This window comes from Candidatus Neomarinimicrobiota bacterium, assembly GCA_030743815.1.
Classification (GTDB): Bacteria; Fidelibacterota; Marinisomatia; order Marinisomatales; family S15-B10; genus UBA2146.
The window spans coordinates 1-51,296 of record JASLRT010000086.1; the positions used below are offsets into that span (position 1 = coordinate 1).

Consider the following 51,296-nt stretch of genomic DNA (forward strand, 5'->3'; position numbering starts at 1 on the left):
GCGGTCATTGCGGAAATGTTAAAATCAAGATTGATGAAAGCTTAGGAGAATAACCATGAGAAAAACACTTTTGGCTCTGCTTTTCATTACAGTCCTTCAGGGTCAATCCGGCTATGACATTGCCAAAATGATGGATGAACGAAAACAGCCCACAGATATGACTTCCAAGACGACCATGGTTCTGACCAATTCAAAGGGCAAAACGCGCACATCCACTATTTATTCCCAACTGGTTGATGGAGGCAAGAAGCAGATCCTCTGGTTTCTGGCGCCGGCGGACGATAAAGGAGTAGCCTTCTTGAAAATCGAGCATGATGGAAAGGATGATGAAATGCGCATGTGGCTTCCGGCTTTCAATAAGATCCGCCGAATCTCATCAAAGAAGAAAGGTGATTCCTTCATGGGCTCAGACCTCAGTTATGAAGATATGACCAGCAGGGAGGTTGATGAGAATGAATTCGTTCGCCTGGATGATGACGAGGTGGACGGAAAAGAGTGCTACATACTGGAAGTGACACCGAAACCTGAAGCCAAATCCACCTATTCCAAACATATGACCTGGGTAGAGAAAGCAACCTTGTTAGCGGTAAAAGAAGAGTCGTATGATCAAAACGGAAACTTGAAGAAGACCAAGGTTTTTAACACCAGCAGGATGGGAGACTACAATATCATGACTGGCATTTTTGTCAAGGACGTTCAGAAGGAACACACCACGAGAGTAACGTTTGATGAAATTCAGTTGGACACCGGCCTCGAGGAGAGTCTTTTCCAGGAGAAGAATTTGAAGCGGATGCCCCGGTAGGAGGAAGATATAATGCAGAAATCACCCCCAGTTGCAAACATAAACGATCTTGTGAAATACCAGTCTGACTCCGTCGTCAGCAAAACGCTGATCAAGGGTGAGAAGGGAAGCGTAACGCTGTTTGCTTTCGACAAAGGTCAGGGGCTGAGTGAACATACGGCGCCTTTTGACGCCCTCGTCCACGTTATCGAAGGAGAGGCAGATGTGACGGTGGCCCAAAAATCACATGTTGTACAGACCGGGCAGATGATTATCCTGCCGGCAAACAAACCTCACGCCTTACAGGCAGTTGTACCGTTCAAGATGGTGCTCGTGATGGTGAGGGAATGAGAAAAGGATGAGATTTGCGCTGCTGATCCTTCCAGCTGTTCTGTCTGCACAGATCGATTATACCGGCTCTATTCATCCCTCTGACATGTATCGCTCCTCAGATGTATCGCGGATTTCACTCCCTTTCCGGATGGCGGAGCTGAAGCTGGGCTACACGCTCGGTGACTTCGACATCAAAACCAGCAGCTCTCTAGAATACCGCTGGTTCACTGGTGAAACTGAATTCGATTTACGGGAAGCTTATGCTGTTTGGTATCCCCGGTTTGGAGAGGTGAAGGTTGGGAAACAGATCCATGCCTGGGGTGCAGCTGACGGAAATAATCCTACGGACAATCTCAATGCTTACGACTATTACTATATGTTCCTTCCGGGTACGGATCGGAAGATAGGATCTCTTTCGGCGGCGGTGTCAGTCTACCTTGGGGCCTGGCAGATTAAGGCTGTCGTTATTCCTGAGCATATGCCCAATCGTTATACATTCGGCGAGGAGGATTTTCCCATCAAGCCCCCGTTCGAGCCGGAAGAATACATTAAGGTAGAGGACCCATTGGAGTATGGTGCTCGTCTCCAGACGACAGTGGGGGAGAGTGATCTTTCTGTCTCTTATTTCGAAGGTCACGATAGGGGATTCAGCCTTATAGGCATGAACTATCTCCAACTCCAGCCGTTACCTCAGTTTGGATACAGGTCAACGTCTGTTCTCGGGGGTGACTTTGTCACTTTCATTGGCGATCTGACCCTTCGGGGCGAGATGGGTTTTTTCATGACTGAAAATGAAGAAAATGATTGTTGTGACGCACTGTTCCCGTTGGAAGCGGAATATCTGCAATACGTTCTCCAAGGTGAAGTGACAGGACCTTTCGACATCCAGTTTTCAGGCCAGTTCATCGGCAGTACGGTGCAAAAAGCTGAAGGACTTACTTTTAATCAAGTGATATCGCAACAGACTGAATTAACGAAAGACAGTTTTGTACCGGGAATGGGAACCCCCTTCGCCATGTTTGCCAAACAGGCTATTATGCTATCCGGAACAGGCAACCTGATGGACAATAGCCTTGAACTTAGAGCTACTACCTTAGTTAATCTTGAGGAGGCGGGAATGATGGGTGGATTTGGAGTAGCCTATTCCCCTCTTGAGAACTGGGAAGTTGAGCTCGGCTTGACTCAGTTTTTCGGCGACGAGTCAGATCCCACCAATCGCTTTACACAACTGGAAGATTTTTCTCATATCTCCGCCGGCCTTAAATTTAGCTTCTAACTGACACACTAACCCAGATTCTTGTGACCATGCCCAGACTGGCCAGTTGTCTTCTCATTACTTTTTCCACACTGCAACCGCAGGTTACCGCCCTCGAAATCATGCAGAAGGTGGAGGCCCAGTCTGAGCCGAGTGATGTCATCTCTACGACAGTCATAACCATGACCAAGATCACGAAGACTAAGGAACGCAGTCGAAGCCGTGAGATTAAGTCATTCCAGAAATCCTTCCAAGAGGGCAGCTTTGTATCCAAGTCTCTTATCCGCTTCACAAAGCCGGCCGATGTTAAAGGAACCGGATTTCTTTCATGGGACTATCGCGAAGCGGGCAAATACGATGATCAGTGGCTCTATCTGCCGGAGCTGCGCAAAGTGAAGCGTGTCCAGGTGGGCCAGAATACTGGACGATTCATGGGGACTGATTTTACCTATGAAGATCTTGCCGGTAGGAGCATAGATGAAGACGGCTATGTCCTGTTGGGGAGAGAGACTGTTTTCGGTTCAGATTGCTACAAGCTCGAAGCCTTTCCGAGAGAGGAGAAGCCGTCCTATTCGAAGCGGATCATCTGGGTAGATGCTGAGCGGTGGGTGGTGCGGAAAGTGGAGTTCTATGATTTAAAAGGACGGTTATTGAAGATTTTGACCGTCCCGGAAATGAGAAAAGACGGCCAGTACTGGACAATCGTGAAGATGATCATGGAAAATACTCAGAAGCCCCATAGAACAACACTCGAAACCGTGCAGATTGAGTACGATGGGGGGATTAGTGAGGATCGTTTTCTCGTCACATCCCTGAAGCGTCTATGATAGCTAGCTTCTCTTAGTCTTCAGTCTACTTCTCTCGGAAACCGATGCGATCGAATGGGTTTACAACACTCGAGATCATATTGTTCAGATGGGAGCTGATTCGCTTTAGGTATCGGACATATAGTGCTAGAGCAGCGGAGTCGCCAGCCGATATATCTTTTACTTTTCCTTTGGCCAGATCGTTAACGATCTGATCACAAATACCGCTGACCTCAGTCTTGAATGTGCTCATCATCTCTCTTGCCTCTTCAACTGCCTGATCCTTGAGAACAGTGATCGTCTGATCAAATCTCTCTTTTATCTGATTCTCGATCTCGTTCAGGGATTCTTCGTAGGGAATCACAGTTAATCTCAAGGGATGGGCCTCTGCCAGATCGAGAATGTTCTTGCTGTAGTCGCCGATTCGCTCGATATCAATGACAATACTCACAAGGACCATTCCGCCGGGAAGATCAGTGGGCCCTTGCAGGGCACAATGGGTCATCACTTTTCTGCGCACATCCCGTTCGTAGGCATTTACCTTCTTGTCGCTCCGACGAATCTCCCTGTTTATTTCAGTATCATCACTCTCTCGAAGAATCCTCACTGCTTCAAAATACATAGCACGGGCGATTTCCAGCATCTCATAAGATTGGTCCCATGCCTGAACCAGCAGGTCATGCGATTTCCACAGTTTTGTCAGTTCTTTCCACATGATATTACCTCATGACTGAAATTAGTGATAACGGAGTGAAGATTGAAATACTAAAGCCACAGATAAGCGCTGATCTTCGGCGAAACGATGTTCGATCTTGTCTGTCTATTCTTAAGTTCATTCTATCCGTGATCAGGTTAGGAAAATCAATGCTACCGGCACAAAATGCAGAAGGATATAGACAGTGATGAATAAGATCAGATGTTTGGTAGAGCTACCGGCTTTGTCACCCACAAACAGGGCCAGCCGAATGGGGATGAACTTGAGGGGGTAGAACAAAAGGATTCCAAAAATATTGAAACAGAGATGAGAAAAGGCGACGGTGATGGCTACACTGTTCTGAGTTGCCATGGCGGCTAGGATTGCGGTCACCGTCGTTCCTATGTTTGCGCCAAGAGTATACGGGAAGATTTGTCTCACAGATACAAGACCAGCACCTGCCAGAGGTATGATAAGAGAAGTGGTGACGGAACTACTCTGGACTATGGCCGTCATCAATATGCCGAATATGAAACCGAAGATATCGTTTCTGAAAAGGTAGTTGCCGATGATTACTTCCATCTTCGTCAACATCAGAACCCGAATTGTCTTTACTAAGAAAGTTAGTGATGCGAACATGAGGAGGAGTGAAAAGACGATCATAAGAGCACTTTTGTAGGGCAGCAGAGAGAAGATGTGATCAAGCCAACTGATGGCGGGATTGAGAACAATCTTCAAAGGATTGAACATCTTCAATCCACCGGCTCCGAAGAATCCGTGTTTTAATAGAGAAGCAGTTCGCTCAATGATGTGAAACTTCATCTCAACAGGGAATAAGACGATGACAACACATATATTAAAGAAGTCGTGTACGATACTCGCGGAGAATGCCCTGCGGAATTCTTCCCTGCTCTTGATATGACCGAGAGAAACAAGCGTATTCGTGACGGTAGTCCCGATGTTTGCTCCCATGATGATAGGGATGGCGTTGCTCAGACTGAGAGCATTTCCGGCAACAAGACCGACCACGATGGCAGTTGTCGTTGATGAACTCTGGATTAGGCTGGTGGCAACGATGCCGATGATGAGACCGGCGAAGGGATTGGAGGTCATCTTAATCATTACTTCAGCCAAATCCTTAAACTGTTTGAAGGAGTGTCCGAGCAGTTTGATGCTGAGCAAGAATAGATAGATGGTGACAATAATAGTCAGCATCTTGATCAGTTTGGATTGGGAAGTCAAGCTACTCTTCCCGCTGACCTAACTAAACATTTACCGAGGCATAATATCATAAGTGAAAAATGAAGACTTGAATCTGATTGTAAGACGCGGTGGAGTAAAGACTTTCTGGCAAAGTCTAGCAAACTTGTCTAAGTGTCAGAATACTACAAGAAAAAAGTAAGACAGGCATCAAAACAAGAAAACCATATAGGTCATGTTTGCCACTTTGTCCCGTCCCGTCAAACAACAAGTTAGTGCAAACCCAGAAGTAAACAAAGTACAGGCAGAAAACTTCAGCTCCGTTGTCGAATTCCTAAACCGGAATCAGGGTTGTGATCCAAACTTATTCTTCAGCGTCTCTCTCATCACCCCCCTTCTTGTCCATATAGTCTTTGACAGTATCGGCAACTTTTGGTGCCAGATCGAAGAGCCGGCCCATGATACTTTCCTCCTGTTTCAGCGAATAGAGCCGGGCGCCTTCCTTACCGACAACGAAGAAAGCCAGCGGTTCAATGCTCCAGCCGCCGCCGACACCTTCGCCTGTATTGCCTTTCTTTTTTTCATCGGAACCGCCACCGCCGGCACCAAAACCGAAACTGACCTTTGAAACAGGAATGACTGTGTAATCTCCCGCCGAGATGGGATCTCCTACAACAGTCTTTGTCTGCATCACACTTTCCAGTTCCTTCATGACATTCTTGATGAGTTCGGAAACAGCCATGATGACCTCCTGATTATTGGTTAACGTTTGTGAAAGAGATACGTGGACCCGAGCCGCCATGCCAGGACGGCTGGTCTAAAACTGACAGCTGATCTGCAGTCGAGATCCACGATCTGCCTATCGAAATCCGGCGTCATATTTACATTGAACCTATGACTGCCGATGAATGCATTGAGAATTGACAGTGCGCCGAAGAACTGGCCTGTCACTGCCGGATTCTGCCAGCCGAAAACGCCTCTGATCCCGAAATCGCGCCACTTGATTGATCTCTTCACCGCAGCCAGCAGTTTTCCGTAAGGGATGGCCGTAATCTTCGACCATCGCTTCGAGATCGGTTGCTTCTCCTTCGCTTCAGCAGTCACTTTTTTTTCTTCCGGTTTCTTTCCGCCCAGGCGCCACTTGAACCGTTCCCTTCCAGGAGAGCCGAGGAACAGGTAGCTCATGCTTTCGATCCGGGCAAATCCGATCCCCATATTTCGACCTCCCAGTGCCACAGCTATCCGGTAGTCCAACTCATTCTCCTTCAGCAGAATGCTTGCCTGAAAGCGGATATACCAAGACAGAAACAGAAATAGGACGACGATCGCTGCGAAGCTTGCGAGAATGAGGAGAAACGTAGCCATAGGAAGGCAAAAGATACGTGATAATCGTTTCGAAAAACAGGAGATTTGTGTGAAATGACAAATCGGTTGGTCTTGTCATTGAACGGACAAATTGTTAGTTTTAGCTGTGCTTTTCGAAATAGTATTGCGTGTGATTGGGATGGAAATCGCACAACGTGTAAATGATGGATGGGTGGTCGGGCCCGGGAGCCTCAGAGAGGCTCTTTTTGATTAATGAAGAAGACAGTTGAACTTCGTGATGTAGATCCGCTGGGAATTGCCGGCGTTGCCGATGTGAATCTGAAGATCCTTGAGGATGCTTTCCCGTGTAAGATTCTACTGCGGGGCAGCACAGTCACTCTTGAGGGGAAAAAGGAGGATACAGCACAGGTGGAGGAAGTGCTCAAGGAAATGATGAGGACGTACAGCAGGAAAAATTCGCTCACCGACGGCGATGTCCGTTCTCTTGTAGCTTTGATCTCGAACGGGGATCACGTTCCGCAAGAGCAGCAGGAGTCTGTCATCCTGTATACCAAGCAAGGCGCCATAATGCCCCGATCTGAGGGGCAGAGAAGACTCTACGATCTTGCACGATCGAACGATATGGTTTTTGCCATCGGTCCGGCGGGAACGGGGAAGACCTATCTGGCAGTGGCCTTTGCTGTGGCGGCTTACAAGAATCGGGAGGTAAAGAGAATCGTACTTTCGCGGCCTGCGGTGGAGGCAGGTGAGCGGCTCGGTTTTTTGCCCGGTGATCTGAGAGAAAAGATCGATCCTTATCTGACCCCGCTCTATGATGCGCTCAATGAAATCCTTTCGGCGGCGACCCTCAAGTCACTCATGTCAAAGCGGGTGATCGAAGTGATACCTCTGGCGTACATGCGGGGCAGAACTTTGAATAACGCCTTTGTCATCCTAGACGAAGCCCAGAACAGTTCCGCCATGCAGATGAAAATGTTTCTCACAAGGCTCGGCCCCAATTCGAGAGCCATCATTACCGGCGACGTGACGCAGATCGATATTCCGGAGAAGGAGGAATCGGGACTTCTGCAGGCGGTAAGGATTTTGAAGGGAATCGACGGTATCGGCTTCGTGGAGCTGACGGAAACCGATGTCGTCCGCCACAAGCTGGTAAAAGATATCATCATAGCCTACAGCGGCAGCAATCAAAAGGGGAAAAGAGATGGATAGTCAGCGTAGTGCTGTCATCGCTGGTGCGCGGCGCACACCTATAGGAACTTTTGAAGGTTCTCTCAGTGGTATTTCGGCTGTCCAACTCGGTGCTACCGCCGTCAAGGCTTCCCTGAAAACATCATCTCTCGCACACGATGCGGTTGATGAGGTGATTATGGGAAACGTCCTGCCGGCCGGATTGGGTCAGGCGCCGGCGCGTCAGACCGCCCTCGCCGCGGGGCTGCCGGAATCTACCGAGTGTCTCACCGTCAACAAGATGTGCGGCTCCGGCTTGAAAGCTGTGATGCTGGCCGCCCAGGCGGTGCAGCTGGGCGATGCTGATGCAGTTGTAGCCGGAGGCATGGAGAATATGAGTCGCGCCCCTTATCTGCTACCCAAGGGGAGAAAAGGTTACAGACTGGGGCACGGTGAAGTACTCGACAGCGTGGTAGTAGACGGTCTGTGGGATGTATACAACGATAAACATATGGGCAGTTGTGCCGAGACGTGCAACCGGAAACACAACTTTTCCCGGGCAGAGCAGGATGAGTTTGCCAAGGAGTCTTACTCCCGGGCTCAGCGGGCACAGGAAGACGGTTCTTTCGCCGCCGAAATCATCCCGGTAAAAGTAACATTGAGAAAAGGTACTGTTACAGTGTCGGAGGATGAGGAACCGAAACGGGCTAATTTCGACAAGATGACCAGACTGAAGCCTGCCTTCGAGAAAAACGGCAGTGTCACCGCTGCCAACGCCTCCAAGATTAACGACGGCGCCGCGGCTATGGTTATATTGGCGGAGGATGCGGCGGCCGAACTTGGCGTGACGCCCACGGCGCGGATTGTGGCGCAGGCGTCCATCGCACAGGAACCGGAGTGGTTCACCACGGCTCCCATCAGTGCCATCCGCAAGGTGCTGGACAGGGCGAGCATGTCTCTGGCTGATATCGATCTTTTTGAGATTAACGAAGCTTTTTCCACGGTGGCTCTGGTGGCTATGCGCGAGCTGGACGTGAGTCATGACATCGTGAATGTCCGGGGCGGTGCGGTAGCACTGGGACATCCAATCGGTGCCAGCGGAGCGAGAATCCTGGTGACCCTACTCCACGCCATGGAGTCTCTGGATAAGGAGCGGGGCATTGCCGCAATCTGTATCGGCGGGGGTGAGGCGTCGGCGGTGATTGTGGAGAGAATCTGATGTACAATCTTGATTACTCTGAAGAACAGCTGCTTATTCAGAAGACTGCCCGCGAGTTCGCCAGAGAACATCTGGCGCCCGGTGTCATGGAACGCGACCGGAAAATGGAATTCCCGGCGGAACAGATCAAGACACTCGGCGAGATGGGTTTTATGGGTATGACCGTTCCCGAAGAATGGGGCGGTGCTGGTGCCGATGTTGTCAGCTACGCCCTGGCCATAGAAGAGATCTCCCGTGAGGACGCCTCCGCGGGAGTGATCATGTCCGTCAACAATTCTCTCGTCTGTTACGTTCTGGACGCTTTCGGCACTGATGAGCAGAAGGGGAAATACCTGAAGAAACTGGCGACCGGGGAGTGGCTCGGCGCTTTTTCACTCAGTGAACCTCAGGCGGGCTCCGACGCCTCAAACCTGAAAACATTTGCCGAGAAGGAGGACGATCACTATTTGCTGAAAGGGACCAAGAACTGGGTCAGCAGCGGGATCAACTCCGATGTGGTTATCGTCTTCGCGATGACGGAGAAGGGAGCGGGACATAAGGGAATCTCGGCTTTCATCGTAGAGAAATCTTTTGACGGTTTTACTACAGGCAAGAAGGAAGACAAGCTCGGCATCCGCGGTTCGGACACAAGCGAGCTCTACTTCGACAACTGCCCTGTCCCGGAGGTGAATCGGATTGGCGAGGAAAGCAGTGGATTCACTATAGCCATGAAGGCGCTGGATGGCGGCCGGACCGGTGTTGCAGCTCAGGCCGTAGGTATCGCCAGGGCGGCGCTGGAAGAATCGGTCCGTTATGCGAAGGAGAGAAAACAGTTTGGCAGTACAATCGCTTCCTTTGGCGCTGTTAAGGAGAAGATAGCCAAGATGGCCACAGACATCTCTGCCGCCCGGTTGCTTGTTCATCAGGCGGCCTACCTGAAGGACAACGGCAAGCCCTTTTCCACTGAAGCTGCTATGGCAAAATGGTTCGCTTCCAAGACTGCCATGGAGTCCGCTACCGAATGTGTGCAGATTTTCGGTGGCTACGGCTACATGGAAGAGTACGGCGTTGAACGTCTCATGCGAGATGCCAAGATTACACAGATTTACGAGGGAACTTCGGAAATACAGCAACTGGTCATCGCTAGAGCGATGCTGGAGGAATAGAGATGAACGGCGTCGAAGCAGAAGTGGCGGAAACGGTGGCGTGGGATGAACTTAGTTTCACGTTGACACCGACCCGTTCCATGTATGTGGCAGAATGTAAGATGGGAGAAGATTGGAACTCAGGCGAATTGAAGTCGTTTGGTGACTTCTCGATTTCGCCCGCGGCGGCCGTGTTGAATTACGGTCAGGGTGTCTTCGAGGGGATGAAAGCTTATCATAGCGCCAGGGACCGTGTCGTCCTGTTTCGGCCCGAGAGAAATGCACGCCGTTTTCAGGCATCTGCCGAGCGACTGTGTATTCCGCCTGTACCGCAAGGAATATTCATGCAGGCTGTGACCTCCACAGTAGGGGACAATCTCGATTTTGTCCCTCCGCTGGGCAAGGGTAGCCTCTACATTCGACCGTGTGTCTGGGGAACGGGACCGGTACTGGGTGTTCAGCCGGCGCCGTCATATACTTTTGTGGTCTACGTATCGCCCGTCGGTCCTTACTTCAAAGGTGGTATGAGATTATTACATCTTGAGGTGACAAAACAGTTTCACCGGGCTGCTCCCCGGGGAACGGGAAATGCGAAGGCTATCGGGAACTATGCCGCATCGCTCTATCCGCTTAAACTCGCCAAGGCGAAAGGATTTGATGAAATACTCTATCTGAATGCCGCCGATGAAAACTACGTGGAGGAAGTCGGCTCAGCCAACCTCTTCATCCTTTCAGACGGTGTTCTGAAGACGCCGGCTCTGGACGGCTCCATCCTTCCCGGAATAACTCGTGACTCGGTGATCCGGCTCGCCCGTGAAAAGCTCAACCTGGAAGTCCATGAAACAGAGGTGTCGGTCAGTGATGTGGTGCAGGCTGACGAAGTCTTCTGTACGGGGACAGCGGCCGTCATCACCCCTATCGGTGAGATCACCACCGACGAGGGACACAATCTCATTACTGAATCGGTGGGACCCGTCTCCAGGCAACTCTACGATCTTCTGACAGGAATCCAGAAGGAAGAGGTGGAGGATCCCTTCGGATGGGTGATACCTCTCCAGGAACAGTGAACAGGTGACCACGTGAAGAATCGTCGTATGGCCCGTGAGCTCGTTTTACAGGGAATCTACGCCTTTGAAATGACCGGAGATCCGTATGAAAAAATCCTGGCTGACCTGAAGCGTAATCGGGAGATAAACGCCGATGTGGAAGAATTTATGCAGAGACTCTTCAGCTCAACTGTAGAGCATGCCGACTGGTCTAAGCAAGAGATCATCAGTCGGTTGGAAAACTGGGATTATGAGCGGGTGGCACTCATCGACCGCCTGATCCTTCAGATGATGATTTGCGAGATGGTATTCCTGGAAGACGTCCCGCCAAAAGTATCCATTACTGAAGGTGTAGAGATTTCGAAGAAGTACAGTACCGAGGAAAGTGGTGCATTTATCAACGGTATTCTCGACTCCATCTATCACTCCCTTAATGAGCTTTCGGAGCCGGTGTAATAAGTGCGGCTGGCGGTCGTCTCCGATATTCATGCTAATAGAGAGGCGCTGGAGGTGGTTCTTGAATCAATCGGTAATGCCAGCATCGATAGAATTGTCTGTCTGGGTGATCTGGTGGGCTATGGGGTCGACTATGAATACTGCATATCAGCCGTCAGTGAACATGCGCATATTAGTCTAATGGGAAATCACGATTCAGCTGTCATTGGTACAGATTCGCCCACCGGTTCCCCGTGGCAGATGAATCCCCAGGCGCGAAAATCGGCGGAATGGACGATGAAGAATCTGTCCGCGGATCAGCGAGATTATCTATCCGGTCTCGAGATGTCGCATAGCCAGGAAGATCTTCTTTTCGTCCACAGTGCTCCCACCAGCCCGGGAAAGTGGTATTACATTTCGGACCCGGTTTCGGCAGCGCTTCATTTCAGTAGTTTTGAGGAACATCTCTGTTTTGTGGGACATTCACATATTCCGGGCATCTATTTTCAAGATGAAGAGTACCGGCACTACGTGGAAGGAGAGGTGGAGTTGCCATCAGAGAAAAGAGCAATTATTAACGTGGGAAGCGCTGGTCAGCCCCGGGATGGGGATCCGAGGGCGTGCTATATCGTCCTTGACACAATGAAAGAAACAGCGGAATTTACCAGGGTGGCCTATGACATTCAAAAGGCAACTGATAAAATATTGAAGGTGGGAGTCTCAGAATCCCATGCGAGCAGACTTTTCTTAGGGATATAAAATGGCGGGCGGTTTACTTAAAAATATGTTCGGATCCAAGTCTGAACGCGAAATCAAGAACCTTTTTCCAATTGTTGACGGAATCAATACGATTTATGAATCTCTCTCCAGTAAGTCTGATGAGGAGTTAGTGGAGAGGACGCATCAGTTTCAGGCGCAGATCAGGGAGAAAAACGAAGAAGCTGAAGAGGTCGGCAAGGCTGAAGGACTGGTTGAGGAACAGCTGGATAAACATGTCTTCAACGCTGAACAAGAGGTTTTAGAAACTATCTTGCCGGAAGCATTTGCCATGGTTAAGGAGATCTGTCGGCGCATGATGGGGGAATCGTGGAAGATAGTGGGACAACCGATCACGTGGGAAATGATTCCTTATGATGTACAGCTTATAGGCGCAGTAGTTCTCCACCGGGGCAAGGTTACGGAGATGAAGACTGGCGAAGGAAAAACGCTCGCAGCGACAATGCCGATCTATCTCAATGCGCTTACAGGCCGTGGTGTCCACATCGTCACTGTGAATGATTATCTGGCCCAGAGAGATGCGGAGTGGATGGGCCAGATTTATGAGAGGTTGGGGCTCACTGTCGGCTCTATTTTGAATGAGATGGACAGTGAGCAGCGGAGAGAAATATATAGCAGGGACATCACCTACGGCACTAACAACGAATTCGGCTTCGATTACCTGCGGGACAACATGGCTCTGTCAAGGGAGGAACAGGTTCAGCGGGGCCACGCCTACGCCATAATAGATGAGGTAGACAGTATTCTGATCGACGAGGCCCGGACGCCACTCATCATCTCTGGAGCTGTCGATCATCCCACTGATTCGAAGTACCGCGAATTGAAACCCCTGGTGGAGAAGCTGGTAAGAAAGCAGACCAGTCTGGTGAACAAATTAGTAAGCGAGGCTGAGTCCCTTCTGGAAAAGGGAGAAGATTACGATACAGGATACAAGCTGTTGCAGGCGATGCGGGGTGCGCCTAAGAACCGCCGGTTGCAAAAGGTGTTTCAGGAACAGGGTACCAGAAAGCTTGCTTTGAATGTTGAGTCAGACCATATGCGTGATAAGCGGCTGCATGAGGTGGATGAAGATCTCTATTTCAGTATGGACGAAAAAAGTCACGTTATTGATCTGACGGAAAAAGGCCGCGACGCCATCGCCCCTGATAATCCAGAAATGTTTGTCATTCCCGATTTGGGAGAGATACTCCACGAGATAGATAACAATCCGTCACTCACTTCTGTTGAGCGACAGCAGGAAGCGGAGAAAGTAAGGCTCCTCCACAGCAGCCGCAGCGAGAAAATTCATAACATTTCTCAGCTGTTGAGAGCTTATTCGCTCTATGAGAAGGATGTGGACTATGTGGTTCAGAACGGGAAGGTTCTCATTGTGGACGAATTCACGGGGCGGATTCTTGCCGGTCGCCGCTATAGCGAAGGGTTACACCAAGCTCTGGAAGCTAAGGAAAATGTGACTATCGAGCGTGAGACTCAGACCCTCGCTACCATCACACTTCAGAACTACTTCAGACTATATCACAAGTTAGCCGGTATGACCGGCACTGCCGAAACGGAGGCGGAGGAACTTCACTCCATATATGGCCTCGATGTGACCGTTATCCCTACTAATGAACAAGTCAGTCGTATTGATCATGAAGACGAAGTTTACAAGACAAAGCGGGAGAAGTATAACGGTGTACTAGACGAGATTGTGGACAGTCACAAGCGGGGGCAACCGGTGCTGGTAGGCACCATCAGCGTTGAGGCATCGGAGACGCTCTCCCGCATGTTGAAGCGCCGGGGCATTCCTCACAACGTACTGAATGCTAAGCATCACCAGCGGGAGGCGGAGATTGTGGTCAGGGCTGGTGATCGGGGCGCCGTTACTATCGCCACGAACATGGCTGGCCGGGGCACTGACATCAAGCTCGGTGAAGGTGTTGTTGACGCTGGCGGTCTGCATATCATAGGTACCGAGCGGCACGAATCACGGCGGATCGATCTGCAGTTGCGGGGTCGTTCCGGCCGCCAGGGTGATCCCGGTTCGTCACGATTCTACCTGAGCCTCGAAGATGACCTCATGCGTCTCTTTAATAGTGAGCGTATCGCTAGCATTATGGATAAACTTGGTGTAGAGGAGGGCGAAGTCATTACCCACAGAATGGTAACCCGGTCTATCGAGCGGGCTCAGAAAAAGGTGGAGGAGAGAAACTTTGCCATCAGGAAACGCTTGCTTGAGTACGATGATGTAATGAACCAGCAGAGGGAAGTAGTTTACAGCCGCAGGAACCATGCCCTCACGCGGGACGACATCCGTGATGAAATTTCTGTGCTTCAGGATGAGTTAGTCGAAGATATGCTGGAACTGCACGGTGACGGAAGCGGCGATCCTGCCGATTGGAATTGGGAAGAGTTTGAGAGTGAACTGTCCTCGGTGCTGACTATTGAAGCTGATGAAGAGATACGTTCTGTCACATCCGCGGACGGAATCCGTAACAAGATCCTGGAAAAAGGTAAAGCTGTCTATGCGGCACGCGAGAGCCTCATTCCGGCTGAGATTATGCGCGCGTTTGAACGTTATGTGGTCCTGCGTACCATCGATGAAAAGTGGAAAGATCATCTCTACGCCATGGATCAATTGCGCGAAGGCATCAACCTGCGTGCCTACGGTCAGAAAGATCCTCTCCTGGAGTACAAGTCCGAAGGGTTCGATATGTTTATTGAATTCCTGAGAGAGGTGAATCGCGATACGGTTCAGAGGCTCTATCGGACGCAACTTCAGGGGATGGATCAAGCGCCGACGATGAGGGGCCGTGCCCCCGCTCGCCGTGTACGTACGCAACACGATGAGACTATCGGTATGGGTATGGCAGCGCCCACTAACGGGGACGGGCAACCAGCGCAACCAGCACCCGCTGGTAAGCCTCAGCCTATTCATGTGGAGAAGAAGGTAGGCCGGAACGAACCGTGTCCATGCGGTAGTGGCAAGAAGTTCAAGAAATGCCACGGAGCGTAAGTTCAACGGCTCTGATTACTGGTTATTGGTAGTATCCGCCGGGGCTGACTACCGCTCAACCAGCTACCCCTCCACTAGTCATCAGTTACCACTCCACCCGCATTCCATTGCGGCAGGCAAGCTCACCTCAACCTCTATCCTTTGGCAAACAGCAATAATCTCCTATATTTTGCCGATGCTTGACAGGTATAACTGTATTGAATTGCCGCGGTGGTGGAATTGGTAGACACGCTAGCCTTAGGAGCTAGTCTTCCTTAGAAGGTGCGAGTTCGAGTCTCGCCCGCGGCACATTCTGAGTCGTGAAAGTAGCAGTCGCCGTAAAATTATTGGTCAGAGCGGACTTTCGCGATACTCATCCTGAGACAGCGTTAATTCTTTTTGCTCATAAGGAATGCATGATCGTAAATTGCCCGCCTTAAAAAAACGACCAGCAATCATTTGGACACATGTCACAGGAAATTGAGAAGAAATCCGCGCTGAGGGTAATTGTTCACTCTTTCTTTGTTGTTCCGTTTTTAATTGCACTATTTGGGGTGCTGATCTTCTTTATGTGGCGCCTGCTAACGCACGAGCCGCGGGTAGCTGAAGACTATATCACTGATGTAAGAATTGGTAGCGCCACAAAGCGTTGGCAGTCGGCCTATGAACTGTCTAAGATTATTGCCTCGCCGGACTGGGCACCGCAGGATGATCGCTTTGCCACGGAGATGCTGACGGCGTACGAGTACTCTCTGAGAGATCCAGACACTCGCGTCAGACAGTACCTTATCCGGGCCATGGGAAATTCAGGCCTAACCGAATTCTCGAAAACCATTCAGAGTGCACTCGCAGAACCGGGTGAAGCTGTTGTGGCGGACGCTGTCTATGCACTGGGACTAATCGGCGGAGATCAGAACCTGACACCGATCGTTGAGATGACGGAGCATCAATCTGACCTGGTGAGGAACAGATCCGCTATCGCCCTCGGAAATCTTGGGCTGCAGGATTGTATCCCTTCCTTGCAGAAACTACTGTATGATATTGAGCCGAATGTGCGCTGGAATGCGGCTGTATCGCTGGCAAAACTCGACAGCGACAGCGGCCGTGATATTTTGTTAAATTTATTGCACAGAGGATATCTGGAAGAATTTGATGAAGTAGATCCGTACGAGCAGACTGAAGCGATGTTGACGGCTATCAATGCAGCTTCTCTCCTGGGCGATTCATCTCTTAATGCAGCGATTATGAAACTGAGCCAGGAAGATATGAATATGAAAGTACGTGATGCAGCCATGAAAGCGCTCAATCTTTAGGGAATACAGGCTATGAGTGACAAGGAAAAGCAGGTGACGCAAGAGTCAGACGCTGAAGAAACTTTGAAAGAAAAAAAGGTGCCTAAGCAACCAAAGGCTTCTATCGGGGAAGATACGTTCGAAGAAAAAGTGAGGCGTCGTTCGTTCATCTCCTGGCTTACAGTTGCCTGGATCACCTTTACGGCAGCAACGGGCGCCTTCTTCACGATGATGATGCGCTTCATGTTCCCCAATGTGCTTTTCGAACCGCCGCAGTCGTTCAAGATCGGTTACCCTGATGAATATAAGGTGGGTGAAGTAGATCTGAGATGGAAGAACAAACATGGTATCTGGGTGGTAAGAAATTCGGAGCAGATTTATGCTCTCTCCACTGTATGTACCCACCTTGGATGTATGCCTAATTGGCTGGAGAATGAGCAAAAGTTTAAATGTCCCTGTCACGGGAGCGGTTTTCGTATGACGGGCATTAACTTCGAAGGTCCCGCACCCAGGCCGCTGGAACGATTCAAGATTGTATTGGCTGATGATGGTCAAATGTTGATTGATAAGACCAAAAAATATCAATATGAGAAAGGTCAGTGGAGCAACCCAGAATCTTTTCTGGTTGTATAGTTAGAATTTCGACTCGGGGAGAAAGATGAGCGAGAAATCTAAGAAGAACATTTTCGAACGATTCGGTGAGTCGGCTGTCTGGAAGTCGATTTTTAGATCTGGCGTGCCGCGCTCCCGCCGCCAGCGGATGATGTCGGTGCTTAACAGTGTTTTCTTGCATCTTCATCCTGTTCGCCTGCCGCGACACGCCATCAAGCTCAAGTTCACCTGGTGTATGGGTGGACTATCGTTCTTTCTCTTCCTGGTGCTCACAATTTCTGGTATCCTCCTCATGTTCTATTACCGTCCCACCGTGGAATATGCTTATGTGGATATGATAGACCTTGGCGAACAGGTACCTCTCGGCATCATGCGGGAGATCCATCGCTGGGGAGCGCATGCAATGGTCATCACAGTCTGGCTGCACATGTTCAGGGTATTCATGACCGGATCGTACAAACCGCCGCGGGAGTTCAATTGGGCGGTGGGTGTTATTCTTCTCACCCTGACGCTGCTACTCAGTTTTACAGGCTACCTTCTGCCGTGGGATCAGCTTGCCATCTGGGCGATCACAGTGGGTACCAACATGGCCCGAGCAACACCCTTTCTTGGCCATGAGGGGCCCGGGGCTGCTCTGCTCAGCCTGGGTGACATCAACTTCGTACACGCTGCCAGCGATGTTCGCTTTGCATTGCTGGGTGGTCGCTTTGTCGGCGAAGCAGCACTGTTAAGATTTTATGTGCTGCATTGCATTGGATTTCCGTTCATCATCATGATTCTGATGGCGGTTCACTTTTGGAGAATAAGGAAAGACGGCGGTATCTCGGGACCGACCTAAGAGAACTCAGGCGAATAGACCATTATGGAAGTCTTCAAGCATTTTATTAACGGTATTACCCATCCCACCATTATGCTGACAGCTATTCTTGTCGTTTTTCCGTTTATTTTTCCACCCTCAGATTTCTTTGAGAAGTGGAACCGCCGACTGCGATTGGACTTCTTCTGGACAAAAAAGGGGCTGATCGTAGTTCTGGCACTGTTCTTCGCATTCTTTGCCATCGGCGTAAGCGATGAAAACTCGCGGCTGATTTTCCTGAAACCGGATAATGTACCTATTGTCGGTCTCCTTATACTGGTGCATGCATTTCTCTGGCTGAGTATGAACCAGGCCAGGAACAATGACGAACTGTTGCAGGCGGGTGAGAAGCCAGCCGAATATCACGATCCTGAAGATAAAGTTCTGGTCTGGCCAGATCTCGTCTATATTGAATTCATTTCGCTGATTCTTCTCATGTCTCTGCTGCTCATTTGGTCCATCGGCTTGGAGGCACCGCTAGAAGAACCGGCAAATCCCACCAACTCACCGAATCCCGCCAAGGCGCCGTGGTACTTCCTTGGCCTGCAGGAGATGCTGGTTTACTTTGACCCGTGGTTAGCTGGTGTTGTATTCCCCTCAATTATGATCATTGGTCTCATGGCCATACCGTATATTGATATTAATAAGGAAGGGGCAGGATTTTACAGCTACAGGCAGCGGCGGATGGCAATCTCCATCTTCATGTTCGGCTGGCTCTGGCTGTGGGTAAACCTGATTCTGGTGGGGACATTCCTGCGCGGTCCAAACTGGAACTTTTTCGGTCCGTTTGAATTCTGGGATCCTCACAAGCTTGAGGCACTCGTAAATATCAACCTGTCAGAATTTATCTATATCAAGTTGTTCGGGATAGGATTGCCGGGGAATATCCTGTTAAGAGAAATATTCGGATTCATCGTCGTCTTCGGCTATTTCCTTGTTTTACCACCGATTCTGGCGAAGACAGTGTTCAAACAGTTGTATCAAGCCTTGGGTAATTTCAAGTACGGTGTCTTTATCTTTCTTGTCCTCAGTATGATATCACTACCGCTGAAGATGTACCTGAGGTGGATCTTCAATCTTAAGTATCTGATAGCCATTCCCGAATTCTTTTTCAATATTTAGCGAGATAGCGGTGGAAAAACAGGAACGATTCTACAATATCCTCAAGCTGAATAAGCTGTTCGGTATCTCAAGTATCGTCTTCTTGCTTCTTCTTGTCTGGACATTTGTCGATGACTACGATAGAGACTGGAAGGACTACCAGAGAGAATTTCGTCAGTTGGAGGTTGCCAGTACTAAAGGACAGCTTGACGGTGAGCTGGAGAAACTGAACGCTCTCGAAGAATACAAGGAAGCTCAAGGAAACTTAGATGCCGCCGGAAACGCACTAAAGGAAAAAGAAGACGATCTGAAAATTTTGGAGAAGCAGCTTAGGAAATTGGAAGCTGAACACTATCAAGTTGAACAGGTATACAATTTCACAAAGGCTGAGTATGATGTGGTAAAATACGAGCACGAAGAGGCTGTAGGGAGGGGTCACGGTAATCCGGAAGAAACTGGACAGAAATTGGATCGCTATGAAATAGATCTGAATCAGAAACGACTCATCGTAGAAGAAGCAGAGCGTCATATGTTTGAGAAACGTGACACGATTCGTTCTCACCGTGAGGAAGTAAAGGAGGCGGACACCCGACTCTCACAGCTTCGCCGTCAGGCCAGCATCTTAGAACGCAAATTGAGTGTAGTCGATCCGGCGGCCATGAGTTTCGCCAACAGGATTGGCGATAAGGTGCGTGATCTCCCTGTCCTGGACTTCCTCTCTCCTTATTACAAGGTAGACCAGGTGGTCTTGAAGGATATCACAGAAGATATCAACTTCATGGAGATACCAAAGGTGGACCGGTGCACCACATGTCACCAAGGGATCACCGAGCCTGGCTATGAAGATGCTTCTCAGCCGTTCACAACCCATCCGGATCTTGCTCTCTATCTTAATAACGATTCGCCACATCCGCTGGAATCTTTCGGTTGTACCAGCTGCCACGCCGGCCGGGGGAGAGGCACCGATTTCTCCACTGCGGCGCACACTCCCGGCTCTCACGAGCAAGAAGAGGAGTGGATTGAGAAGTACGACTGGCATGAGATGCACCATTGGGAGCAGCCGATGTTTCCCGTCAAGTACACAGAAGCCGGCTGTTTCAAATGCCATTCAAATGAAATTTACATCCGAGGTGCGGACAAACTGAACCTGGGAACGAATCTCGTTGAACGAGCTGGATGTTTCGGGTGCCATACCATCGAGCGTTACAAGAACAAACGACGGATAGGCCCCGATCTGAATAAGATTTCCTCGAAAGTGAACAAAGATTGGACTTACCTCTGGATAAAAAATCCCAAGTCGTTTCGTCATAATTCATGGATGCCGGATTTCTTTGGTCTATTTAACAACAGTGATCCAGAATCTGTTGCCAGAACAGATCAGGAAATAAATGCCATTGTGCACTACCTATTCAAGAACAGTGGAGACTTTCCGCTTGACAGGATTCCGAGACGTGGAAATTCCGAGCGAGGGGAAGATCTGGTCAACTCTCTTGGATGTCTCGGCTGCCACAGGGTTGAATCCGAGGCGATTGAAGAAGCGACTACCCTCCAGACATTACGGCTGGATCATGGTCCCAATCTTATTGGGCTAGCTTCTAAAACGGAAGCCGAATGGATCTACAGCTGGCTTAGGGAGCCGGAGCGTTACTTCCCGCGGACGAAAATGCCGAATCTGAGACTCTCGGTGACTGAGGCGGCTGACATCACGGCGTATCTCATGACTATGGGCAATGGAGATTTCCTCGAACAGACTGTCCCACCAGTTGATGAAGACCAGATCGATGAGATCACCATGGCTTTTCTCACTAGAATGTTCTCGGATTACGACTCCAGGCAAAAACTAACGGAAATGACGCTGGAAGATAAACTCGACTATACGGGTGAAAAACTAATCAGGTCTTACGGCTGTTTTGGTTGTCACAATATCCCTGGCTTTGAAGAAGAGAAGCCTATCGGGACGGAATTGACCGAAGAGGGGAGCAAGGAAGTCGCAAAACTGGACTTTGGCCTTCTGGACATCGAACACAGCCGCAAGGCGTGGTTCACGCAGAAACTTCTGCATCCCCGGAGCTTCGATGAAAACAAAGTAAAAGGCCCTTATGAGCGTCTTAAGATGCCGGACTTTGAGTTTTCTGAGCAAGAAGTAGAAGCAATTGTCACGGCCATTCTCGGTTTCGTCAAAACGTCTTACGGTGTGAAGCCGGCAAGATCCGTCAATCCTGATGTTCATATGGGTCAGTGGCTGGTGCGGGAGTACAACTGCCAGGGGTGCCATCTCATTGAACATGACGGAGGAGTTATCCGTTCCACCATTACACAGTGGCTTATGGATGTGAACGGTATCGGTCATGAAGCGGCCCTGGAGGTTACGGTCGATTTCAGTCCGCCTGACCTTCATACGCAAGGGGCCAAGACACAGCCGGACTGGCTCTTCGATTTCTTCAAGGAACCGACAACACTCATACGGCCCAATCTCAGGGTACGAATGCCTACATTCTATTTTGACGATGATGAGTGGAATTCGGTGATTAAATATTTTCAGTTTTTAGATGAAGAGGATAATGCCTACGAATCGCCACACCGGGTGGATACGAAGTCGGTGCGGTTCAAAGCTGGCAAGAGGCTTCAGGAGAAGGACATGGGTGCGTGCTTCAAGTGTCATTTTTATGGAACGGAGTTTCCCCAGCAAACCCCCGACACGTGGGCGCCGAATCTGGTCCTGACTAAGGAACGTCTCAGACCGGCATGGGTGATGGAATGGCTTCGTGATCCTCAAAGGATCATGCCGGGAACGAAGATGCCCGAGCCGTACATTCCCGCGGCAGACGAATTGTTGCAGGATAACGCCGCTAGCATCTTTGGTAGAGAGCTTGTTTCCCTCAAAGGGGACAGTCTATCTATGCTCTGGGGTTTGACGGATTATCTCTACGCTCTGCCCGGCAAAACTGATATCACTTCAGAGATCAAAAACTTCTTTGCCGAGAACGGCTACCAGCTGTTAAAACAGGAAGAGGAAGAAGGCGACGAGTGGGATGAATGGGAAGAAGAAGACGAGTGGGAAGACTAGGAATTGGTTAATAACTTTGTAATGGAGGTAATACGATGAATCACATCTTGAAACGATCCTCGGTTATAACAGCTATTTTTGTTATAGCTATCTCAGGCCTCTATGGAGGTGGCATCAAGGGGACGATGAAGTATGAAGGCGAGGTGCCGAAAATGGGGGACCTTAAGAAGAAGATGGCGTCGGATAAGGTCTGCGATATGATGCACGATTCACCAGTACGAGATGAATGGCTTCTGGCCGGACCGGACGGCGAACTTAAGAATGTGTTCGTCTATGTGAAGGAAGGAGTGAAGGGGGATTATGAGACTCCGTCGGAAGCGGCGATCATTGACCAGAAAGGCTGTGTCTACAAGCCGCACGTGCTGGGCGTTCAGGCAGGTCAGCCGATAGATATCTTGAACAGTGACGGTACTCTGCATAATGTCCATGCACTGCCGAAGAAAAGCGGCAACGCAAAGTTCAATATGGCGATGCCGGGCGCCGTCAAGAAGATCACCAAGAAGTTTAACACTCCGGAAATCATGGTGAAGATCAAGTGCGACGTCCACCCCTGGATGAAAACGTTTGTTGGTGTGGTCGATCACCCGTTCTATGCCGTGACGGCTGAAGACGGTTCCTATGAAATCAAGGGGTTGCCTGCGGGAACATACACTATTGAAGTGTGGCACGAGAAAATGTCAGGAATGGAAGTGTGGCACGAGAAAAAGCTGGCCAAAACGGCCACTGTCACTATCAAGAGTGATGAGATGGCCACAGCCGATTTTACACTGATACGACCGGACAAGAAGAAGAAATAGCACTATCGGTCTCTTCATCATATTATCAGCTTTTTCATTTCTGTGATGCGCGTCAAGCAGGATGCCGTACCCGGAATGCGCATCCCTGTCTGGTTCACACCGACTCAGGCTGGGTCGTGGGCATGATGATCATTGAGCACCAATAATCCGTCATCTAAAGTAAAGTCCCCTCCACCTGAGACGGTATTTTACTCCATCTGGTTAAGGCGGTTTTCAAAGTTTACCGCCTTAGCCACCCTTTTACTGATTTTTGTCGGCGGGCTCGTGACAAGCACCGGCTCGGGACTTTCTGTCCCCGACTGGCCGAACACCTACGGTTACTTCATGTTCAGTTTCCCGTTCTCCAAGTGGGTGGGAGGCATTTTCTACGAACACCTGCACAGGCTTGTAGCTTCATTCGTCGGTCTTTTGACGCTTGTTTTCGCCTTCTGGCTCTGGAAATCAGATGAGCAACTGTGGCTCAAGAACCTCGGCTGGGGAGCGCTGGTGGCAGTGATAACTCAGGGAGTTCTAGGCGGTATCACAGTGCTCTTTCTTCTGCCTACACCCGTTTCCGTCACCCACGGAGTCGTCGCTCAGAGCTTCTTCTGTGTTATCATTGCAATGGCGTACTTTCTCTCTTCAGAATGGAAGCACGATGAGGCTCCGCTGACGCACCCCGGAAATGAGTCTTTCTTCCGCTGGACGGCACTGGCAGCATCCTTTATCTTTGCCCAGTTGATTCTCGGTGCCGTCATGCGCCACACAGGATCAGGGCTGGCAATTATGGACTATCCGCTGGCTACCGGCAGGCTGATCCCCGCCTTCAATGGAGATACCTTATTTATCGTCAACGATGCACGCTTCGATCTCGGGCTAGACAGTGTAACACTTTCTCAGATTACGATCCACTTTGTGCACCGGCTCGGTGCACTGCTGGCTTCGATTGGCATAATAGGCGTAGCGATCCTGGGAGTCCGGAATTACAGTCAGGAGAAGAGGATAGCGTGGCCGGCACTCTTCCTGGCGGCGCTGTTGGCCATTCAGCTTACACTGGCAGGTTTTATCGTCTGGAGCGGAAGGAATCCGGTCATCACCACGTTTCATGTCTGGACGGGTGCACTCATGCTTGGCACTTCGGTGTTGCTGAGTCTGCGGAGTTACCGGATCCTCGGGATAAACTTTTGGCCCATCGCCCGTTCCGTTCCGTCCGGAGTTGCTGCACGGACACGACAATTGGTAATCAGCTTCTTCGAATTAACGAAGCCGGGCATCACTGGTCTCGTCCTCGTGGCCGCCGGCATAGGGTTCTACCTGGCGCTGAACGAGGCGGGATCGTCCCTCGGAGATAATGTCGGCCGTCTCATCCATCTTCTCATTGGGACGGCTCTGGTTTCGGGAGGCGTTGGCGCCCTCAACGAATTTATTGAACGCGATGATGACTTGCGGATGTATCGTACCATGGAAAGGCCCGTTCCTGCGGGGCACCTTTCACCGTTTGTGGCAATGATGTTTGGAACTGTGATATCTATCTGTGGCATCGCATATCTGGCAATCGCTCTTAACGTTCTGACCAGTCTGCTGGCATTCGCTACTCTGGTACTGTACCTCTATGTCTACACACCGCTGAAAAAGAAGACGACGCTTAATACACTGGTGGGGGCGGTCCCCGGTGCCCTGCCGCCCATGGGAGGGTGGGTTGCCGCAGGCGGTGATCTTACATTAGGAGCGTGGATACTTTTTGGCATCCTTTTCCTGTGGCAAATCCCCCATTTTTTTTCTATCGGCTGGCTATACCGCAATGACTATAAGCGTACTGGATTCCGGATGGTTCCCGTTACGGATGATACAGGGCGCGCGACAGCACTGTATGTGATAATGTTCTGTCTGGCGCTCCTTGGTTGCAGCCTATCCCTTTCATTCGTTGGTATCACAGGCGGAGTTTATCTGGCTGGGGCGACTCTTCTCGGATTGGTTTTTCTGGCTGCCGGCACGAACCTGGCGCTGAAGAAGACAGACAAGAGCGCCAGACAACTGCTCATTGCCTCAGTTATCTACCTGCCGTTGCTCCTCATTGTAATGGTCCTCGATGTCGGAATCATCGGATAGAGAAAAGGGTGTCGTATCGGCGGGATGCGAATTGATCTGTCACCAAGTCCGCTTAAAACGAAAACCTTAAACCAGATATTTGTCCCGTAGCAGGAAGGGAGGGAGTGAAGAGGTGGTCTGAACGTGGTCTCATGACCTCGCTCGCAAAACAGACCGGTCCCCACACCTGAGATGAACAGAACGTTCGTGACTCTCCGCTATCCGATCTTTGCCTCCGCATTGGTTGGATTGGTGACAGGCATCTGGGCTGGTCTAATTCGGATCGGATGGTGGTTCCCTTTCAGTGATCATATCCCCCTTGAAGCTCACGGTCCTCTCATGGTCAGTGGTTTCCTGGGAATCGTTATCGGACTCGAGCGTGCCGTTGGCTTGAATCAACAATGGAATTACCTTGCACCCGCACTGACCGGGATCGGCGTACTGGGAGTTATCGTGGGCCTTCCGTTACCTCTGCCTCATTTGTTGATCACACTCGGTAGTCTGGTTTTTGTACTTATTTCACTGCGAGTTGTCCAGATACGCAGAGCAATGTTTACGGTTACAATGGCGCTTGGCGCTGTGGCGCTGTATATAGGCAACATGTTGTGGATGCTCGACTATCCGATGTTCAATTCCGTCTACTGGTGGGGTGCTTTTCTTATCCTCACCATCGCCGGCGAGCGTCTCGAACTGGCCCGCATCGTACAGGTATCAAAGGTGGGGAGATCTTTGTTTACCGTGGCGGTTGCCATACTCTGTACGGGGCTCATTACAGTTTCGTTCGATCCCGAAACGGGGGTCGTGCTGACCGGAGCCAGTATGGCGGGAATCGGTCTGTGGCTCTTGCGCTACGATATGGCTAGGAGGACTGTGCGTACCACCGGACTCCCGAGGTTTTCAGCCACCAATCTGCTCATAGGTTACGTCTGGCTCTGTGTCAGCGGTTCACTGGCGGTCTGGTCCGGTGCCGTAGATTCCGGACCCCAGTTCGATGCCATCCTCCATTCGCTGTTTCTCGGCTTTGTCTTTTCTATGATATTCGGTCATGCTCCGATGATTTTCCCGTCACTACTTCAGGTTCCCATGCTCTTCCACTGGAGTTTCTACAGTCATGTTGTGCTGTTACATGGTACGCTGCTTTTGCGGGTTGGGGGTGATTTGTCTGGGTGGTTTAGCGGCCGGTCACTGGGGGGGCTGATGAATGCCGCTGTACTGGCACTCTTCTTTGTAAATACGGCGATTTCTGTCGCCAGAGGGAAGCGGGCAAGGAAGACCACTTCTCAAAAGGTGTGAAACTTTAGTCCTCTACGCCGGCCAGTCGGGCGAGGCCGGGCGCATCGAGGAGCACAATCTTCTTACCCTGAGAAAAGACAAACCCTTCATTCTTGAAGTCAGTCAATGTACGCACCAGGCTTTCAGTACTGGTCCCCGCCAAGTCGGCTAAGTCCTGCCGGGACAGAAGAATGTTCAGCTCAATGCCGCCCCCGCGCGCACGACCAAACTTCTCTTTCAACAATAGAAGCATGCCGGCAGTTCGCTCCCTAACGGAAAAGCGGGCCATCTCGGTGGTTCTCTTTTCTGACTCGATAAGCTCCCGTGACAGATCACGCAGGATCTTCCAGGTCATGTCACCTACGTCAGAAATCAGCGAGTAGAGTGTTCTTCTGTCGATGAAACACAATGTGCTGTCTTCCAGCACTTCGGCGGTAGTGGAGTAGGGCTGTTCGGCAAGGAGAGAGCGGAGCCCGAGGGTATTGCCGGATCCCGCTATTCTAAGTATCTGACGTTTACCGTCAGGTGTCATCTGGTAAACCTTAGCTTTCCCCTCTTTTACGCAGTAGAGGCCGAAGACAGGATTGCCTTCATTGAAAACAATCTGACCTTTTTTGTAGCGACTGTCGGTCTTGACTCTGTCAACGGTCTTGAGCAAGTCCAGCTCCAGAGACTGGAACAGACCCTTATGTCGCGAAGGACAAATCCGGCATTCCATATTTTACGCGCTTATCATCGGAAGAAAATCGGTAGTTTTCACTCTTCTTCAAGCTCCCCAAAGTTACACTTTTCTTGATGAAAATCAATTCCCCATTTGAGTCATCTCATTGTTTCTCTCCAGAGAATTATTGATTATCCAGAGGCTATTATGACCAATGAGATCACATTAGTAGTCATTCAGGGGAAGTGAGAGATGCGATTGTCTATGACGGGAGAATATGCGGTGAGAGCCATGCTCTACCTTACCGCTCAAACGCCTGGTCACTTAAGTCTTATTGCAGATATATCAAGGAGTGAGGAAGTCCCGGAGACAATTCTCAGAAAGATTATGGCACAGCTGGTGAAATCGGGACTTGTAAGATCTTTCCGGGGGAGCGGCGGTGGTATCAGACTGGCCAGGGCACCCGAGGCTATTTCTTTGTTGGAGATAATTGAGACGATTGAGGGAAGAATCTATCTCAATCAGTGCCTTATCGCTCCCGATTTCTGTGACCGGATTTCGGGCTGCACAGTTCACCCGGTATGGCGCGAAGTGCAGGATAGCATGGTCAACATACTTGGGGGAAAGTCGTTGAAGGATTTGGTTGCGGCAGATCTGGAAGAGGCGTGACGGTTGCGTCATAAAGACGGAACTCAGACCATAAGGAAGAGGGAAATGATGAATAACATTATACTCAGTTGGAAGAGAAAAGTGAGACGGGGTCTCGATACTATTGTGCGACATGCCTGGGGAATCTGGTTTATGGATCCGCCTGAAGATGTTTCGCTCGACGGTTATCGGATAGATAATGTGATTCAATACATCGATACCGTGGTAACTATCTACTTCGGCATCGTAGTCCTGGCACTTCTCTATTTTGTTATCAGATACCGTTCCCGGCCGGGACATAAGGCTGTCTACGATAGAGGGGATACCAAGAAGCATGTCGCTATTACTGTTGCCATGGGACTTCTGGTCTTCTTCTCCATCGATGTAGTCATCGAGACTATGTCTTTCAGGGACTTGAAAGAAGCATTCTGGAATTTTCCGACGGGAGACAATGTTGTTCGTGTAGAAATCATGCCGCAGCAGTTTGCCTGGAATTTTCGCTATCCGGGACCCGATGGCGAGTTCGCCACCGATGATGACATCATTCCCGCTCAAAACCAGATGCATATTCCTGTCAATACACCGGTAGTGGTTGAGATTGCACCATACGATGTCGTGCACTCCTTTTTTCTCCCCAACTTCCGTGTCAAGATTGATGCCACGCCCGGCAGGACCAATGCTATGTGGTTTCAGGCGACCAAAACAGGTGTGTTTGAGATAGCATGTGCGGAGTTGTGCGGTAACAGTCATTACAGAATGAAGGGGTATCTTACTGTCCAATCGAGAGAGGATTACGACGCCTGGCTGGATGAACTGCGGGCTGAAGCTGAAGAATACGAGGACGAGTGGGAAGACAATGAATTGGTTGAGGAACAGATTCCCACTGATTGGGGATGGGTCTGGAAGGAGGCTAAGTAATGGCGACTGAAAATCAATCTTTTTGGGTGAAATATATTTTTTCGACCGATCATAAAGTCATCGGCAAACAGTTCTTGTGGCTGGGGATATTCTTCCTCTTCTTTGGTGGATATCAAGCCATGTTGATCCGCTGGTCGCTGAGTCACACGATGGAGGCTCTTCCCTGGTGGTTAACCTTGAAATTGTTATACGGATCCACCGAGGGAATCATAACTCCCGACGGTTACAATCAATTGATAACAATGCACGGGACTATCATGATCTTCTGGGCCATAACACCTTTACTGATTGGGGCCTTTGGCAATTTCTGTATCCCGCTGCAGATAGGCGCACCGGACATGGTCTTCCCAAAATTGAACATGCTTTCCTTCTGGGTATTTTTCCTGTCGGGTGTAGTTGTCCTGGCGTCTTACTTACTGCCTGCCGGCACTGCCGCAGCAGGCTGGACCTCTTATCCGCCGTTGAGCACCCCGGTCGGAGGCATTCCCGGATTGGGTCAACTGTTCTGGACTCTGGCGATAACACTTATGGGGACGGCTACTTTGATGGGTGCCATCAACTATATTACCACCATAGTTCGCTCACGGGCTCCGGGAATGGGATATTTTAAGATGCCCCTGACCGTATGGGGTCTGTTCCTGACCAGCATCCTTAACGCCCTGTTCGTACCCATCATTGCGGCGGGACTGATCATATTGCTCCTCGATCAGGCTCTCGGTACTCAGTTCCTTGTTGCCGGCGGAAAAGCGACAGTTCAAGGCGGTGATCCGCTTCTCTACCAGCACGTCTTCTGGATTTTCGGTCATCCGGAAGTCTATATCCTCATCTTGCCGGCATGGGGTGTTGTCTCTGACTTGTTGGCTGTGTTCGCCCGCAAGCCTGCCTTTGGTTATAAGGTAACTGCCGTCTGCATGTGTACCATCGTAACATTGAGCGGTATCGTGTGGGGTCATCACATGTATACATCGGGTATGAGCCCTCTGCTGGGCAAAGCGTTCATGTTTCTTACACTACTGATAAGCATCCCATCTTCCATATTTTTCCTAAACTGGCTCGGCACTCTGTGGCGGGGTAATCTCAAATTCGAAACGCCTATGCTGTTCGCCATGTCAGTCATGTGGGTATTTGCACTTGGCGGTTTGACAGGGCTGTATAATGCGACAATTACCTCAGACCTGTATGTGCACGATTCCTATTTCGTTGTTGGCCATTTTCACTATACCATGGCCGCATCGGTACTGTTTGCCGGTATGGCTGCAATCTACTACTGGTTCCCCAAGATGTTTGGCAAGACGATGAATCCGCTGCTGGGCAAGATACATTTCTGGCTGTCGTTTGTCCCTCTGAATCTGGTCTTCTTCAATATGATGGTGATGGGATATGCGGGACATCATCGCCGCTTATTCGATCCCAGCGAATATGATTTCTTAGCGCCCGTTTTAGGCCTGAACGAATTCATGACCTGGTCAGCCTTTGTCCTCGGTGCGGGGCAGCTGTTCTTTCTCTACAATTTCATCGATAGCTTAGTCCGCGGTGAAAAGGCTGAGAAAAATCCGTGGCAAGCCGCCACGCTGGAGTGGACGGTGGATGCACCGATCCCCCACGGAAATTATGCCGTTGTTCCTACGGTGCACAATGGACCGCACGAGTACAGCAATCCAAAAGTAACCGATAGAGACTGGATAGCTCAATCTGAGCCTATTCCCGGCTAGGAGTGGAGAGAAACGCCGTTGACGACCTCCCATACGTTGGCTCAAGATAACAGAGAAGATCAGTTTACTTCTTACTTCGGGATGCTGATTGCATTGGGATCCTGGGCCATGCTGTTTATCGCACTGTTTGCCAGTTACGGTATCATCAGGGTGCAAGCGGAGAACTGGGTATCACCGGCTTCAGATCCTTCGTCACTTCTTCTGGCTGCCATCAATACAGGAATTATTCTGATGAGCAGCTGGACCTATTATAGAGGTTACCGTGCCATTCTATCAGGAAACCTGTATTCGCTCAAGAACTGGCTTGTGATAACGATTATTGTGGGTGCCGGATTCCTGGTCATGCAGTTGAACCTGTGGCAATTGTTGACCCGGCGCGGATTTACCGCAACCTCACTGATCGAAGGTTCCGTGTTTTATATGTTATCAGGCTTGCACGGTATACACATCATTGGCGGTCTTGCTGCAGTTGTCTGGCTGCTGTGGAAAGTAACCAGACAGGCGATTAATACTCCCGGGCAATCCTTACCGGTCAGGCTGGTCGGACTATTCTGGCATTTCCTGACGGTTGTCTGGATTGCTCTATTCATCGCCGTTTTCATCATCTGATTTTATTGGAGATAAGGAGAAAATAGATGACTCAAGCACAGGCATTAGCAGTATCTGATCCATTTGGAAAAGCGACAACCGGAAAGCTGGGGATGTGGCTTTTCATCATCATAGACGGTCTCTCTTTTGCTGGATTATTGATCGGTGGCGCCGCACTACGGTCCGGTGGGGCGGATTGGCCACAAGCCGGTGAAATCCTGAATATCCCGCTGACAGCTTTCAATACGTTCCTGCTCATCTGTACCAGTTTTACCATGGTGATGGCCCTCAACTCCATCCAGAAAGGAGACCAGGCGGGGTTAAAGAAATTCCTGACCCTTACCATGGCAGGAGGACTGGTATTCCTGGGAATCCAGGTGTGGGAATATGTCCATTTCATTACAGACGGATTTATACCCAGTACCAGCATTTATGCGGCTGTGTTCTATGTGACCACCGGCTTCCACGGGCTGCATGTCACCTCGGGTGTGATATATATCGCCTGTATTCTCTGGGCAGCAAACCAGGGGCGCTATTCAGCCGATAACTGGGATCATGTGGAAATTCTGGGCCTTTTCTGGCACTTTGTCGATCTGATCTGGATTTTCGTCTTTACAGTGATTTACCTCATCTAACTTCAAGGGAGGCGAATATGAGTGATGCTCATAAGAAAACTTATCTACAGAACGCCATCTGGCTGGCCGTATTGACTGTTCTAGAACTGGGGGTTATAAACCTGTCAATACCCAGAATGGGACAGATAGTTTTGCTGTTTGCATTTGCGGCCACCAAAATGATGCTCGTGGCGATGGTCTATATGCATCTGCGTTACGAGACAAAGGTGCTGAGAAGGATTCTGTTCATACCGATACCGGCGGGTATCATCTTTGCCTGGGCGCTGATGTATGACCTACCGTTCCGGTGGGTAATGTAAAACTGTGAAAACCCTCAGATCCTTATTCTTTACTGCTGTTGCCCTGATTCTTACTGTCCTGCCACAGATTGTTTTAGCCTGTCCCTATTGCACAGGTCAATCCGGTGAAAACTACATCAAGACAATCATGATGCCGGTAGTCACCCTTCTTAGTGCTCCTTTTTTCGTTTTCGGCGTGATAGGACTTATACTCTTCAAGCACCAGAAAGGCGAAAAGAACGGTGAAGAAGACAAGATCAGTTGACATTATTTTCTGGCTTATGTTTGTTGGTGTCGGTTTTGCCACCGGCGCCTACCTGGTGCACAGGGACATGTCCGACGGTTTTGGCGCGGTCACCTACGGTAAAATACCGCGTTTTGAGCTTATTGATCAGAAGGAAGAACCTTTTACGTTCAAGGATCTTAATAATGAAGTGTGGGTTGCAAATTTTATCTGTACCACTTGCGCCGGGCCGTGCACGTCTATGAGCGAAATAATGGCATCGCTCCACAAGCAACTAAACTATGAGCACGATATTCACACGGTGTCTATCACTGTTAATCCTGAATACGACAATGCGCAAATACTCAAAACTTATAGTGATCGATACGATGCAGATCATGACCGCTGGCACTTCGTGACAGGGAGCAGGGACAAAATTAAGGAACTGGCTGTAGATGGATTTCACATCGGGGTTAAGGAGGATGTAATCTCCCACAGCACACTATTTGTGCTGGTGGATCAAAATCGGATCATTCGCGGCTATTATAACGGTACAGAGCTGGACGAAATAAAAAAGCTGGTACGGGACGTTAAAAGGCTTTTGTAATCGCCAGTTAATCGCTAACCGAGCTACTCGCCGCTATATATATCGGGGCGTAGATGAATAGCCCCCATCAGTTATTGTCTATCTAACTGGCTTACGGTAGAGTAATAAGAGGGGCGGCGGTTGTCGCCCCTTTCTTTTCTCCAACGGGTGTGGACGGTCGCTCCTTCAGTAACTTTCGTAGACGGCGCAGGTTGAGCTGCTCCCAAAGCGTCGCGGAGCGTTCAGTTGAATATTGGCTATGACGGAGACTATCCTTAATTTCACCCTCGTATTGGCTGTCAAGATAAAAGGCGAACCGTATTGAGTCAAAAGATCAAAATACTAGTTTACGCAGGATTCGGAGCCATTATTCTGGCAGCAATCCTCTTGCGATGGAACTATCCTCCTCAGCCGGAACTGGCTGTTTTAGAAGAGCTGCCCGATTTCCATCTTACCGATCAGTCAGGCAACGCCTTCAGCCGTGATGATCTGACAGGAAAGGTGTGGGTAGCCGATTTCATCTTTACGACCTGCGCCGGTCCGTGCCCTATTATGTCCAGTCAGTTCACTGAACTTCAGGATCGATTCTCCCATCTGCCTGACTTCAGGCTACTCTCCATCTCCGTCAATCCCGAGTATGACACGCCGCAAGTGCTAAAAGAATACGGCGATCATTACAATGCGGACCACAGCCGGTGGTCGTTCCTGACGGGTGAGAGGGAGGCCATCCATAAGCTGGCGGTTGACGGCTTCCACATCGGTTCGGTGGAAGATCCTATTTTCCACAGTATACGCTTTATCCTTGTAGACAGTAAGGGGCGGATTCGCGGGTACTACATCAGCTCTGAGATGGATGAGATGAAGAAGCTGTGGCGCGATGTTGAGCGGCTCGCCGAATCAACCTGAGATTTTTCTCAAATCAGAACATGGCAGAGGAGAGCACCAGAACCGAAAGCTTCTGGACGCGTATCATCACCATTGCGTCGGGGGTCTTGGCTGCTGCTGTGGCATTGCTGATTCTCGGTCCTCGCCCAGAGGGGATAGAAGGCTCACTGGACGTATCCGGTCTGCCTCTCATCAACGCCATCTTCAACAGCATTACCACCGTCCTTCTGGTGACTGCCTACCTCCTCATCAGGAAGAAGAAGATCATCAATCACCGGCGGGTCATGCTGACGGCTTTCGGAACGTCCGCCCTCTTTCTGGTAACTTACGTCATCTACCACTGGTTTACCGTCGGACCAACACCCTACACCGGCGAATGGCGGGGATTGTACCTCTTCATCCTTTTCAGCCACATCCCGCTTGCAGCGGCGATTCTGCCGCTGGCCATGGTGACCCTATATCGCGGGTGGAATATGCGCGTAAACAGACATCGTAAGATTGCAAGGATAACGCTGCCCGTCTGGCTGTACGTTTCGCTGACGGGAGTGATAGTCTATATAATGCTGTATCTCTAATCAGTACCGCGGCTCAGTCTACGAGCTTAAAGCACCTGTTGACTTGCCGCACTGCGTTTGAAATCTCTGGTGAGTTGGGTAACTTTGAGTGATCTATGAGGATTGTTAAGCTATTCACAGTTTCTACGTTCATCGCCACTTTTTTGTTGGGTGAGACCGTTTATCAGCAAGTGCGCGTTTTCTATACGGATGCCGCCGAACTTACCCAACTGGCTCAGATCGGCATTCCCCTCGATCACATCTACCACAGGAAAGGCGTCTTTGTTGAGGTTGTGGCGCTGCGGGAACAGGTGACCAAACTCGAACAGCTGGGGATGAGATACGAGATCCTTGTGGAAGACTTGACCGCATTCTACAAGAGTCGTCTCGATCCTGCTCTCCGCAGCGCGGAAGGATTTGAGTTGGGTTCCATGGGCGGTAACTATACCTATGATGAGATGGTGGCGGAACTCGATTCCCTGCGCCTTCTCTATCCTGCCTTAGTCTCGGAGAAAACGAGCATTGGACATTCACTCGAGGGTAGAGACATATGGGCAGTTAAGCTGTCTGACAATGTGGACGAGGACGAGACTACCGTGGGTGGCGGAGAACCTCTGGTTTTGTACACAGGATTGACCCACGCGCGCGAACCGGTGAGCATGATGAACCTCATCTACTTCATGTACTACCTGTGCGAAAATTACCGCGAGGACAAGCTTGCAACAGATATAGTAGATAACCGGGAACTGTGGTTTGTCCCTTGCGTCAATCCTGACGGTTATGTCTACAATCAATCGATCGAACCGAACGGCGGCGGTATGCACCGCAAGAACCGCCGGCCTGTTTGTGCCCAGAATCCGGGTATCGATCTTAACCGGAATTACGGCTACGCCTGGGGTGCAGATAACAACGGCTCCAGTCCCGATCCCTGTTCTTCAGTCTTCAGGGGCGACAGCGCTTTCTCAGAGCCAGAGACATCTGTTTTAAGAGATTTCATGCGGAGCAAGAATTTCAAGAACGTTCTCCACTACCACACCTATTCAAATCTACTCATCCACTCCTGGGGCGATGGAAGTTATCCTCCCGAACTGGATCTGAGCATGTTGCGCGAATACGGTGCCGAAATGACAAAATTTAATCATTATAAGGTCGGCACGGGGCCAGAGACGGTCGGTTATGGCGTCAACGGTGATGCCGTCGATTATTCCTACGGCACGCTGGGACTGGTGTCTTACACCCCGGAAGTGGGAAGCCGAAGCGACGGCTTCTGGCCGAGAACCAACCGGATTATGCCACTGTGTAAGGAGAACGTCTGGCCGAACCTCTATTTTGCGCTGATCGCTGGCCCCATTCTTTCCGTAACCAACGTTGAGCGAGATAAAGATTACGTGGAGCCGGGAGCTGAATTCACCATCAGCTTCGACATTATGAACCTCGGTCTTTCTTCAACTTCAGGATCGGTTCAGGCTGCCGCCTTACCTCTAAATTCAGCGGCGGAATTTTCACAGGCGACCCTCGATCTTGGTGCAATTGACGGTCGTGGAACAGGTGAGACGGCATTTGAGATCAGTGCTGTTCTGAGCGCCGCCGCTGTTGTCGGCTGTCCCGCCGGAATTGTTGTCAGCATGGATGACTCCGGTATCAGAACATTCACCGATACCGTCTCTTTCAGCGTCGGGACTCCGGCGACGAGCCTGTTAGATGATGCAGAATCCGGAATGGAAAAATGGAATCCTTCGAATTGGAGCCTCTCTTCAGATGCATACGAAGGTGATTATTCCATAACCGATAGCCCCAGCGGGGATTACAGGGACAACGCTGTTCTCCCTCTGACTCTCGATGATCCCGTTGATCTTTCGCAAAGTTCACAGAGTACTGTCAAGTTTAATGCCAAATGGGAGATCGAGGAAGACTACGATATGGTACAAATCCTGGCTTCAACTGATGAAATGTCATGGACGCCATTGTGGGGTAAATACTCGTCCGGTGGCAGCGATATGGGTGTGCAGCCGAGTGGGCGGCCGGTCTACCACGGATCCCAGATGCAGTGGGTTGCCGAGAGCGTTGATCTGTCACCATTTGACGGCGAACCTGCTGTCTATCTGCGTTTTGCCCTTCGGAGTGATGGTTACGTTCGGGGGGACGGCTTCTACTTTGATAATCTGCAGGTCGTTTCGTTTCTTCCCAAAAAGTTTTCTCTGGGCGATGTCTCGCAAGACTGTGTCATCAATAGGGCAGATGTCACCAGGGTAATGGAGATGATTCTCTGGCCGGAGATGGTGAACGATGAGGAGCGCCGTCTGGCCGACCTGAATCACGATACAAACGTTGATGTGTTCGATCTGGTCAAGCTCGTCGATATCATACTCGGAAATGAATGAGCCGGGTTGCTGGCGGGTATACTGCCTTATAACCCTTCTCGCTACTTTTTCGATTGTATCACTTTCCGCGTCTGACTCTGTTGACCGGCCGTTAATCCATCCGCAGTTAGAGGCGCTCGGTGGCAGGAGCGGTGGTCAGATCCACGCCTGGATTTACTTTACGGATAAAGGACCCGTCGGCTCAGCGGGCGCATCAAGCGATAAATGGCGTGAGTATCTCTCTCCAAGGGCGATACAGAGGCGCTCGGGAATTGGGATGACCGAAGTATCGACATTCCTGGATGTCCCTCTGGATGATGACTACATGACGAAAGTGCTGCGTACGGGTACGACACTGCGGCGGACGAGCCGGTGGCTGAATGCTCTCTCCGTATCAGCGACCCTGGAGAATCTTAATTTGATTGCAAAACTCCCCTTTGTGAAGAGGATTGATCCCGTTCTGGTCTCGCGCCGCCCCCTGCCGCAAGAAGAGAAACTCCAGCAGATGAGAAGCGGCAGACCGCCCCGATTCCTGTCTGATGTGTCGGACAGTCTGAACTACGGAGCGAGCCGGGAACAGATCGAACAGATCAACGCCCATCTTGCACACCAAGCCGGATATTCCGGGACGGGTGTTCTGGTTCTGATGCTCGATACAGGTTATCTGAAGGGACATGAATCTGTTGCTGAAGATCGGATAGTCGACGAATGGGATTTCATTAACAATGATGGTGACAGTCAGAACGAAGAGAACGATTCACCCAGTCAGCACAATCACGGCACTTACACCTACTCTGCCCTCGGAGGTTTCGCACCGGGATCATTGATCGGTCCTGCTTACGGAGTCCAGTTTCTGCTGGCAAAGACGGAGATCGTGGATCAGGAGATTGAGGCGGAAGAAGACAACTACGTGGCGGGATTGGAATGGGGCGAGCGCCTTGGAGCTGACATAGCGTCAAGTTCTCTCGGCTATCTTGACTGGTACACCTATGCCGATATGGACGGCAATACGGCAGTGACGACGCGCGCGGTGGATATAGCCGTCTCACTCGGAATGATCTGCGTTACTGCCGCCGGCAATGAAGCCCGTACTGACTGGCGTCATATCATCGCGCCTGCCGATGCTGATTCCGTCGTGGCTGTAGGGGCGGTCAATGCAGATGGAGAGATTGCCTCTTTCAGTTCCAGAGGTCCCACTTTTGACAATCGCATCAAGCCGGAAGTGTGTGCCCGGGGAGTCAATACTTCGTGTGCTTCCCCGGCCGGGGAAGCCCTCTATGCATCCATCGGCGGAACTTCGCTGGCTACCCCCCTCGTGGCGGGAGCCGTGGCGCTGATCCTTGAGGCGCATCCCGACTGGACACCCATGATGGTGAGGGAAGCACTGATGCGGACTGCATCTCACTCAGATTCGGCTAACAATACCTACGGATGGGGTATCGTCGATGTCTGGGCGGCTGTCAATTATGCATCCTTCACCGGGCCTCCCGATCCGACCATCCCTGAAAACTTCTTTCTTTCTGAGAACTATCCGAACCCATTCAATGAGTCAACCACGATCCGCTACGGTCTCCCGCAGGAAAACGAGGCAGTTCTCTCTGTCTACGATCTGCTGGGCAGGAAAGTGACTGATCTGTGGTCCGGCCAAAAGAGTATGGGCATGCACAGCTCGAATTGGACTCCCAGGGAAGAATCGTCTGGCATCTACTTCGTTACCTTGAAGGTTCCTGCCGCCGGATATGTGGAAACGCGCAAAATGATTCTACTGCGCTGAAGGAGCAGCATCAGTTTCCTTTGTCTTGATTTGTTGATGACGATTGTGTAACATTAGGTCTCTGGCGTAGATTTGCTCAGCGGAAAGATTACGTGAGCTTGTTTCTGGGAGGAAAATATGAGTGAGTTTTTAGATGATGAATTCCGGCAAATGGAAGAGCGGGAGCTGGAAGAAGAGATGGAAATACAGGAAGCCGTCTCCATAAAAGATCCTATAAGTTCTCTCGAACTGCAAAAGATGGTGGTTGTGGAGAGTGATACGACGGTGGCAAGTGTAATCGAGCTGTTTCAGGCTGAGAGAGTAGCATGCGTGCTGGTGTCCGAGAAAGGAACTCTTTTAGGCATCTTTACCGAAAGAGACGTAATTATGAAACTTGCCGGGAAAGGCTTAGACTACTCCAAGGAAGCGGTGAACGACTACATGACAAAATCTCCTAATGTACTGCGATCAGATGATCCCATCACCTTTGCCCTTAACAGGATGACAGAGGGCGGCTACCGCCATGTCCCCATCGTTGATTCACAAGGAAAGCCCGAGGGACTGGTGGGTATTCTCGACATTATCAGACATCTGGCTGTTTACTATTCGGATGAGGTCTTGAACTTGCCGCCTGAACCTCAGAGGGGAGCTCAGGAGAGGCCGGAAGGGGGATAAACTGTTCATTCTCATGGACTATCGTCAATTAAGACGTGATTACTTTCGCACAGGGGCGATCGTCATCCTGGTCGCTGTTCTCTTCGGTTGTTCGGCTCATCCGACAGTTGCCGATCACACCCTGAAAAAAGGCGAAAAGTACTACGGCTATACCCTGTCTGTGGAAAATGTGTTTCCGGTGGTTTTTTACCGCTTCGGACTGACAGACTACAGTGACCTGGGCTTGCGTCTTGGGATCCCCATTTACGGCTCCGGAATCGATTATTCGCGCGTGCTGTACGAAAAGGGTAGAAAGAGAGACGTTGTCAATCTTGGCTGGTCTGTGACTCCGAATATGAATTTTGACTTCACCTATTACAAATTCAGGCACTCCAAAAAACAAGGAAACTCCATGTACTGGGCTCTGCGGAGCATGTACATTCCCAAGGGAGTCATCGCCGGATCGAGCATGCGGCTTGGCGTCATTTTCGGTATCTACAGAAAAGGGAAAATCGGTATTGAAGGGGGCTATCTGCACGACTTCTCCAGTATACCTATTACCAAGCTTTTTTCGGCAACATGGGATGAAACTCATCCTGACTGGAACCCGAAGTACGCCGCTTTTCCTCTGGTTTCTGAAGGTGGACTCCCGACTGAACACTCTCGGATAGCCGGTCTATCCCTGCGCTTATCGGTAGCTCTGGGCGGATCTACTCCCGCTGCCCCCGAACCGCCGCCAGAAGAAACCAAAGAATAATTCTCATCGCAACGGAGGCACTGATGCTGATGTCACTTAGCTCCAGCCTCCTTGCATTCTCATCTACCGGAATATAAATTCGCCTTTCCAGTCATGGATGTTGAAGCCAGAAAAACTGCTTTCAGGATGATCGAAAACGGCGTCTTTGTTCTGACGACAAAGTCTGAGGAAGAGAGCTTTGGGTAGACCGAGAAAGCAGGGTCAGTTACTGTTTAATCGGGTATAAGGTTGCGGGTTGGATCATTTGATATTCATGCCCTCGAGACCAGTCACTGTGCGCTGGACGGCGGTGCCATGTTCGGTGTGGTTCCAAAGGTTTTATGGCAAAAGCAGATTGCGCCTGATTCCGAAAACCGAATTCCGCTTACGACACGCTCGCTGCTCCTTATAGGCGATGACAAACGCATCCTTGTTGACACGGGCAATGGTGACAAGTGGAACGAAAAGCTGCGTGCCATCTATGCCATTGATACCGATTCGGTGAATATCACCTCGGCTCTTACGGAATTCGAACTGACCACAGATGATATTACAGACGTCATTTGTACTCATCTTCATTTTGATCACGCCGGTGGAAATACTTGTCTGGACGAATCCGGCGCCGTAGTGCCGGCGTTTGCCAATGCCCGTTACTGGATTCAGAAATCTAATTGGGAGCGAGCGAACGCCCCTCAGGAAAAGGACAAGGCCAGCTATCGCTCGGAGAACTGGGAAGTGCTGGCTCAGAATGGGATGATCGAATTCGTTGATGGTGCAGAATCTTTTATGCCGGGTATCGAGATGGAGTTATTTGAGGGTCACACAGAAGGCCAGCAGCTGCCGCGGATATCTGATGGAGAGCGAACCGTCTTTTTTTGCGGAGATCTATTTCCCACCGTTGCCCATCTCAACATACCGTGGATCATGGCGTTTGATAATCATCCAGTCAAGACGATCGCTGAAAAGAAGAGCGCGCTGGCGCAGGCGGCAGACGAAGAGTGGATCCTCGTATTTGAACACGACCGGACACATGAGGCCGTCACCGTTTTCAGGGAAGGCGATAGATATAGCGTGGCTGATTTTAGCAGTCTTGAGGACGGGTCAGTCAGATCTTAGTTAAATGGTGTGAAGAGTGTCTGATATCGTCGCTTTCGTAGCCGATTTTGAACTGGGGACGCGTATTGCCTCTACTGCTGCTTCACATGGAGGCAACGTCATCTTTGTCGAGAGCCCCGAAAACCTTCCCGGTTCGGCTGACATGCTGATCATCGATCTCAACCGCGACGAAGATGAATGGATGTTCATGTTGAACACTGTTCAGCGCCAATTCCCTCAAGCGACAATTGTCGGTTATTCTGAGCGCGTTATGAAATCTCTTCATGCCAAGGCAAAGGAGGCAGGTTGTATGTGGGTCTTCCCCCAATCTTCCCTTATCAAGAATCTGCCGCAGCTTCTTGAGAAAGAGTCATAAGAGATGGCATCGGGAGAGACTCTCAAGATCGAGCAGAAAAGGGCCGAGAGAGTGGTTCATCTTTTAAGGGAGGAGTATACCAGGGCCGAGTGCAGCCTTGACTTCCAGACGCCGCACCAACTACTCGTTTCGACGATACTGTCAGCCCAATGTACTGACAAGCGTGTCAATCTGGTTACACCGCCGCTTTTTGAGAAGTATTCAGCCGTCAAGGATTTTGCCTATGCGGATGTGAACGAATTGGCTGCTGATATCCATTCGACGGGCTTTCACAACCAGAAGGCAAGATCGATCCAGGGGGCTAGTCTCATGATCTGGGAGGAGTACGGCGGGGAAGTGCCCGAGACGATGGATGAGCTCATCAGACTCCCTGGCGTTGGAAGAAAGACGGCCAACTGCGTTCTGGGGACGGCTTTTGGGATTCCCTCCATGGTGATCGATACTCATATGATCAGGATTATGGGACTCCTCGGCTTTACCGAATCTAAAGATCCGGTGAAAATCGAATTCGAAATGATGGAAATCTTTCCTGAAAAAGATTGGGTCGATTTGACACATCTTATCATCGGTCATGGGCGCCAGGTCTGCATCGCCCGGCGGCCACAGTGTGCTCATTGTTCTCTGAATGAATTGTGCCCCTCGTCGATGGTCTGACTGTGCCGGAACAGGACGTTTCCTGTCAGAGCGCCACCGTAGTCAAACCCCTTTTCAAATCTTTATAGTGTGGTTAAATTTCAGCGAGGATTTCATTTGTATCATACAAATAATGAGGTTGAGAGATGCCTTTTGTAACTAAGATCTTCAAATTCTGTGCTGCGCATCAGTACTGGAATACCTCATGGAGTGAGGAGAAGAACAGGGAAGTATTCGGCAAGGATGTGAGACTGCACGGACACAACTATTCTCTGGAGATAACTGTGTCGGGAGAGATTGATCAAGATACAGGATTCATTATTGATCTAAATGAATTGAAACGGCTGGTGAACAAGAAAGTAATTGATCAGATTGACCACGCAACCATTGAGAAGGATATCCCGCAGTTGAGGGGAAAGCAGCCTTCCACCGAGAATATGGTGATCTGGGTCTGGAATCAGATCAAACCAGAACTGAAGGCTGTCACCTTGCATCGAGTTCGCCTGCGTGAAACGCCCACAATCTATACCGATTATTTCGGGCCTGACGAGTAATGGAGTTCAAAGAAAGACTCTTCTTGTTTCTCAGCGGAATATTCATCACCGCGCTGGTATTAGGTAATGTTATTGGCACGACCAAGTTTGTTAATGTGTTCGGGCTAGTAGTCCCAGCCGGCGTATTGGCCTACCCATTCACCTTTCTGGCAACTGATCTGATCTGCGAACTGTACGGCAAGAAGCGCGCTCAGACACTCGTATGGATCGGCTTTATCATGAACTTCTTTATGCTCGGGCTGATGACACTGGGACATATCATGCAGGATGCACTGGGCGTGTCCGGTGCCACATCAACTTTTGAGAATGTGTACGAGTTTATGGTCGGGAACGTCATTGCCTCCATGGTGGCGTATCTTACCGCTCAAACTGTGGATGTTCATCTCTTCCACTTCTGGAAACGGCTGACAAAGGGGAAACATCTCTGGCTGCGGAACAATCTTTCCACAACGCTCAGTCAGCTGGTGGATACGACTGCAATTCTTACCATCCTCTTCTATGCCAATAATCTGGGTGAGAGTGTGGCATCGCTGGGAGATCTTCCCAGACTTATCTTATCTTCTTATCTGTTCAAGTTCTTTTTTGCTCTGTTTGATACGCCGCTATTCTATTTTAGTGTATGGAGATTAAAACCGAAAGTGCACGAAGATCCCGATGAGAAAACGTGGGGTTATCGTCCGTTCGCTGAGGAGGTGCTATGACCGGCGACAACATGAAGAAGATTCAATCTATCACCCTCGATCTCTTAAGGGAGATTGGGGAAGACCCTGACCGCGAGGGGTTGCAGAAGACTCCAGAACGAGTGGCGCGGGCTTGGAATCACTTTATTAAGGGCTATGGGGAGACGCCTGAGGAAGTTGTTGGCGACGCTATTTTTGAGGAGTTATGCGATGAAATTGTGATCGTGAAGGAGATCGATTTCTTTTCTCTGTGTGAACACCATCTCCTGCCGTTCAAAGGATGCGTTAACGTGGGGTATCTACCGGACAACAAGATCATCGGACTTTCGAAGATTCCACGCATTGTAGATATTTATGCGAGGAGACTGCAGGTTCAAGAGCGGATGACACAGCAGATTGCGGATGCCTTGCAGCAGGTGTTGAATCCAAAGGGGGTAGCGGTGATCATGGAAGCTGAACATCTGTGCATGCAGATGAGAGGGGTGGAGAAAAAGGCTTCGTTCATGGTGACATCGGCCGTGAGAGGTGCGTTTGAAAAGAATCAGAAGACGCGCGATGAATTCCTTTCTATTGTATCAACCGGGAGGACCTGATGGGACTGTTAGGAGCACACGTAAGCGTAGCCGGCGGAGTGGAAAATGCACCCGGCAGAGGTTCAGCCATCAAAGCCGATGCCATCCAGATCTTCACGGCTAATCAGAACCAGTGGTCTCCGAAGCAGCCGATGGAGGAGAACACTGCGGCCTTCCGTGCGAACATGAAGAGCGAGCGTCCAGAGGTGTGCGTTACTCACGACTCGTATCTCATCAATCTTGGCTCACCTGAACCCAAAAAGCTGAACATGTCCCGCAAGGCCTTTCTGGAGGAGATTGACCGCTGCGACGCCTGCGCAATCCCATACCTGATTTTTCACCCCGGTTCACATCTGAAAACGGGGGAGGAGGAGTGTCTCGCACGCATCGCGCAAAGTATCGACTACTGTCTCGACAAGCGGCCGGAATCGAAAGTGGATTTGCTTATCGAAAACACCGCAGGGCAAGGATCAAACGTCGGTTACCGCTTTGAACACCTGTGTTCTATCATAGACTGGGTCAAGCGGCCGGAGCGGATGGGAGTCTGTTTTGATACGCAGCACGGCTTCGCTTCCGGGTATGATATCCGGGATGAGAAGAGGTGGAATGCGACATTCAAGGAATTTGATCAGGTGGTCGGTCTGGAGTGGCTCAAGTCGTTCCACATAAATGATTCAAAGAAGGAACTGGGATCACGGGTGGACCGGCACGAGAAGATCGGACAAGGTTTATTGACAATGGAAACGTTCTGGTGTCTCGTCAATGACGAGCGATTCTCTCATCTGCCGATGGTGCTGGAAACACCGGTAGAAAACGAGATGGAGTACGCTGATGAGCTGGTAATTTTGCGAAATCTTATGGGTGTACCAAAACCTAATTAGGAGATCTATTGTGGCGAAGGGAAACAAGTACGATTTAATTGTTATTGGTGGCGGGCCGGGCGGTTATGTAGCTGCTATCCACGGGGCACAGTTTGGGAAAAACGTAGCTGTGGTGGAGCGGGATACGCTGGGCGGTGTCTGCCTCAACTGGGGCTGCATTCCGACGAAATCGCTGTTACACGACGCCGAGGTGCTCCATCTGGTGAAGAACGCCGGCAAGTACGGTATCGAGATCGGTGACTACAAGGTGGATTTCAGCGCCGTGGTCAAGCGGAGCCGCAAGGTCGCCAAGCGCCTCTCCAAGGGGATTGAGTACCTGATGAAGAAGAACAGGATTACCCATTTGAAAGGGGCGGCCACGATTCAGTCGTCTCACGATGTAGAAGTGACTTCCGAAGACGGCAGCAGGGTACTGGAAGCGGAAAACATCATTATCGCCGTGGGAGGGCGTAACCGGGAGATTCCTGGCCTGGAGACTGACGGCAAGCGGGTGATTTCGTACCGCGAAGCGATGACATTAGAGGAACCGCCAAAAAAAATGATCATCATTGGAGCCGGTGCTATCGGTGTGGAATTCGCCACCCTGTACCACGAGTACGGAACGGAAATACACCTGGTAGAGATGCTGCCGCAAATCCTTCCCCTGGAAGATGGAGAAATATCTGAAGCACTAAAGTCATACCTGAAGAAACGTGGAATGAATCTTCGCACGTCCGCGAAAGTGGAAAAGATTGATGCTCTCAAGACGAAGGTGAAGGTTCATCTCGCCGCAGGAGAAGAGAAAGAGGTGTTGGAAGCGGATCTGGCGCTGGTGGCGGTGGGCATCCAGGGGAATGTTGAGGATTTGGGGTTGGATTCCGCGGGTGTGCAGCTGGAGAACGGCTGGATCAAAACTGATCAGTTCTGTCAAACTACTGTTGAAGGCGTTTACGCCGTCGGTGATGTAACCGGTCCGCCGTGGTTGGCGCACGTGGCGTCTGCCCAGGGCCGTATCGCGGCGGCTCATCTCAGTGGCCGAAATCCAACGCCCCTTGACTACACCAGCATCCCGGCGTGCACTTACACCCGGCCGCAGGTGGCATCCATCGGCTTGACGGAAGAAGCGGCGCAGGAGGCCGGTCACGAGCTGAAGGTTGGCCGCTTTCCCATGCGTGCCAGCGGCAAAGCGTTGGCACAGGATGACACCGACGGCTTCATCAAGATCCTCTTCGACGCCCAGTACGGTGAACTGCTGGGTTGTCACATCATTGGACCGGAGGCGACGGAACTGATCGCCGAAGTGGCGGCGGCCAAGATGCTGGAGTCTACCTACAAAGAGATCGTGGAAACAGTACACGCTCACCCCACCATCGCTGAGGCAATCATGGAAGCAGCAGCTGATGCTTATGGGGAGGCGATTCATATTTAAGCTGGAGTAATGGAAAGATGGAGTTGTGTGACGGTCATAGAAGATGAGGACGTTAGGAGTAAAATGTTAGATGTGAGATGGCATCAACCACTGGCGCGAGATCTGGTTCCGCCCTATTCCGCTTCTCGTCTTAAGCAGCTGGAAGTTCAACGGTTAGGGAGAAGACTCTATAGCGAGGTGTGGGAGTACCAGAAAAATCTGATGGAGCAGCGAAAAAAAGGACGTATCCTGGACACACTAATCTTAGTAGAACATGAACCGGTCTACACGTTGGGTAAGAACGGTGACGAGAACCACCTGTTGCAGTCCCGCCGGCGCGAAATCCCGGTGTTCCGTACCGAACGCGGTGGGGATGTGACTTACCACGGCCCGGGGCAGTTGGTGGGCTATCCTATTCTCGATCTCCACGACCACCGTATGAGTGTCAGCTGGTACATGCGCTCGCTGGAGGAGGTGCTCATCAGCACGCTGGCTGACTTTGATATCACGGCGGAACGTCAGGGAGGTGTGACGGGCATATGGGTGGGTGATCAAAAAATTGCATCACTCGGTGTACGGTTGTCGCAATGGGTCTCGATGCACGGCTTTGCTTTCAATGTCAATACCGATCTCAGCTACTTCGACGGCATTATCCCGTGCGGGATCTTTGAAAGTGGCGTTACTTCCATGGAGAAAGTACTTGATGCCAAACAGTCATTGAATGCTGTAGAGAGGGTGGTGGAGAATCAGTTCAGAGCGATCTTCGGTTTCGAACGGAAAGTGAAAACAGGAGAGTAGAGACGGTGCCCAGATTTCACGGCTTTACAAAGAAACAGTTACTCGATGTATACCGCAACATGGCTCTATCGCGCAGACTGGACGAGAAGATTCTCATCCTTTTGCGGCAAGGGAAGAGTGCTTTTCACACCGGCGGTTCCGGGCATGAAGCGGCACAGCTGGCGGCGGCGCAGGTGATTCGCCGCGGTGAAGACTGGCCGTTTCCCTATTATCGTGATATGGCGTTCACCATTGGACTGGGAATCACTGGTCGGGAACAGCTTCTCTCGTCTATTTCCAGAGCGGAGGATCCCTATTCCGCGGGCAGGCAGATGCCGACCCACTTCAGCAGTAGAGAACTCAACATAATCACGCAATCGAGCGTCACCGGTACCCAGTATCTGCAAGCGGTTGGCTGCGCCATGGCACTGGTGAAAGGGGGAGAAAAAGGGGTAGTCTACGTCTCGTCGGGTGAAGGGACCACAAGCCAGGGTGATTTTCATGAAGCGCTTAACTGGGCGAGCCGGGAAAAGCTCCCGGTAATATTCCATATTGAGGACAATAAGTATGCTATTTCGGTGCACGTTTCGGAGCAGACATCGGGAGGGTCAGCATACGGCATAGTGGCGGGATACAAAAATCTTGCCCGTTTCCAGGTTGACGGCACAGACTTTTTCGAGGCTCACATGGCATTCCGCAAAGCTGCTGACAGGGCCCGGAAAGGGAAAGGTCCCAGCGTTGTCGTCTCGGACGTTGTCCGTCTACTGCCTCACTCTTCTTCCGATGACCAGAAGAAGTACAGAGATAAAGAAGAATTGGAAGCCGATAGAAAGAGAGATCCAATTAGCCGGTTCTCTGATGCCTGTGCTGAAGGTGGTGTCATATCCCGTAAGGAATTCGAGAAGATCGATGCGGAAGTCAGACAGTCGGTAGAAGAAGATGCGGAATGGGCCGAGGCGAGACCACTTCCTTCCCCGGAGACTGCCACCAGATATGTCTACAGTGAAGATGATGAAACAACCGCGCTGGAAGAATCTGAGCCCAGCTATATTTCAGATCGAATCGTTCCGGTGGATGCTGTCAACCATGCGCTTCATGAGGAGATGGCCAGGAATAAAAAGATGGTGATCTACGGTGAGGATGTGGCAGATTTGAAGGGCGGTGTCTTTACAGCGACAAAGGGTCTCACGGCAGAATTCGGTAAGGAGCGGGTATACAATTCACCGCTTGCTGAGTCATCTATCATAGGAACGGCAATTGGGATGGCGTGCGTCGGCTGGAAACCGGTAGTGGAAATTCAGTTCAGCGATTTCATTTGGACGGCTATGATGCAGATCCGCAATGAAATGGCAACGATTCGTTACCGGTCGAATAATGAGTGGAGTTGTCCCATTGTGATCCGGGTCCCTGTGGGTGGATATGTCCATGGCGGCATATTTCACAGTCAATCGATTGACGGCTATTTTTTACATCTTCCTGGTATACGGATTGCTTATCCTTCCAATAGTGCCGATGCCAAGGGACTTCTGAAGACGGCGTGCCGTATGGACGATCCTGTTATATTCATGGAACACAAGAGTCTCTACCGTTTTGTTCCCGCCGCCACGCCGGAGCCGGATGAGGATTACCTGCTGCCGTTTGGCAAGGCGAGGACTGTAAAGGAAGGATCTGATCTCACCATTATCACTTACGGCATGATGGTTTACAAGAGTCTCGAAGCGGCCAGATCGCTTGAATCGTCCATGGGCGTCTCTATCGAAATCATTGACTTGCGCACGCTCAACCCCCTCGACTACGATTCTATAGAGCGTTCGCTGCATAAGACTAGCAAGGCGCTGGTTGTCTATGAGGATAACATTACAAACGGTGCCGGGGCGGAGATATCAGCCATTATTGCCGATCGATATTTTGAGCTTCTGGACGGACCGGTAAAGCGGGTGGCAGCCAAGGACTGCCCCGTCGGGTTCAGCGCCGTTATTGAGGATGTAGTCTTACCGCAGGCGGAAGATGTGGCGCAAGCAGCGCAGGAATTGATAGAATATTGAGATTGTGGAGAAGTTGTGCTTGTTGATGTTATAATGCCGAAACTTGGTGAATCGATCACTGAGGGGACCATCATCGAGTGGCGCAAACAACTGGGCGATGAAATCGGTAAGGACGAGGCTCTGCTGGATATCGGTACAGACAAGGTCGACTCGGAGATACCGTCACCTGCCGTCGGTGTTGTCGTGGAGATTCTGGCGCAGCCTAACGACGTTATTCCGGTGGGTGAAACTATCGCCCGGATCGAGACAGACAGTGATGCGGCTGTTGTTGTACCGTCCGGGGAGGAAGAGTCTCAAGCCACAGCTGAGATAGATGAAGGTGTGGAGGTGGAGCCTGAACCCGCCGATGGTGATGAGCCAGAAGCGGTTATAGATAAAACTGCGCCGACTGCACGACAGCCAAGGGAGAAGAGGCAATATTATACTCCGCTGGTGAGATCAATCGCCAGGAAGGAAAACATTGCTGAAGATGAGCTGGCGGCCCTCGAAGGCAGTGGTCGAGGAGGCAGAGTGACGAAAGCAGATATTCTCGCCTACCTTAAGGCAGGCAGGATGGCGTCTGTATCTGTCACCCCGGCCCCAGGTCTCAAGGAAGAGGTGGTGGAATTGTCGCGCATGCGTCAGATCATTGCGGAACACATGAGGCTCAGTCTTGATACATCAGCGCATACCTATCTTATCTCCGAGTGCGACGTCTCCGGCATCGTGGAATACGTGACACAGGAAAAAGATCGTTTCCTGCTGCGTGAAAGTTTTGAACTGACATACACCCCCTTCTTTATTCAAGCGGCTGTCAGGGCTATAGAGCATTATCCCATTTTTAACGCTTCTCTTGACGGAACCACAATTCACCATCACAGGAATATCAACATCGGTCTGGCGGTAGCGCTTGAAGAGGGTCTTATGGTTCCTGTCATTAAAAACTGCGAAGAGCTCAATTTTTTCGGCATTTGCCGTAAGACCCGCGACCTGGCGCAAAGGGCGAGGAGCGGCAACATTTTACCCGATGAATTGCAAGGTTCTACCTTTTCAATCACCAATTACGGCGTTTTCGGCAACATCCTCGGGACACCTATAATCAACCAGCCTAATGCGGCGATCCTCGGTGTTGGCGCTGTGAAGAAGAAACCGGTAGTGAGGGAATCGGAGCACGGCGACGCCATCGTAGTCCGTTCCATGGTCTATCTCTCTCTCGGCCTGGACCATCGCCTGATTGATGGCTCCGGCGGCGGGCGGTTTTTGCAGCGAATGGTAGACTGCCTGGAGAATCTAAATACGTCAGTGTTGTTGTAGCTATGGCTAAGATTGATCACGTGTTGAAATTGTATGCGGAGACGATCCGGTCGCCGTATCTGCATTACGGATTATGGGAGAATCCTGAAACTGTGGACGTTGAATCTACCACTCTTTCTGAGATTCGTGACGCTCAGGAGAGGTATATTGTCCATTTAGCCGATCTCATTCCGGCAGGCGTCAAAACAGTACTGGATGCAGGATGTGGAATTGGAGGTAACACCGCTTTTCTCAAGGAGCGGGGATTTGAAGTGGAAGCGCTGTCGCCGGACAGTTATCAGGAGGAGCTGTTTCATCAGAAGTTCAATTCTGACGTCAAATTCTACAGGACACGGTTTGAGAGTTTCGAGACACAGAAGAAATATGATCTGATCCTTATGAGCGAGAGTGCGGCATATATCCGCATGGAGTCTGGGATTGAAAAAGCGTGGTATCTGCTGTCGACGGGCGGATATTGGCTGGTTTCCGACTATTTCGTCAGCAGCTCCGATGGTGGCGACAGTCCGCATCTCAAATCGGCCCACCGCCTCGACCGTTATCTGGAGGCGGCAAAGAGTGGGGGTTTTGATCTGATCGTTGAGCGAGATATCACCGAAAATGTGATGCCGACACTCGATGCGGCATACCATTTCTATAACCGGTTTATCGTGCCGATGGCCGAATATGCATCGCACTCCGCGACAAAGAATGCGCCAAAGCTGTCTAAGCTCTTCAAGTTGGTCTACGGTAAGAAAATCAGGCAGAAGATGGATCAAGTGGATTATCTTAAGAGCAGTGAATTCCGCAAGTATCGAAAGTACATGGTGCTCCTTTTTCAGAAGGGGGAGAGATGACGCCCGCAGTGAGGAGTAGTGAAGCTAATCCTCAGATGGAGCGAAAGCCCGACTGGCTGAAGGTTACTCTGCGGAGCGGCCAAAACTTTTCCGAGCTGAAGGGGATGGTGCGTGACGGGAATCTCCACACCGTCTGCGAAGAAGCGCTCTGCCCCAACATCTATGAGTGCTGGGAGAGGCGGTCTGCCACTCTGATGATTCTCGGTGATGTCTGCACACGATCGTGCGGTTTCTGTAATGTGAAGACGGGGAAGCCGACATGGTACGATGCCCGGGAACCGCAACGGACGGCGGAAGCTGTGCATCAAATGCAGCTGAAGCACTGTGTCATCACTTCCGTCAATCGCGACGAACTGCCGGATGGCGGCGCTTCGATATGGGAAGAAACAATTCGCTCTATCCGCCGGTTGAATCCTGACTGTTCGGTGGAGGTGCTCATCCCTGATATGAAGTCCGACGATGAGGCACTGCTGACAATTTTCACTGCACAGCCGGATATTCTCGGGCACAACGTAGAGACTGTGCCGAGGTTTTACGGTGAGGTCCGTCCGCAGGCGAGGTACGACTGGTCACTGGCAGTGCTGAGACGTTCAAAGGAGTTTGGTCTGAGGACGAAGACCGCTTTCATGGTCGGTCTCGGCGAGACGGCTGAAGAGGTGTTTTCCCTCATGGAAGATGTTGCGGAAACAGGCTGTGATATCCTCGCCATCGGACAGTATCTTCGTCCTACGAGACGCCATGTTCCTGTGCAAAGATTTGTTCATCCCGATGAGTTTGC

General features: G+C 50.6%; 51 protein-coding genes and 1 tRNA gene. 47 read left to right on the forward strand and 5 right to left on the reverse strand.

Annotation, left to right across the window (positions count from 1 at the left end; translation table 11 throughout):
* Positions 1–55: 55 nt before the first annotated feature.
* Genes QF669_06865 through QF669_06880 form a run of 4 tightly spaced genes read left to right on the forward strand, consistent with a single transcriptional unit; the run spans position 56 to position 3,196 of the window.
* Positions 56–802, forward strand: coding sequence for an outer membrane lipoprotein-sorting protein (locus tag QF669_06865; protein MDP6457151.1), 747 nt, complete (start codon positions 56–58; stop codon positions 800–802).
* A gap of 12 nt (positions 803–814) precedes the next feature.
* Complete coding sequence (locus QF669_06870; protein MDP6457152.1) at positions 815–1,132, forward strand: cupin domain-containing protein; 318 nt, start codon at positions 815–817, stop codon at positions 1,130–1,132.
* 7 nt (positions 1,133–1,139) lie between these two features.
* Positions 1,140–2,390: a hypothetical protein gene (locus QF669_06875; protein ID MDP6457153.1), complete on the forward strand. Its 1,251-nt coding sequence runs from the start codon at positions 1,140–1,142 to the stop codon at positions 2,388–2,390.
* Positions 2,391–2,419: 29 nt separating this feature from the next.
* Positions 2,420–3,196 carry an outer membrane lipoprotein-sorting protein gene (locus QF669_06880; protein ID MDP6457154.1) on the forward strand — a complete coding sequence of 259 codons (777 nt, stop codon included), beginning with the start codon at positions 2,420–2,422 and terminating at the stop codon, positions 3,194–3,196.
* Positions 3,197–3,221: 25 nt separating this feature from the next.
* Here QF669_06880 and QF669_06885 read toward each other — a convergent pair whose 3' ends face one another.
* The 4 genes from QF669_06885 to QF669_06900 form a co-directional block, all read right to left on the reverse strand.
* On the reverse strand, positions 3,222–3,890 hold the full coding sequence (locus QF669_06885) for a PhoU domain-containing protein (protein ID MDP6457155.1): 669 nt from the start codon (positions 3,888–3,890) through the stop codon (positions 3,222–3,224).
* Positions 3,891–4,022: 132 nt separating this feature from the next.
* On the reverse strand, positions 4,023–5,111 hold the full coding sequence (locus tag QF669_06890) for a Na/Pi symporter (GenBank protein ID MDP6457156.1): 1,089 nt from the start codon (positions 5,109–5,111) through the stop codon (positions 4,023–4,025).
* A 322-nt stretch (positions 5,112–5,433) separates the two neighbouring features.
* A complete protein-coding gene (locus tag QF669_06895; protein MDP6457157.1) occupies positions 5,434–5,811 on the reverse strand; it encodes a spore germination protein GerW family protein in 378 nt (125 codons plus the stop codon).
* 20 nt (positions 5,812–5,831) lie between these two features.
* The gene (locus QF669_06900) at positions 5,832–6,434 is read right to left on the reverse strand and encodes a DUF2953 domain-containing protein (protein MDP6457158.1); all 603 of its coding nucleotides are present in this window, start codon (positions 6,432–6,434) and stop codon (positions 5,832–5,834) included.
* A gap of 213 nt (positions 6,435–6,647) precedes the next feature.
* Here QF669_06900 and QF669_06905 point away from each other — a divergent pair, with 213 nt between their 5' ends.
* The 16 genes from QF669_06905 to QF669_06980 all read left to right on the forward strand — a co-directional run bounded on the left by QF669_06905 (position 6,648) and on the right by QF669_06980 (position 26,222).
* Positions 6,648–7,604 (forward strand): PhoH family protein, encoded by a 957-nt coding sequence (locus QF669_06905; GenBank protein MDP6457159.1) that lies wholly within the window; start codon positions 6,648–6,650, stop codon positions 7,602–7,604.
* Positions 7,597–8,781, forward strand: coding sequence for a thiolase family protein (locus QF669_06910; GenBank protein ID MDP6457160.1), 1,185 nt, complete (start codon positions 7,597–7,599; stop codon positions 8,779–8,781). Before QF669_06905 ends, QF669_06910 begins: the two co-directional genes overlap by 8 nt.
* Positions 8,781–9,926 carry an acyl-CoA dehydrogenase family protein gene (locus QF669_06915; protein ID MDP6457161.1) on the forward strand — a complete coding sequence of 382 codons (1,146 nt, stop codon included), beginning with the start codon at positions 8,781–8,783 and terminating at the stop codon, positions 9,924–9,926. Before QF669_06910 ends, QF669_06915 begins: the two co-directional genes overlap by 1 nt.
* 2 nt (positions 9,927–9,928) lie before the next feature.
* Positions 9,929–10,972: a branched-chain amino acid aminotransferase gene (locus QF669_06920; GenBank protein ID MDP6457162.1), complete on the forward strand. Its 1,044-nt coding sequence runs from the start codon at positions 9,929–9,931 to the stop codon at positions 10,970–10,972.
* Between the two features lie 12 nt (positions 10,973–10,984).
* Positions 10,985–11,407, forward strand: coding sequence for a transcription antitermination factor NusB (gene nusB / locus QF669_06925; GenBank protein ID MDP6457163.1), 423 nt, complete (start codon positions 10,985–10,987; stop codon positions 11,405–11,407).
* A 3-nt stretch (positions 11,408–11,410) separates the two neighbouring features.
* Positions 11,411–12,145, forward strand: coding sequence for a metallophosphoesterase family protein (locus tag QF669_06930; GenBank protein ID MDP6457164.1), 735 nt, complete (start codon positions 11,411–11,413; stop codon positions 12,143–12,145).
* A 1-nt stretch (position 12,146) separates the two neighbouring features.
* Complete coding sequence (gene secA / locus QF669_06935) at positions 12,147–15,158, forward strand: preprotein translocase subunit SecA (GenBank protein ID MDP6457165.1); 3,012 nt, start codon at positions 12,147–12,149, stop codon at positions 15,156–15,158.
* 204 nt (positions 15,159–15,362) lie between these two features.
* Positions 15,363–15,446 (forward strand) — tRNA-Leu (locus QF669_06940).
* A gap of 158 nt (positions 15,447–15,604) precedes the next feature.
* On the forward strand, positions 15,605–16,450 hold the full coding sequence (locus tag QF669_06945; protein ID MDP6457166.1) for a HEAT repeat domain-containing protein: 846 nt from the start codon (positions 15,605–15,607) through the stop codon (positions 16,448–16,450).
* A gap of 12 nt (positions 16,451–16,462) precedes the next feature.
* Positions 16,463–17,062 carry a ubiquinol-cytochrome c reductase iron-sulfur subunit gene (locus QF669_06950; GenBank protein MDP6457167.1) on the forward strand — a complete coding sequence of 200 codons (600 nt, stop codon included), beginning with the start codon at positions 16,463–16,465 and terminating at the stop codon, positions 17,060–17,062.
* A 25-nt stretch (positions 17,063–17,087) separates the two neighbouring features.
* Complete coding sequence (locus QF669_06955; GenBank protein MDP6457168.1) at positions 17,088–17,879, forward strand: cytochrome b N-terminal domain-containing protein; 792 nt, start codon at positions 17,088–17,090, stop codon at positions 17,877–17,879.
* A gap of 24 nt (positions 17,880–17,903) precedes the next feature.
* Complete coding sequence (locus QF669_06960; protein MDP6457169.1) at positions 17,904–19,019, forward strand: cytochrome C; 1,116 nt, start codon at positions 17,904–17,906, stop codon at positions 19,017–19,019.
* A 10-nt stretch (positions 19,020–19,029) separates the two neighbouring features.
* Positions 19,030–22,065, forward strand: coding sequence for a c-type cytochrome (locus QF669_06965; GenBank protein MDP6457170.1), 3,036 nt, complete (start codon positions 19,030–19,032; stop codon positions 22,063–22,065).
* 47 nt (positions 22,066–22,112) lie between these two features.
* The gene (locus QF669_06970; protein ID MDP6457171.1) at positions 22,113–22,862 is read left to right on the forward strand and encodes a carboxypeptidase regulatory-like domain-containing protein; all 750 of its coding nucleotides are present in this window, start codon (positions 22,113–22,115) and stop codon (positions 22,860–22,862) included.
* A gap of 132 nt (positions 22,863–22,994) precedes the next feature.
* Positions 22,995–24,950, forward strand: a complete 1,956-nt coding sequence (cyoE, locus tag QF669_06975; GenBank protein MDP6457172.1) for a heme o synthase — start codon at positions 22,995–22,997, stop codon at positions 24,948–24,950.
* A gap of 171 nt (positions 24,951–25,121) precedes the next feature.
* Entirely contained in the window at positions 25,122–26,222 is a 1,101-nt protein-coding gene (locus QF669_06980; protein ID MDP6457173.1) for a hypothetical protein, read from the forward strand.
* 4 nt (positions 26,223–26,226) lie between these two features.
* On the opposite strand, the gene QF669_06985 is transcribed toward QF669_06980, so the two are convergent.
* Positions 26,227–26,859: a Crp/Fnr family transcriptional regulator gene (locus QF669_06985; protein MDP6457174.1), complete on the reverse strand. Its 633-nt coding sequence runs from the start codon at positions 26,857–26,859 to the stop codon at positions 26,227–26,229.
* A 255-nt stretch (positions 26,860–27,114) separates the two neighbouring features.
* Between QF669_06985 and QF669_06990 the strand changes: the two genes are divergently transcribed.
* From QF669_06990 to lipA, 27 genes are all read left to right on the forward strand, one after another.
* The gene (locus tag QF669_06990; GenBank protein MDP6457175.1) at positions 27,115–27,531 is read left to right on the forward strand and encodes an Rrf2 family transcriptional regulator; all 417 of its coding nucleotides are present in this window, start codon (positions 27,115–27,117) and stop codon (positions 27,529–27,531) included.
* A gap of 45 nt (positions 27,532–27,576) precedes the next feature.
* Positions 27,577–28,428 (forward strand): cytochrome c oxidase subunit II, encoded by an 852-nt coding sequence (gene coxB / locus QF669_06995; GenBank protein MDP6457176.1) that lies wholly within the window; start codon positions 27,577–27,579, stop codon positions 28,426–28,428.
* Positions 28,428–30,140 carry a cbb3-type cytochrome c oxidase subunit I gene (locus QF669_07000; GenBank protein ID MDP6457177.1) on the forward strand — a complete coding sequence of 571 codons (1,713 nt, stop codon included), beginning with the start codon at positions 28,428–28,430 and terminating at the stop codon, positions 30,138–30,140. Before coxB ends, QF669_07000 begins: the two co-directional genes overlap by 1 nt.
* An 18-nt stretch (positions 30,141–30,158) precedes the next feature.
* A complete protein-coding gene (locus QF669_07005; GenBank protein ID MDP6457178.1) occupies positions 30,159–30,749 on the forward strand; it encodes a heme-copper oxidase subunit III in 591 nt (196 codons plus the stop codon).
* A 26-nt stretch (positions 30,750–30,775) separates the two neighbouring features.
* Complete coding sequence (locus QF669_07010) at positions 30,776–31,363, forward strand: heme-copper oxidase subunit III (protein ID MDP6457179.1); 588 nt, start codon at positions 30,776–30,778, stop codon at positions 31,361–31,363.
* A gap of 17 nt (positions 31,364–31,380) precedes the next feature.
* Positions 31,381–31,662 carry a cytochrome C oxidase subunit IV family protein gene (locus QF669_07015; GenBank protein ID MDP6457180.1) on the forward strand — a complete coding sequence of 94 codons (282 nt, stop codon included), beginning with the start codon at positions 31,381–31,383 and terminating at the stop codon, positions 31,660–31,662.
* A 4-nt stretch (positions 31,663–31,666) separates the two neighbouring features.
* Positions 31,667–31,906 (forward strand): hypothetical protein, encoded by a 240-nt coding sequence (locus QF669_07020; protein MDP6457181.1) that lies wholly within the window; start codon positions 31,667–31,669, stop codon positions 31,904–31,906.
* The gene (locus QF669_07025) at positions 31,884–32,471 is read left to right on the forward strand and encodes an SCO family protein (protein MDP6457182.1); all 588 of its coding nucleotides are present in this window, start codon (positions 31,884–31,886) and stop codon (positions 32,469–32,471) included. The genes QF669_07020 and QF669_07025 overlap by 23 nt, the downstream gene beginning before the upstream one ends.
* Before the next feature lie 300 nt (positions 32,472–32,771).
* Positions 32,772–33,356: an SCO family protein gene (locus QF669_07030; GenBank protein MDP6457183.1), complete on the forward strand. Its 585-nt coding sequence runs from the start codon at positions 32,772–32,774 to the stop codon at positions 33,354–33,356.
* 20 nt (positions 33,357–33,376) lie between these two features.
* Positions 33,377–33,910 (forward strand): DUF420 domain-containing protein, encoded by a 534-nt coding sequence (locus tag QF669_07035; GenBank protein MDP6457184.1) that lies wholly within the window; start codon positions 33,377–33,379, stop codon positions 33,908–33,910.
* Between the two features lie 95 nt (positions 33,911–34,005).
* The gene (locus tag QF669_07040; protein MDP6457185.1) at positions 34,006–36,270 is read left to right on the forward strand and encodes a M14 family zinc carboxypeptidase; all 2,265 of its coding nucleotides are present in this window, start codon (positions 34,006–34,008) and stop codon (positions 36,268–36,270) included.
* Positions 36,263–38,023: a S8 family serine peptidase gene (locus QF669_07045; GenBank protein ID MDP6457186.1), complete on the forward strand. Its 1,761-nt coding sequence runs from the start codon at positions 36,263–36,265 to the stop codon at positions 38,021–38,023. Before QF669_07040 ends, QF669_07045 begins: the two co-directional genes overlap by 8 nt.
* A gap of 117 nt (positions 38,024–38,140) precedes the next feature.
* The gene (locus QF669_07050; GenBank protein MDP6457187.1) at positions 38,141–38,677 is read left to right on the forward strand and encodes a CBS domain-containing protein; all 537 of its coding nucleotides are present in this window, start codon (positions 38,141–38,143) and stop codon (positions 38,675–38,677) included.
* Positions 38,678–38,690: 13 nt separating this feature from the next.
* Positions 38,691–39,413 carry a hypothetical protein gene (locus tag QF669_07055; protein ID MDP6457188.1) on the forward strand — a complete coding sequence of 241 codons (723 nt, stop codon included), beginning with the start codon at positions 38,691–38,693 and terminating at the stop codon, positions 39,411–39,413.
* Between the two features lie 228 nt (positions 39,414–39,641).
* Positions 39,642–40,508 carry an MBL fold metallo-hydrolase gene (locus tag QF669_07060; protein ID MDP6457189.1) on the forward strand — a complete coding sequence of 289 codons (867 nt, stop codon included), beginning with the start codon at positions 39,642–39,644 and terminating at the stop codon, positions 40,506–40,508.
* 16 nt (positions 40,509–40,524) lie between these two features.
* Positions 40,525–40,863, forward strand: coding sequence for a hypothetical protein (locus QF669_07065; protein MDP6457190.1), 339 nt, complete (start codon positions 40,525–40,527; stop codon positions 40,861–40,863).
* 3 nt (positions 40,864–40,866) lie between these two features.
* The gene (gene nth, locus QF669_07070) at positions 40,867–41,517 is read left to right on the forward strand and encodes an endonuclease III (GenBank protein MDP6457191.1); all 651 of its coding nucleotides are present in this window, start codon (positions 40,867–40,869) and stop codon (positions 41,515–41,517) included.
* A 125-nt stretch (positions 41,518–41,642) separates the two neighbouring features.
* Positions 41,643–42,050 carry a 6-carboxytetrahydropterin synthase gene (locus QF669_07075; GenBank protein ID MDP6457192.1) on the forward strand — a complete coding sequence of 136 codons (408 nt, stop codon included), beginning with the start codon at positions 41,643–41,645 and terminating at the stop codon, positions 42,048–42,050.
* Positions 42,050–42,751 (forward strand): queuosine precursor transporter, encoded by a 702-nt coding sequence (locus tag QF669_07080; GenBank protein ID MDP6457193.1) that lies wholly within the window; start codon positions 42,050–42,052, stop codon positions 42,749–42,751. Before QF669_07075 ends, QF669_07080 begins: the two co-directional genes overlap by 1 nt.
* The gene (folE, locus tag QF669_07085) at positions 42,748–43,323 is read left to right on the forward strand and encodes a GTP cyclohydrolase I FolE (protein ID MDP6457194.1); all 576 of its coding nucleotides are present in this window, start codon (positions 42,748–42,750) and stop codon (positions 43,321–43,323) included. Before QF669_07080 ends, folE begins: the two co-directional genes overlap by 4 nt.
* The gene (gene nfo, locus QF669_07090; GenBank protein MDP6457195.1) at positions 43,323–44,183 is read left to right on the forward strand and encodes a deoxyribonuclease IV; all 861 of its coding nucleotides are present in this window, start codon (positions 43,323–43,325) and stop codon (positions 44,181–44,183) included. The genes folE and nfo overlap by 1 nt, the downstream gene beginning before the upstream one ends.
* Positions 44,184–44,193: 10 nt before the next feature.
* Positions 44,194–45,591 carry a dihydrolipoyl dehydrogenase gene (gene lpdA / locus QF669_07095; protein MDP6457196.1) on the forward strand — a complete coding sequence of 466 codons (1,398 nt, stop codon included), beginning with the start codon at positions 44,194–44,196 and terminating at the stop codon, positions 45,589–45,591.
* Between the two features lie 27 nt (positions 45,592–45,618).
* Positions 45,619–46,368: a lipoyl(octanoyl) transferase LipB gene (lipB, locus tag QF669_07100; protein MDP6457197.1), complete on the forward strand. Its 750-nt coding sequence runs from the start codon at positions 45,619–45,621 to the stop codon at positions 46,366–46,368.
* A 5-nt stretch (positions 46,369–46,373) separates the two neighbouring features.
* Positions 46,374–48,392, forward strand: a complete 2,019-nt coding sequence (locus QF669_07105; protein ID MDP6457198.1) for a thiamine pyrophosphate-dependent enzyme — start codon at positions 46,374–46,376, stop codon at positions 48,390–48,392.
* A 15-nt stretch (positions 48,393–48,407) separates the two neighbouring features.
* The gene (locus tag QF669_07110) at positions 48,408–49,685 is read left to right on the forward strand and encodes a dihydrolipoamide acetyltransferase family protein (protein ID MDP6457199.1); all 1,278 of its coding nucleotides are present in this window, start codon (positions 48,408–48,410) and stop codon (positions 49,683–49,685) included.
* A 2-nt stretch (positions 49,686–49,687) separates the two neighbouring features.
* Complete coding sequence (locus QF669_07115) at positions 49,688–50,518, forward strand: methyltransferase domain-containing protein (protein ID MDP6457200.1); 831 nt, start codon at positions 49,688–49,690, stop codon at positions 50,516–50,518.
* A partial coding sequence (lipA, locus tag QF669_07120) for a lipoyl synthase (protein MDP6457201.1) occupies positions 50,515–51,296 on the forward strand: 782 nt, incomplete at its 3' end. The genes QF669_07115 and lipA, both read left to right, overlap by 4 nt.

Bases quoted from the DNA above. Each gene is read 5' to 3' on its own strand.
- QF669_06865 (MDP6457151.1), top strand. From the start codon at position 56: ATGAGAAAAACACTTTTGGCTCTGCTTTTCATTACAGTCCTTCAGGGT.
- QF669_06870 (MDP6457152.1), top strand. From the start codon at position 815: ATGCAGAAATCACCCCCAGTTGCAAACATAAACGATCTTGTGAAATAC.
- QF669_06875 (MDP6457153.1), top strand. From the start codon at position 1,140: ATGAGATTTGCGCTGCTGATCCTTCCAGCTGTTCTGTCTGCACAGATC.
- QF669_06880 (MDP6457154.1), top strand. From the start codon at position 2,420: ATGCCCAGACTGGCCAGTTGTCTTCTCATTACTTTTTCCACACTGCAA.
- QF669_06885 (MDP6457155.1), bottom strand. From the start codon at position 3,890: ATGTGGAAAGAACTGACAAAACTGTGGAAATCGCATGACCTGCTGGTT.
- QF669_06895 (MDP6457157.1), bottom strand. From the start codon at position 5,811: ATGGCTGTTTCCGAACTCATCAAGAATGTCATGAAGGAACTGGAAAGT.
- QF669_06900 (MDP6457158.1), bottom strand. From the start codon at position 6,434: ATGGCTACGTTTCTCCTCATTCTCGCAAGCTTCGCAGCGATCGTCGTC.
- QF669_06905 (MDP6457159.1), top strand. From the start codon at position 6,648: ATGAAGAAGACAGTTGAACTTCGTGATGTAGATCCGCTGGGAATTGCC.
- QF669_06910 (MDP6457160.1), top strand. From the start codon at position 7,597: ATGGATAGTCAGCGTAGTGCTGTCATCGCTGGTGCGCGGCGCACACCT.
- QF669_06915 (MDP6457161.1), top strand. From the start codon at position 8,781: ATGTACAATCTTGATTACTCTGAAGAACAGCTGCTTATTCAGAAGACT.
- QF669_06920 (MDP6457162.1), top strand. From the start codon at position 9,929: ATGAACGGCGTCGAAGCAGAAGTGGCGGAAACGGTGGCGTGGGATGAA.
- secA (MDP6457165.1), top strand. From the start codon at position 12,147: ATGGCGGGCGGTTTACTTAAAAATATGTTCGGATCCAAGTCTGAACGC.
- QF669_06945 (MDP6457166.1), top strand. From the start codon at position 15,605: ATGTCACAGGAAATTGAGAAGAAATCCGCGCTGAGGGTAATTGTTCAC.
- QF669_06950 (MDP6457167.1), top strand. From the start codon at position 16,463: ATGAGTGACAAGGAAAAGCAGGTGACGCAAGAGTCAGACGCTGAAGAA.
- QF669_06955 (MDP6457168.1), top strand. From the start codon at position 17,088: ATGAGCGAGAAATCTAAGAAGAACATTTTCGAACGATTCGGTGAGTCG.
- QF669_06960 (MDP6457169.1), top strand. From the start codon at position 17,904: ATGGAAGTCTTCAAGCATTTTATTAACGGTATTACCCATCCCACCATT.
- QF669_06980 (MDP6457173.1), top strand. From the start codon at position 25,122: ATGAACAGAACGTTCGTGACTCTCCGCTATCCGATCTTTGCCTCCGCA.
- QF669_06990 (MDP6457175.1), top strand. From the start codon at position 27,115: ATGCGATTGTCTATGACGGGAGAATATGCGGTGAGAGCCATGCTCTAC.
- coxB (MDP6457176.1), top strand. From the start codon at position 27,577: ATGATGAATAACATTATACTCAGTTGGAAGAGAAAAGTGAGACGGGGT.
- QF669_07000 (MDP6457177.1), top strand. From the start codon at position 28,428: ATGGCGACTGAAAATCAATCTTTTTGGGTGAAATATATTTTTTCGACC.
- QF669_07010 (MDP6457179.1), top strand. From the start codon at position 30,776: ATGACTCAAGCACAGGCATTAGCAGTATCTGATCCATTTGGAAAAGCG.
- QF669_07015 (MDP6457180.1), top strand. From the start codon at position 31,381: ATGAGTGATGCTCATAAGAAAACTTATCTACAGAACGCCATCTGGCTG.
- QF669_07035 (MDP6457184.1), top strand. From the start codon at position 33,377: ATGGCAGAGGAGAGCACCAGAACCGAAAGCTTCTGGACGCGTATCATC.
- QF669_07040 (MDP6457185.1), top strand. From the start codon at position 34,006: ATGAGGATTGTTAAGCTATTCACAGTTTCTACGTTCATCGCCACTTTT.
- QF669_07045 (MDP6457186.1), top strand. From the start codon at position 36,263: ATGAATGAGCCGGGTTGCTGGCGGGTATACTGCCTTATAACCCTTCTC.
- QF669_07050 (MDP6457187.1), top strand. From the start codon at position 38,141: ATGAGTGAGTTTTTAGATGATGAATTCCGGCAAATGGAAGAGCGGGAG.
- QF669_07055 (MDP6457188.1), top strand. From the start codon at position 38,691: ATGGACTATCGTCAATTAAGACGTGATTACTTTCGCACAGGGGCGATC.
- nth (MDP6457191.1), top strand. From the start codon at position 40,867: ATGGCATCGGGAGAGACTCTCAAGATCGAGCAGAAAAGGGCCGAGAGA.
- QF669_07075 (MDP6457192.1), top strand. From the start codon at position 41,643: ATGCCTTTTGTAACTAAGATCTTCAAATTCTGTGCTGCGCATCAGTAC.
- QF669_07080 (MDP6457193.1), top strand. From the start codon at position 42,050: ATGGAGTTCAAAGAAAGACTCTTCTTGTTTCTCAGCGGAATATTCATC.
- folE (MDP6457194.1), top strand. From the start codon at position 42,748: ATGACCGGCGACAACATGAAGAAGATTCAATCTATCACCCTCGATCTC.
- nfo (MDP6457195.1), top strand. From the start codon at position 43,323: ATGGGACTGTTAGGAGCACACGTAAGCGTAGCCGGCGGAGTGGAAAAT.
- QF669_07115 (MDP6457200.1), top strand. From the start codon at position 49,688: ATGGCTAAGATTGATCACGTGTTGAAATTGTATGCGGAGACGATCCGG.